Source organism: Kribbella kalugense (assembly GCF_004365875.1).
In the GTDB taxonomy this organism is placed as follows: Bacteria; Actinomycetota; Actinomycetes; order Propionibacteriales; family Kribbellaceae; genus Kribbella; species Kribbella kalugense.
In genome coordinates, this window is sequence record NZ_SODF01000001.1 from 3,076,278 (window position 1) to 3,131,162 (window position 54,885).

Annotated in this window: 60 protein-coding genes (1 of these 60 cut by a window edge); 24 read left to right on the plus strand and 36 right to left on the minus strand. The window is 67.7% G+C overall.

The window, feature by feature from the left end:
• A protein-coding gene (locus tag EV650_RS14400; protein WP_134119173.1) for a phage tail protein crosses the window boundary here: on the minus strand, positions 1-834 show its beginning. Its footprint begins 900 nt before the window's first position; the window shows 834 of its 1,734 coding nt (coding positions 1-834); it begins with the start codon at positions 832-834; its stop codon lies off the left edge, out of view.
• 338 nt (positions 835-1,172) lie between these two features.
• Here EV650_RS14400 and EV650_RS14405 point away from each other — a divergent pair, with 338 nt between their 5' ends.
• The 4 genes from EV650_RS14405 (at position 1,173) to EV650_RS14420 (ending at position 7,491) form a co-directional block, all read left to right on the plus strand.
• Entirely contained in the window at positions 1,173-2,396 is a 1,224-nt protein-coding gene (locus tag EV650_RS14405) for an MFS transporter (RefSeq protein ID WP_134119175.1), read from the plus strand.
• A gap of 319 nt (positions 2,397-2,715) precedes the next feature.
• Positions 2,716-4,380 carry an ABC transporter ATP-binding protein gene (locus EV650_RS14410; RefSeq protein ID WP_238174203.1) on the plus strand — a complete coding sequence of 555 codons (1,665 nt, stop codon included), beginning with the start codon at positions 2,716-2,718 and terminating at the stop codon, positions 4,378-4,380.
• Positions 4,377-6,260, plus strand: a complete 1,884-nt coding sequence (locus EV650_RS14415; RefSeq protein WP_134119179.1) for an ABC transporter ATP-binding protein — start codon at positions 4,377-4,379, stop codon at positions 6,258-6,260. Before EV650_RS14410 ends, EV650_RS14415 begins: the two co-directional genes overlap by 4 nt.
• A gap of 79 nt (positions 6,261-6,339) precedes the next feature.
• Complete coding sequence (locus EV650_RS14420) at positions 6,340-7,491, plus strand: AAA family ATPase (protein WP_134119181.1); 1,152 nt, start codon at positions 6,340-6,342, stop codon at positions 7,489-7,491.
• On the opposite strand, the gene EV650_RS14425 is transcribed toward EV650_RS14420, so the two are convergent.
• From EV650_RS14425 to EV650_RS14470, 10 genes are all read right to left on the minus strand, one after another.
• Entirely contained in the window at positions 7,488-8,324 is an 837-nt protein-coding gene (locus tag EV650_RS14425) for a DMT family protein (protein ID WP_134119183.1), read from the minus strand. The two genes, EV650_RS14420 and EV650_RS14425, sit on opposite strands and share 4 nt — an antisense overlap.
• Entirely contained in the window at positions 8,324-9,055 is a 732-nt protein-coding gene (locus EV650_RS14430; RefSeq protein WP_134119185.1) for a CDP-alcohol phosphatidyltransferase family protein, read from the minus strand. The genes EV650_RS14425 and EV650_RS14430 overlap by 1 nt, the downstream gene beginning before the upstream one ends.
• 154 nt (positions 9,056-9,209) lie before the next feature.
• Positions 9,210-9,650: a nitroreductase family deazaflavin-dependent oxidoreductase gene (locus EV650_RS14435; RefSeq protein WP_134119188.1), complete on the minus strand. Its 441-nt coding sequence runs from the start codon at positions 9,648-9,650 to the stop codon at positions 9,210-9,212.
• 47 nt (positions 9,651-9,697) lie between these two features.
• Positions 9,698-10,123 (minus strand): SRPBCC domain-containing protein, encoded by a 426-nt coding sequence (locus tag EV650_RS14440; protein WP_134119190.1) that lies wholly within the window; start codon positions 10,121-10,123, stop codon positions 9,698-9,700.
• 22 nt (positions 10,124-10,145) lie between these two features.
• A complete protein-coding gene (locus EV650_RS14445) occupies positions 10,146-10,607 on the minus strand; it encodes a hypothetical protein (RefSeq protein WP_238174204.1) in 462 nt (153 codons plus the stop codon).
• A gap of 37 nt (positions 10,608-10,644) precedes the next feature.
• Positions 10,645-11,736: a PP2C family protein-serine/threonine phosphatase gene (locus EV650_RS14450; protein WP_134119192.1), complete on the minus strand. Its 1,092-nt coding sequence runs from the start codon at positions 11,734-11,736 to the stop codon at positions 10,645-10,647.
• A gap of 63 nt (positions 11,737-11,799) precedes the next feature.
• Positions 11,800-12,627, minus strand: coding sequence for an Fpg/Nei family DNA glycosylase (locus EV650_RS14455; RefSeq protein WP_134119194.1), 828 nt, complete (start codon positions 12,625-12,627; stop codon positions 11,800-11,802).
• Positions 12,628-12,798: 171 nt separating this feature from the next.
• Positions 12,799-13,266, minus strand: a complete 468-nt coding sequence (locus tag EV650_RS14460; RefSeq protein ID WP_134119196.1) for a ribose-5-phosphate isomerase — start codon at positions 13,264-13,266, stop codon at positions 12,799-12,801.
• A gap of 10 nt (positions 13,267-13,276) precedes the next feature.
• Positions 13,277-14,062, minus strand: a complete 786-nt coding sequence (locus EV650_RS14465; RefSeq protein ID WP_238174205.1) for a serine hydrolase — start codon at positions 14,060-14,062, stop codon at positions 13,277-13,279.
• A gap of 66 nt (positions 14,063-14,128) precedes the next feature.
• On the minus strand, positions 14,129-14,725 hold the full coding sequence (locus EV650_RS14470; RefSeq protein WP_202874504.1) for a mycothiol-dependent nitroreductase Rv2466c family protein: 597 nt from the start codon (positions 14,723-14,725) through the stop codon (positions 14,129-14,131).
• A gap of 122 nt (positions 14,726-14,847) precedes the next feature.
• On the opposite strand from EV650_RS14470, the gene pepN reads away from it, so the two are divergent.
• The 3 genes from pepN to EV650_RS14485 all read left to right on the plus strand — a co-directional run bounded on the left by pepN (position 14,848) and on the right by EV650_RS14485 (position 19,023).
• Positions 14,848-17,418, plus strand: a complete 2,571-nt coding sequence (pepN, locus tag EV650_RS14475; RefSeq protein WP_134119200.1) for an aminopeptidase N — start codon at positions 14,848-14,850, stop codon at positions 17,416-17,418.
• Positions 17,419-17,518: 100 nt separating this feature from the next.
• Positions 17,519-18,049: a hypothetical protein gene (locus tag EV650_RS14480; RefSeq protein WP_238174206.1), complete on the plus strand. Its 531-nt coding sequence runs from the start codon at positions 17,519-17,521 to the stop codon at positions 18,047-18,049.
• 233 nt (positions 18,050-18,282) lie between these two features.
• Positions 18,283-19,023 (plus strand): hypothetical protein, encoded by a 741-nt coding sequence (locus tag EV650_RS14485; protein ID WP_134119202.1) that lies wholly within the window; start codon positions 18,283-18,285, stop codon positions 19,021-19,023.
• Here the strand turns inward: EV650_RS14485 and EV650_RS14490 are convergent.
• From EV650_RS14490 to EV650_RS14520, 7 genes are all read right to left on the minus strand, one after another.
• Positions 18,993-19,583 carry a GNAT family N-acetyltransferase gene (locus EV650_RS14490; protein ID WP_134119204.1) on the minus strand — a complete coding sequence of 197 codons (591 nt, stop codon included), beginning with the start codon at positions 19,581-19,583 and terminating at the stop codon, positions 18,993-18,995. The two genes, EV650_RS14485 and EV650_RS14490, sit on opposite strands and share 31 nt — an antisense overlap.
• A 16-nt stretch (positions 19,584-19,599) precedes the next feature.
• Entirely contained in the window at positions 19,600-20,001 is a 402-nt protein-coding gene (locus EV650_RS14495; RefSeq protein ID WP_238174207.1) for a DUF5130 family protein, read from the minus strand.
• Positions 19,988-20,278 (minus strand): aa3-type cytochrome oxidase subunit CtaJ, encoded by a 291-nt coding sequence (gene ctaJ / locus EV650_RS14500; RefSeq protein WP_134119208.1) that lies wholly within the window; start codon positions 20,276-20,278, stop codon positions 19,988-19,990. Before ctaJ ends, EV650_RS14495 begins: the two co-directional genes overlap by 14 nt.
• Before the next feature lie 77 nt (positions 20,279-20,355).
• Complete coding sequence (locus tag EV650_RS14505; protein ID WP_134119210.1) at positions 20,356-20,859, minus strand: hypothetical protein; 504 nt, start codon at positions 20,857-20,859, stop codon at positions 20,356-20,358.
• 79 nt (positions 20,860-20,938) lie between these two features.
• Complete coding sequence (locus tag EV650_RS14510; protein WP_134119212.1) at positions 20,939-21,538, minus strand: lytic polysaccharide monooxygenase auxiliary activity family 9 protein; 600 nt, start codon at positions 21,536-21,538, stop codon at positions 20,939-20,941.
• Positions 21,539-21,654: 116 nt separating this feature from the next.
• Entirely contained in the window at positions 21,655-23,772 is a 2,118-nt protein-coding gene (gene malQ, locus EV650_RS14515; RefSeq protein WP_134119214.1) for a 4-alpha-glucanotransferase, read from the minus strand.
• Positions 23,773-23,824: 52 nt separating this feature from the next.
• On the minus strand, positions 23,825-24,829 hold the full coding sequence (locus EV650_RS14520; RefSeq protein WP_134119216.1) for a DUF2157 domain-containing protein: 1,005 nt from the start codon (positions 24,827-24,829) through the stop codon (positions 23,825-23,827).
• A gap of 100 nt (positions 24,830-24,929) precedes the next feature.
• Here EV650_RS14520 and EV650_RS14525 point away from each other — a divergent pair, with 100 nt between their 5' ends.
• The gene (locus EV650_RS14525; RefSeq protein ID WP_238174208.1) at positions 24,930-25,625 is read left to right on the plus strand and encodes a mechanosensitive ion channel family protein; all 696 of its coding nucleotides are present in this window, start codon (positions 24,930-24,932) and stop codon (positions 25,623-25,625) included.
• Positions 25,626-25,729: 104 nt separating this feature from the next.
• The gene (locus EV650_RS14530) at positions 25,730-26,725 is read left to right on the plus strand and encodes a chitinase (protein ID WP_134119218.1); all 996 of its coding nucleotides are present in this window, start codon (positions 25,730-25,732) and stop codon (positions 26,723-26,725) included.
• 48 nt (positions 26,726-26,773) lie between these two features.
• Here the strand turns inward: EV650_RS14530 and EV650_RS14535 are convergent, their stop codons facing one another.
• The 4 genes from EV650_RS14535 to EV650_RS14550 are packed head-to-tail and all read right to left on the minus strand — an operon-like array spanning position 26,774 to position 28,499.
• The gene (locus tag EV650_RS14535; RefSeq protein WP_134119220.1) at positions 26,774-27,202 is read right to left on the minus strand and encodes an OsmC family protein; all 429 of its coding nucleotides are present in this window, start codon (positions 27,200-27,202) and stop codon (positions 26,774-26,776) included.
• 26 nt (positions 27,203-27,228) lie between these two features.
• The gene (locus tag EV650_RS14540) at positions 27,229-27,648 is read right to left on the minus strand and encodes a globin (protein ID WP_134119222.1); all 420 of its coding nucleotides are present in this window, start codon (positions 27,646-27,648) and stop codon (positions 27,229-27,231) included.
• Positions 27,649-27,663: 15 nt separating this feature from the next.
• Positions 27,664-28,080 (minus strand): acyl-CoA thioesterase, encoded by a 417-nt coding sequence (locus tag EV650_RS14545; protein WP_238174209.1) that lies wholly within the window; start codon positions 28,078-28,080, stop codon positions 27,664-27,666.
• Entirely contained in the window at positions 28,080-28,499 is a 420-nt protein-coding gene (locus EV650_RS14550; protein ID WP_134119226.1) for an acyl-CoA thioesterase, read from the minus strand. Before EV650_RS14550 ends, EV650_RS14545 begins: the two co-directional genes overlap by 1 nt.
• A gap of 125 nt (positions 28,500-28,624) precedes the next feature.
• Between EV650_RS14550 and fabG the strand changes: the two genes are divergently transcribed.
• Together fabG and EV650_RS14560 are read left to right on the plus strand one after the other, a co-directional pair.
• On the plus strand, positions 28,625-29,380 hold the full coding sequence (fabG, locus tag EV650_RS14555) for a 3-oxoacyl-ACP reductase FabG (protein WP_134119228.1): 756 nt from the start codon (positions 28,625-28,627) through the stop codon (positions 29,378-29,380).
• A 26-nt stretch (positions 29,381-29,406) separates the two neighbouring features.
• Entirely contained in the window at positions 29,407-29,862 is a 456-nt protein-coding gene (locus tag EV650_RS14560) for a MaoC family dehydratase (protein ID WP_134119230.1), read from the plus strand.
• Here the strand turns inward: EV650_RS14560 and EV650_RS14565 are convergent.
• A complete protein-coding gene (locus EV650_RS14565) occupies positions 29,859-30,743 on the minus strand; it encodes a GNAT family N-acetyltransferase (protein ID WP_134119232.1) in 885 nt (294 codons plus the stop codon). The genes EV650_RS14560 and EV650_RS14565 overlap by 4 nt on opposite strands.
• Positions 30,665-31,771, minus strand: a complete 1,107-nt coding sequence (locus tag EV650_RS14570) for a GNAT family N-acetyltransferase (protein ID WP_134119234.1) — start codon at positions 31,769-31,771, stop codon at positions 30,665-30,667. The genes EV650_RS14565 and EV650_RS14570 overlap by 79 nt, the downstream gene beginning before the upstream one ends.
• Before the next feature lie 247 nt (positions 31,772-32,018).
• On the opposite strand from EV650_RS14570, the gene EV650_RS14575 reads away from it, so the two are divergent.
• The gene (locus tag EV650_RS14575) at positions 32,019-32,549 is read left to right on the plus strand and encodes a hypothetical protein (protein ID WP_134119236.1); all 531 of its coding nucleotides are present in this window, start codon (positions 32,019-32,021) and stop codon (positions 32,547-32,549) included.
• Here EV650_RS14575 and EV650_RS14580 read toward each other — a convergent pair.
• On the minus strand, positions 32,540-33,511 hold the full coding sequence (locus tag EV650_RS14580; protein WP_134119238.1) for a helix-turn-helix transcriptional regulator: 972 nt from the start codon (positions 33,509-33,511) through the stop codon (positions 32,540-32,542). The genes EV650_RS14575 and EV650_RS14580 overlap by 10 nt on opposite strands.
• Positions 33,512-33,565: 54 nt before the next feature.
• Between EV650_RS14580 and EV650_RS14585 the strand changes: the two genes are divergently transcribed.
• Positions 33,566-34,141 (plus strand): TIGR03086 family metal-binding protein, encoded by a 576-nt coding sequence (locus EV650_RS14585; protein ID WP_238174210.1) that lies wholly within the window; start codon positions 33,566-33,568, stop codon positions 34,139-34,141.
• On the opposite strand, the gene EV650_RS14590 is transcribed toward EV650_RS14585, so the two are convergent.
• Genes EV650_RS14590 through EV650_RS14600 form a run of 3 tightly spaced genes read right to left on the minus strand, consistent with a single transcriptional unit; the run spans position 34,138 to position 37,268 of the window.
• Entirely contained in the window at positions 34,138-34,890 is a 753-nt protein-coding gene (locus EV650_RS14590) for an SDR family oxidoreductase (protein ID WP_134119240.1), read from the minus strand. The two genes, EV650_RS14585 and EV650_RS14590, sit on opposite strands and share 4 nt — an antisense overlap.
• Positions 34,890-36,110, minus strand: coding sequence for an acetyl-CoA C-acetyltransferase (locus EV650_RS14595; RefSeq protein WP_134119242.1), 1,221 nt, complete (start codon positions 36,108-36,110; stop codon positions 34,890-34,892). Before EV650_RS14595 ends, EV650_RS14590 begins: the two co-directional genes overlap by 1 nt.
• 12 nt (positions 36,111-36,122) lie before the next feature.
• Positions 36,123-37,268 carry an acyl-CoA dehydrogenase family protein gene (locus EV650_RS14600; RefSeq protein WP_134119244.1) on the minus strand — a complete coding sequence of 382 codons (1,146 nt, stop codon included), beginning with the start codon at positions 37,266-37,268 and terminating at the stop codon, positions 36,123-36,125.
• 97 nt (positions 37,269-37,365) lie between these two features.
• On the opposite strand from EV650_RS14600, the gene EV650_RS14605 reads away from it, so the two are divergent.
• A complete protein-coding gene (locus EV650_RS14605) occupies positions 37,366-37,965 on the plus strand; it encodes a TetR/AcrR family transcriptional regulator (protein ID WP_202874505.1) in 600 nt (199 codons plus the stop codon).
• A 45-nt stretch (positions 37,966-38,010) separates the two neighbouring features.
• On the opposite strand, the gene EV650_RS14610 is transcribed toward EV650_RS14605, so the two are convergent.
• A complete protein-coding gene (locus tag EV650_RS14610) occupies positions 38,011-38,580 on the minus strand; it encodes a YceI family protein (protein WP_134119248.1) in 570 nt (189 codons plus the stop codon).
• Positions 38,581-38,720: 140 nt separating this feature from the next.
• On the opposite strand from EV650_RS14610, the gene EV650_RS14615 reads away from it, so the two are divergent.
• Positions 38,721-39,179, plus strand: a complete 459-nt coding sequence (locus EV650_RS14615; protein ID WP_134120083.1) for a MarR family winged helix-turn-helix transcriptional regulator — start codon at positions 38,721-38,723, stop codon at positions 39,177-39,179.
• Between the two features lie 3 nt (positions 39,180-39,182).
• On the opposite strand, the gene EV650_RS14620 is transcribed toward EV650_RS14615, so the two are convergent.
• Positions 39,183-39,908 (minus strand): SDR family oxidoreductase, encoded by a 726-nt coding sequence (locus EV650_RS14620; RefSeq protein WP_134119251.1) that lies wholly within the window; start codon positions 39,906-39,908, stop codon positions 39,183-39,185.
• A gap of 105 nt (positions 39,909-40,013) precedes the next feature.
• Between EV650_RS14620 and EV650_RS14625 the strand changes: the two genes are divergently transcribed.
• Positions 40,014-40,853, plus strand: a complete 840-nt coding sequence (locus EV650_RS14625; RefSeq protein WP_134119253.1) for a LysR family transcriptional regulator — start codon at positions 40,014-40,016, stop codon at positions 40,851-40,853.
• A 10-nt stretch (positions 40,854-40,863) separates the two neighbouring features.
• On the opposite strand, the gene EV650_RS14630 is transcribed toward EV650_RS14625, so the two are convergent.
• Positions 40,864-42,228: an FAD-dependent oxidoreductase gene (locus EV650_RS14630; RefSeq protein ID WP_134119255.1), complete on the minus strand. Its 1,365-nt coding sequence runs from the start codon at positions 42,226-42,228 to the stop codon at positions 40,864-40,866.
• Positions 42,229-42,312: 84 nt separating this feature from the next.
• Between EV650_RS14630 and EV650_RS14635 the strand changes: the two genes are divergently transcribed.
• Together EV650_RS14635 and EV650_RS14640 are read left to right on the plus strand one after the other, a co-directional pair.
• Positions 42,313-42,759, plus strand: coding sequence for a MarR family winged helix-turn-helix transcriptional regulator (locus EV650_RS14635; protein WP_134119257.1), 447 nt, complete (start codon positions 42,313-42,315; stop codon positions 42,757-42,759).
• A 40-nt stretch (positions 42,760-42,799) separates the two neighbouring features.
• Entirely contained in the window at positions 42,800-43,657 is an 858-nt protein-coding gene (locus tag EV650_RS14640; RefSeq protein WP_134119259.1) for an aminoglycoside phosphotransferase family protein, read from the plus strand.
• On the opposite strand, the gene EV650_RS14645 is transcribed toward EV650_RS14640, so the two are convergent.
• Both EV650_RS14645 and EV650_RS14650 read right to left on the minus strand, forming a co-directional pair.
• Positions 43,654-44,136, minus strand: coding sequence for an SRPBCC domain-containing protein (locus EV650_RS14645; RefSeq protein WP_134119261.1), 483 nt, complete (start codon positions 44,134-44,136; stop codon positions 43,654-43,656). The two genes, EV650_RS14640 and EV650_RS14645, sit on opposite strands and share 4 nt — an antisense overlap.
• Positions 44,133-44,468 carry an ArsR/SmtB family transcription factor gene (locus EV650_RS14650; RefSeq protein WP_134119263.1) on the minus strand — a complete coding sequence of 112 codons (336 nt, stop codon included), beginning with the start codon at positions 44,466-44,468 and terminating at the stop codon, positions 44,133-44,135. Before EV650_RS14650 ends, EV650_RS14645 begins: the two co-directional genes overlap by 4 nt.
• Before the next feature lie 136 nt (positions 44,469-44,604).
• Here EV650_RS14650 and EV650_RS14655 point away from each other — a divergent pair, with 136 nt between their 5' ends.
• Genes EV650_RS14655 through EV650_RS14665 form a run of 3 tightly spaced genes read left to right on the plus strand, consistent with a single transcriptional unit; the run spans position 44,605 to position 45,886 of the window.
• Entirely contained in the window at positions 44,605-45,033 is a 429-nt protein-coding gene (locus EV650_RS14655; RefSeq protein WP_134119265.1) for a DUF6325 family protein, read from the plus strand.
• A 38-nt stretch (positions 45,034-45,071) separates the two neighbouring features.
• Positions 45,072-45,398 (plus strand): SHOCT domain-containing protein, encoded by a 327-nt coding sequence (locus EV650_RS14660; RefSeq protein WP_166678115.1) that lies wholly within the window; start codon positions 45,072-45,074, stop codon positions 45,396-45,398.
• Positions 45,399-45,430: 32 nt separating this feature from the next.
• Positions 45,431-45,886 (plus strand): DUF6069 family protein, encoded by a 456-nt coding sequence (locus EV650_RS14665; protein ID WP_134119267.1) that lies wholly within the window; start codon positions 45,431-45,433, stop codon positions 45,884-45,886.
• A gap of 78 nt (positions 45,887-45,964) precedes the next feature.
• Here the strand turns inward: EV650_RS14665 and ettA are convergent, their stop codons facing one another.
• On the minus strand, positions 45,965-47,647 hold the full coding sequence (ettA, locus tag EV650_RS14670) for an energy-dependent translational throttle protein EttA (RefSeq protein WP_134119270.1): 1,683 nt from the start codon (positions 47,645-47,647) through the stop codon (positions 45,965-45,967).
• A gap of 148 nt (positions 47,648-47,795) precedes the next feature.
• On the opposite strand from ettA, the gene EV650_RS14675 reads away from it, so the two are divergent.
• Together EV650_RS14675 and EV650_RS14680 are read left to right on the plus strand one after the other, a co-directional pair.
• Positions 47,796-48,287, plus strand: a complete 492-nt coding sequence (locus EV650_RS14675; protein WP_166678116.1) for a single-stranded DNA-binding protein — start codon at positions 47,796-47,798, stop codon at positions 48,285-48,287.
• An 81-nt stretch (positions 48,288-48,368) separates the two neighbouring features.
• On the plus strand, positions 48,369-48,986 hold the full coding sequence (locus tag EV650_RS14680; protein WP_166678117.1) for an SRPBCC family protein: 618 nt from the start codon (positions 48,369-48,371) through the stop codon (positions 48,984-48,986).
• A 70-nt stretch (positions 48,987-49,056) separates the two neighbouring features.
• Here the strand turns inward: EV650_RS14680 and EV650_RS14685 are convergent, their stop codons facing one another.
• Entirely contained in the window at positions 49,057-50,736 is a 1,680-nt protein-coding gene (locus tag EV650_RS14685; protein WP_134119275.1) for a GTPase, read from the minus strand.
• Positions 50,733-53,306, minus strand: a complete 2,574-nt coding sequence (locus EV650_RS14690) for a GTPase family protein (protein ID WP_238174211.1) — start codon at positions 53,304-53,306, stop codon at positions 50,733-50,735. Before EV650_RS14690 ends, EV650_RS14685 begins: the two co-directional genes overlap by 4 nt.
• On the opposite strand from EV650_RS14690, the gene EV650_RS14695 reads away from it, so the two are divergent.
• Positions 53,280-54,227, plus strand: coding sequence for a hypothetical protein (locus tag EV650_RS14695; RefSeq protein ID WP_134119277.1), 948 nt, complete (start codon positions 53,280-53,282; stop codon positions 54,225-54,227). The genes EV650_RS14690 and EV650_RS14695 overlap by 27 nt on opposite strands.
• Positions 54,228-54,885 lie beyond the last annotated feature (658 nt).

Consider the following 54,885-nt stretch of genomic DNA (forward strand, 5'->3'; position numbering starts at 1 on the left):
CGCCCACTCGAAGGACAGGCTGGTGTTGTCGCGGACGCGGGCGCCCGCGGATGCGCTGGTGAGTACGGGCGCCACGGTGTCGGGGTGTTGCTGCGGGTCCGGGGTCAGCCAGCTCAGCGTGATCACGCGTGGGTTGCTGTCGGCGTCGGCGTACACGATCTTCGCCAGGCCGGAGCCGTCGGCGCGGAAGCTGGGAGTAGTACTGCGGATCGGTCCGTAGCGGCGCTGACCGAGAGCCGGGTCGTTGAGGTCGGTGACCAGCAGGTCCGAGCCGGACGACTGAACGGCGAAACCGTTGCCCAGCTGGGAGTCCGCGGCCACGGACAGGTTGCGAGGCGGCTGCGGCCCCAGTACGTCCACGACCTGGTTGCAACCACTCAGGACAGCCCAGCGGCCGTTGACGCCGTCCGGGCCGACAGTGCAGGCGCTGGCGACCAGCACAGTCTTCACGTCGCCAGTAGTCAGGTTCTTACCGTCCAGCTGCCCAGGCGACGTCACCTTCCACACCGTGTCGCCGGACATGGCAAACGGCGGGGCGTAGTCGGCCAGCTTCGTCTTCGAAGCAACGTCGTACACCTCTGCGGTCGCCGAACTCGCCGCGCGGTGCGAGACGAGCTTGCCGCCCTTGCCGAGCACCACCTCGTCCGTGGCGGGGAACGTGAGCCCGCCGACCTTCGCAGTACTCCCGTCGAACGTGAGCAGCGCAGTCCCCTCCACCTGCAGCGGCTTGCCGTTGTTCAGGCCACCGGAGGCGGTCCACGTGGTCCCGTTGTTGCTGGTCTCGTAGACAACGCGGTCGGCCTGCTGCGACACGACCACCCGAGCCCCTGACATCCCCACGTCTGTGGCAGTGCGCCCAGGAACCAGCACGCCCGCCCCCAGGTGCGGCGGCGGGTCAGCCGCAGCCCCCTGAGAGGCCGTCAACGACACCAGTACAGCGGCACACCCAACAGCCGCCGCCAACGCCCGAAACCTGACCACAAGAATCCCCCCAGTACTACGAAGTCATCGCGCCGCACCCTAGTCAGTAACCACCAGTAACGGAAGCACCCTCGAAAACCGGCCAGGTGCCTTCACCGCAAGGGGTGCGGTGTTTCGCGTGGAGTGAACAGGGTCTGCTGGGGGCGAACAGGTGTAGTCGGGCGGCTTCCCTGGGTGACAGGTTCAAGGGCATGGCATGGGTTGTGAGGGGTGAGTTTCGGAAGCTGTGGGTCGGGCAGTTGGTGTCGGCGTCGGGTAGTGCGGTCACGACTGTCGCGCTGCCCTTGGTGGCAGTGGTGACCCTGCAGGCGTCGGCTGTGGAGATGGGTGCGTTGTCGGCGTTGACGATCGCACCGCACCTGGTGTTCGGGCTGCTGGCCGGGGTCTGGGTGGACAGGTGGTCGCTGCGCCGAGTGCTGATCTGGACTGACGTCGGACGGCTGCTGTTGCTCGGCTCTGTGCCCGCAGCGGCTGCTCTGGACGTGCTGAGCATCGAGCAGCTGTACGCCGTCGCCGTCCTGACCGGGGTACTCACTCTGTTGTCCGACACTGCGTCCCAGACGATGATCCCGTCGCTGGTGCCGCGTGAGGACCTGATGCGGGCGAACAGTGCCGCCCTGCTGAATCTCAACCTCGCCTCGACGGTCGGACCGTCCGTGGCCGGCTTCCTGGTCCAGGTACTCACGGCGCCGTTCGCGATCGTCATCGACGCCGCGTCGTACGTCGTGTCCGCGGCGGTCTCGTATTTCATCCGCGAGCCGGCCCGTGCGCCCGCACGACCACGGTCCGAGGTGCGGCTGTCAGCCGGGCTGCGGGTGCTCTTCGGCGACCGGATGCTCAGGCCGCTGGTGGTCTCCGCGGCGATTGCGGCCATGGCCGGAGCGATGCAGGGTCCGCTGATCGTGCTCTTCCTGATCCGCGAGCTGCACAGGTCGCCGGCGTTCGTCGGCCTCAGCATGACCGCGTTCGGCGCGGCCGCCGTGGCCGGTACCTTCGTCGCCTCCGCGTGGTGCCGACGGGTCGGCATCGGCCGCTCCTACCTGTCCGGCGTATTCCTTGCCTCACTCAACGGTGTCCTGCTCTTCACCGGTCGCACACCGCTCATCCTCCTTGGTCAGGTGCTCTCCGGCATCGGCATGACACTGTTCGGAGTGCCCCAGCGCACCCTGCGCCAGTCGCTGGCCCCGCCCCACCTGCTGGGCCAGGTGACCGCCTCCTGGCGCACTCTGGTCATCGGCGGCCAGGCGGCCGGCGCTGCGGCCTCCGGCGTCCTGGCAACCGCCATCCACATCCGCCCGACCCTGCTGATCGCCACTGCGGGCATGCTCGCCGGCCTGCTCGTCGCCGTCTTCTCTCCGCTCCGCGGGCTGCGGGATCTGCCCGAACGGGAACCGGCCGGACGATCGGTGGCGTAGTACTGATTGCGGATCGTGATAGGTGCGGGCGCGCGTCCCGCGTGGGTCCGGGATGGGTTATTGCGTTTCATCAGCCGGGAATGGAATTAGCGGGACAAGCGCTTACCTACTAAGCGATACTGGAAAGTGCGCCGTTTTCAGGTCGCCCAAACCCCCTTGTGAACCGAAGTAGATGGGAAGTGCGCCCGTCCAGATGCCGTCAGAGCACACTGTCCAAGCGCCGTCGATCGCTGCCCCTACCACCCGTGCCCCAGAACGCAGCCGCAACCTGTGGCGGCTTCGTCCTTATCTGAAACCACACCGCTGGCGCCTCGCGGTGATGTTCTCCACCGCCATGCTCGGCGTCGGCGTGAGCCTCGCCGTACCGCTGGTCACCAGAGCCATCATCGATGGTCCGGTCACCCGCCGTGAGCTGAGCGCGCTGGTCCCGCTGGCACTGCTGGCCCTCGGGCTCAGCATCTCCGAGGTCATCCTGGTGTGGATGCGCCGCTGGGCGCAATCCCGAACGGTCAGTGACTTGGAGGCAACACTCCGGCACGACCTGTACGTCCGGCTCCAGTCGCTGCCGATGGAGTTCCACACCCGCTGGCAGAGCGGTCAGCTGCTGTCCCGCGTCACCACCGACCTGTCCACGATCCGCCGGTTCATGGGCTTCGGTCTGCTCTTCCTGGTGATGAACATCCTGCAACTGATCGTCGTCACCATCCTGCTGCTCCAGCTGTACTGGCCGCTCGGCATCGTGGTCCTGGTGGCCGCCGTGCCGGTGGTGATGGTGTCGCTGAAGTTCGAGAAGAAGTACCTGCGGATCTCCCGCAAGGTGCAGGACCAGCAGGGTGACCTGGCCACCCGGATCGAGGAGTCGGCGCTCGGCTTCCGGGTGATCAAGGCGTTCGGCCGGCGGCCGCACGTCCAGCGCCAGTTCGACGACGAGGCCACCGTCCTGTACGACACCGAGGTGGCGAAGGTCCGGCTCGCGTCCCGGTTCTGGAGCTTCCTCGGCGTCATCCCGAACCTGACCCTGGTGATCGTGCTGCTGCTCGGCGCGCTCGCGGTCGGCCGGGAGGCGATCACCCTCGGCACCCTGGTCGCGTTCATCACGCTGATGCTGTCCCTGGTCTGGCCGATCACCTCGCTCGGCGCGATCCTGGCGATGGCGCAGGAGTCGATGACCGCGGCGGACCGGATCAGCGAGATCCTCGACACCTACTCGGTGATCAAGTCCGGTCCGGACGAGCTCACCAACTCGCGCGGTCACCTGCGCTTCGAGCACGTCGGGTTCCGGTTCTCCGACGACTCCGCCGAGGTGCTGCACGACATCAACCTCGACCTGACCCCTGGTACGACGCTCGCACTGGTCGGCGCCACCGGGTCCGGCAAGACCACCCTGACCGCTCTGGTCCCTCGGCTGTACGACGTGACAGCCGGACGGATCACCATCGACGGGCACGACATCCGGGACCTGACCCTGGAGTCACTGCGGACCGCGGTCGCATCCGCGTTCGACGACCCGACGCTGTTCTCGATGAGCGTCCGGGAGAACCTGACGCTCGGCCGTCCGGACGCCAGCGAGGCCGACGTACAGCAGGCACTCGAGGTCGCCCAGGCGCAGTTCGCCAACGAACTGCCGTGGGGTCTGGAGACCCGCGTCGGTGAGCAGGGCATGTCGCTGTCGGGCGGTCAAAGGCAGCGGCTCGCACTGGCACGTGCAGTGCTCGCCAAACCCGCAGTACTGGTGCTGGACGACACCCTGTCCGCGCTCGACGTCCACACCGAGGCTCTGGTCGAGGAAGCACTGCAGAACGTGCTCGCCGACACCACCGGCATCGTGGTGGCGCACCGCGCGTCCACGGTGATGCTGGCCGACCAGGTGGCCCTGCTTCAGGGCGGGACCATCACCCACGTCGGAACCCATCAGGAGCTACTCGCGACAGTGCCGGCGTACCGGCACCTGCTCGCGGCAGAGGAAGAGGAGGTGCACGCATGACGACGACCCAGCAAACACCTCCTCAGGCTTCGAGTAACGAGCCGAAGAACGACCGGCAGCCGGCGGAGCAGACGTGGCGGGGCGTCTTCGAGGACGACCCCGACAGGGAGATCTCGCGGGCGACGACCATCCGGCTGAAGGAGGACTCCCGCAAGCTGCTCGGGGAGCTGCTCCGGCCGTACCAGAAGCTGATCTGGCTGCTGGTGGTGATCGTCGTCATCGAGAACGGCGCCCGGCTCGCCGTGCCGTACCTGGTCCACCTGGGCATCGACAACGGCATCCCGCCGATCCTCGCCGGTGAGGGCTCGAAGCAACTGATCACGATCGTGATCGCCGTGCTGTTCTCGGCGCTGCTGCAGGCGTGGGCCCGGCAGATCTTCCTGATGCGGTCCGGCCGGCTCGGTCAGACCATCCTGCTCGGCCTGCGGAAGCGGGTGTTCGACCACTTCCAGCGGCTCAGCCCGGCGTTCCACGACAAGTTCACGTCCGGCCGGGTCATCTCCCGGCTGACGTCGGACGTGCAGGTGATCGACGAGATGCTGGCCAGCGGGTTCGACGGTCTGGTCACCGCCGCGCTGACCCTGGTCGGTACGGCGATCATCCTGCTCACGCTGGACGTCAAGCTCGGTCTGCTCGCGCTGCTGTCGTTCCCGATCCTGCTGATCCTGACGGCGTGGTTCCGGAAGCGGTCCGCCGTCGTCTACCGGCAGACGCGTGAGGCCGTCGTACTGGTCATCGTGCACTTTGTCGAGTCGATGACCGGGATCCGTGCGGTCCAGGCGTTCCGCCGGGAGCCGCGCAACGAGGAGATCTTCCACGGGGTCAACGACCGCTACCGGAAGGCGAACCTCGAGTCGTTCCGGCTGAACGCTGTCTTCATGCCGGCGATCAAGGGCGTCGGCAACATCACCATCGTCGCGATCCTGGCGTTCGGCGGCTACCAGGCGTACCACGGTCACGTGACGGTTGGTGTGCTGACCGCGTTCCTGCTGTACCTGCGGCAGTTCTTCGAGCCGCTGCAGGACATCACGCAGTTCTACAACACCTTCCTGTCCGCCTCGGCGGCGCTGGAGAAGCTGTCCGGCGTGCTGAACGAGACCCCGGACGTCCCGGAGCCGATCGAGCCGGCCAAGCCAGGCAAGGCACACGGTCACCTAGAGCTGCGGAACGTGCGGTTCGAGTACGTCGACGGCGTACCGGTGCTGCCTGGTCTGCAGCTGGACGTGCCGGCTGGTCAGACCCTCGCACTGGTCGGTACGACGGGTGCCGGTAAGACCACGATCGCCAAACTGGTGGCGCGGTTCTACGACCCGACCAGCGGCCACGTGCTGCTCGACGGCGTGGACCTGCGTGACCTGGACGAGGACGACCTGCGCGAGCGGGTGGTCATGGTGACGCAGGAGAACTTCCTGTTCACCGGTTCGGTCGCCGACAACATCCGGTTCGGCAAGCCCGACGCGACCATGGAGGAGGTCGTCGACGCCGCGAAGAACATCGGCGCCCACGACTTCATCATGGCGTTGCCGAACGGCTACGAGACCGCGGTGGAGAAGCGCGGTTCCCGGCTGTCCGCCGGTCAGCGCCAGCTGGTCGCGTTCGCCCGGGCGTTCCTGGCCGACCCGGCCGTACTGATCCTGGATGAGGCGACGTCCAGCCTGGACATCCCCAGCGAGCGCCTCATCCAGCGGGCTCTGAAGACGATCCTGGCCGACCGTACGGCGATCGTGATCGCCCACCGGTTGTCCACCGTCGAGACCGCCGACCGGGTGCTGGTGCTCGAACACGGCCGCATCATCGAGGACGGCTCCCCCGACGACCTCGTCACCCAGGACGGCCACTACGCCGGCCTCCACCAGGCCTGGGAAGACTCCCTGGCCTGACGCTTCACGAAAACAGCGGCCCTCAACCAACCAGGTCGAGGGCCGCTGTTCTGTCCGAGGGCGTCTGTAGCTTGGTCGCATGCTGACGACGCTGGCGGTGGAGAACTACCGGTCTTTGCGGCGCATCGTCATGCCGTTGGGTGGGTTGAACGTGGTGACCGGGGCGAACGGATCCGGCAAGTCGAGCCTGTATCGGGCGCTCCGGCTGCTCGCCGACGCGTCGCGGAACGGTGCCGTGGCTGCCCTGGCTCGCGAGGGCGGGCTGCAGTCGACGCTCTGGGCCGGTCCCGAGCACGTACGCAAGGACCGCCCGGTGCAGGGCACCGTGCGGACCGGTCCTGTGACGCTGCGGATGGGGTTCGCGGGCGATGACTACGGCTATCTGATGGATCTGGGGCTGCCGCGGCCGAGCGGTTCGGAGTTCGACCTGGATCCGGAGATCAAGCGGGAAGCGTTGTGGGCCGGGCCGTTCCTTCGACCGGCCGCGTTGCTGGTCGAGCGCGGCAATCGCGAGGTGCGGATCCGTTCGTCCGGCGGTGAGTGGGAGCGGGCCGGCCATCAGCTCCACACGTTCGACAGCATGCTGAGCGAGTTCGCGGATCCCGAGCGGGCGCCGGAGCTGCTGCTGGTGCGGGACCGGCTGCGGGGCTGGCGGTTCTACGACCACTTCCGCACCGACGCCGACGCGCCGGCCCGACGAGTGCAGATCGGGACGCGCACCGCCGTACTGTCCCAGGACGGCTCCGACGTCGCGGCCGCTCTGCAGACGATCCGCGAGCTCGGACCCAGCGGCGCGCTCGAGGAAGCGATCGAGCTGGGGTTCCCCGGCAGTCGGGTCGACATCGTCAACACGGCCGGCCGCTTCGAGGTCGCCTTCCGGCAGCACGGTCTGCTCCGGCCGCTGTCCGGCGCTGAGCTGTCCGACGGCACCCTCAGATACCTGCTGTGGGTCGCCGCTCTCCTCACCCCGAGACCGCCTGAACTCCTGGTCCTCAACGAGCCCGAGACGAGCTTGCACCCCGATCTGCTTCCAGCGCTGGCGAATCTCGTAGTCACCGCGGCCAAGGAGGCGCAGGTCATCGTCGTGACCCACTCCCGGCCGTTCATCACCTCGCTGCAGGCCCTGTCCCCCGACCTGCACACGGTCGAGCTACTCAAGACCCAAGGCGCCACCACCATCGACGGCCAAGGCCCACTCGACGAGCCACCCTGGAAGTGGCCGTCGCGTTAGGCCTTGACCGATTCGAAGCGGACCAGGATCACGGAGCCGGTGGCGGAGAAGAGGAAGCCGATGATCGCGGCCGGCCACCAGCCGGAGCGTACGGCGTCGTTGAGGACGAAGACGCCGACGGCGGCCGGCGTGATGGTTTGGAGCGCGATCATCGGGGTGGTCGCCAGCGTCACCGAACCGCGCTGCAGGGCCAGCGAATAGAGGATGAACGCGAGCGCACCGCTGATCGGAAGCGTGTACAGCGTGGGGCTGTGGAACAGTTCGCGGATCGAGCCGTCCTGGAGCAGACGGGCTGAGGTCGCAACCCCGGCGTACCCGAGACCGGCCAGCATCCCCAGTAGGGCGGTGGAGACACCGTGTTTCGACCGACTGGCAAGGGCTCCGAGTACGGCGATGGTGATCAGGCCGACGATGATGCCGATGGTCAGGCCGTGATGCTGTGCGCTCGCGCCGGCGTCCCCGGCGGAGACCGCGAGTACGCCGAGGCCCACGCAGACCGCGGCCACCGCGGACCATTCGAGTGCGCTGAGGTGGTCCGACATCAGCCGGGTCGCGAGCAACGCGGTGACGACCAGGCTGACCGCGATACCGGCCTGCGCCAAGTACAAGGGAAGCAGCCGCAACGCGACGAAGTGCAGCCCGAAGCCGGCCAGGTTCAGCGCCAGCGCACCGAGGAACGCAGGCTGCTTGAGCAACGCGACCACGAACCCACCGAGCCGCCGCGGATCCAGCTCCGACTCGGTCGGCACCTTCCGCGAACCGACCGCCTGCAGGATCGCGCCGACACCGAACAGCACCGCGGCCCCCAGAGCCGCGCCAAGACCTAGAACCACTACGCGACAGCCTTGCGGCGCGGCGACCAGAAGGTGAGGTACAGGCTGAGACCGCCGTAGTACACCAGGTACGCCAGCGAGATCGCGACCACGATCGCGTTCGGGTTAGGCATCTGAGCCAGGAGTACGGCGTACGACGCGACCCAGACCGCGGTCGTCAGCAGGTTCAGGGAGCGGAACACCTTGGTCCGCGACGGGTACAAGTACTTCACCGGGATGAAGACCAGAATCGAGCAGACGACCAGGATCGTGCCGGTGGTGACCGGGCTGAGGCCGAGGACCACGACGTAGAACGCGACCACGTTCCAGTAGCTGGGGAAGCCGAGGAAGAAGTGGTCCTCGGTCTTCGCGTCGACCCGGCAGAACTGGTAGCTGGAGGCAAGCAACGGCAACGCGCCGAGCACCGCGCCCCAGGTGCCGCCCGGCAGGTAACCGCCGGTCCAGAGCAGCACGATCGGGGCGAACGCGTACGTCAGGTAGTCGACGATGTTGTCCAGCATCGCGCCGTCGAACCACGGGATGGTTTCCTTCACCCGCAGCCGGCGGGCGATCATCCCGTCGGTGCCGTCGATCACCAGCGCGGCGAGCCCGAGCCAGAGGGCCCGGACGGCATCGCCGTCGATGGCGGCGATCACGATCAGCAACGCGAGCACCGTTCCGCTCGCGGTATAGGCATGCAGTGCAAGTCCGGCCAGACGCAACCGCGTCGACCCGACGAACGGTTCCTGCACCGCGTCGTGTGTGGTCAGGACGACTCCCAGAACTCAAGCGACGCAGCGCGCCGGGCCGGGTCAAGGTCAACCCGGGCCGTCGCCAGCGTCTCACAAGCCTGGGCCCGGGACCGTCACGGCCCGTCATCCCGGGACAGAACTTTGTCCAGATCTTTTACTTGACCCGGTCCAGCAGGAACAGCGGGATCTTCCGGGTGGTCTTGGTCTGGTACTCCGCGTACGGCGGGTACGCGGCGACCGCACGCGGCCACCACTCGTCGTACTCGGCGCCGTCGATCTCGCGGGCGACGTACTCCGAGGTGCTGTCACCGTCCTGCAGCGTGATCTTCGGGTCGGCCTTCAGGTTGTAATACCAGACCGGGTGCTTGGGCGCACCGCCGAGCGACGCGACCGCGGCGTACACGCCGTCCTTCTCGACCCGCATCACCGGCACCTTGCGGATCTTGCCCGACTTGGCGCCGCGCATCGTCATCAGCACGACCTTCATGCCCTGGATCCCGACCGCGTCGGTGGTGCCGGCCTCGGTGACCTTCTCCACCTGGTCCCGGACCCAGCCAGTGGGGCTCGGCGCATATTCGTCGCTGTTCGATGTCATGTCGCCGATCCTAATAGTGACGCATCACCATCACCAACAACGGCGTGTCACAACTCCGGGGCGAGCTTGGTCAGGATGTCGAGGGCGTTGCCCCAGGCCTGGGCGGCCTGCTCGATCTCGTGTTCCGCCTCCGCGTCGAGCCGCTCGAAACCCGACTCGACCACCAACAACCGGGTCCCCTCGCCTTCCGGGGTGAGGGTGAACTCGACCTGGTTCGAGTTCCCCGGCGCCGGGTCCACGCCCGGTACGACGGCGTACCGGTAGGCGAAGCGCCGTCCGGGCTCGACCTTCTCCACGAACCCACGGAATTCTCCGTGCTCGTCCCACCGCAGCACCAGCGGTCCACCCGGCCGCAGGTCGAGCTCCGCACCACCAAACGCGTACCAGCGGGCGAGCCCGTCCGGCTGCGTCACCGCGGCCCACACCACCTCCGGCCGAGCCTCGACGTACACCTCACGCTCCACGCTTTCCATGCGGACCATCCTGCCAAAAGGTTCAGACAGCGCAGGCCTGGAGCTGCGTCGCGGTGGCGATCGTCGCCTCGATCCAGCGACGGCGCAGGAAGTGCGCCTTCAGCAGCCGGTGGACGCCGTCCAGGACGACCAGCCGGCCGCGGTACGCGACCAGGTTGATCGGGAAGTCGAGGTCCGCGTCCATCACCCGCTGGTAGTGCGCGCGGAAGTTCATCGGCGTCTCCGCGACCTGGTGCGGCGTGACCTTGAACCGGTCGCCGTCGAGCTGCCACAGCGGCAGGTCGAACATCCAGACCAGGTCGGCGATCTCGACCGGTTCGACCTTGAGGTCCAGCTCCCGCAGCTTCGCCAGCTGCCAGCGGTACGGCGGGAAGACCTCCCGCAACGTCTCCGGCATCATCGCGACCAGTTCCTCGAACGAGACATCGGGGGCGACCCGATCCGCCCCGGATCCAAAGGTGTCGCCCAGCCCGTCGATCGTCACGACGGAGCAGGCTACGCCATCGGCGGGCCGCTCAACTTCAGGCCGGCGTCCGATGGATGATCACGATCGCCGAATCGTCCCCCGGCCCCCCGGCGCTCGCGACCAGATGGGCGGCGGCACCCAGGAATCCCTGTGCCACAAGCCGTTCCGCATGTCCGATCAGCCGGTCGGTGCCGCGGCCGATGTCGCGCCGCGGCGTCTCCACCATCCCGTCGCTGTACAGGAACAGCGCGTCGCCGAGCTTCAGCTGCCCTTGGTTCACCTTGAACTCCGGCGACTCCATCAGCCCGAGCAACGGCCCGTCCGCGTCCCGCGTCTGCCACCGCCCGGTCCAGGCGTCGAAATGGATCGCCGGCGGATGCCCGGCCGTCCGTACGTCGAAGTCCCCGGTCCGCAGATCGAGCACGACGTGGACCACGGTCGCGAAGTCGTCGTCCCAGTCCTGCCTGCGGATGTACCGGTTCGCCGACGACAGGAACTCCTCCTCCCGTACGACGCCCAGCAGCCCACCGAACGCACCGGACAGCAGCAGCGCCCGCGTCCCGGCATCGATTCCCTTGCCCGAGACATCGACCAGCGCCACCTCGAGTATGTCGCCATGCATCGTCGACACCACGAAGTCGCCCGAGAACGTCGAACCACGGGCGGACTGGATCGCCACCTCGACCCGCCAGCCGGACGGCAACTTCGGCATCTCTCCCTGCGCGGTGAGGGTGTCCCGCAGTTCCATCAGCATCGACTCGCTCCGGGTGCCGGCTACGCCCAGCCGGCTGCGCACCTTAGCGCTGGTGATCAGGATCCAGCCGACGACCAGAAGGACCAGCACGAAGCCGAGCCGGGGCAGCGTCAGTCCGCGCGACAGGACCGCGAACGAGCCCAATGCCGTGGTGATCCCGGTCAGGGCCACCAGTTCGCCGAACTGCAGCAGAACACCACCGACCACCAGCGGGACGATCAGGAAGGACGCCGGTACCAGCGTCATCCAGACCCTGCTGGCGATGGCGATCACCAGCTGCACCAGCAACAGCACGACGAACGCCAGCCGGTGGGAGCGACGGGCACGACGGCCCAACGCCTCGACCCGGCGGCCGATGCGTCGTACCAGCGCAAGACCGCCGCTCTCCCTCATGGTGTGAAGAAGATAACGGTACTGTTTGGTCCGCGCATCAAGCCGTAACACAATCGATGATTCTCAGCTCTTGCGAGTGAGACCGGTGCGTTGGCATTTCGGGCACCAGAACAAGTTGCGCCCGGCCAGGAGCTTGGTCCGGATGACCGACTGGCAGACGTAGCACCGCTGCCCCTGCCGTCGGTAGACATAGACCTCGCCCCCATGATCATCCTTGCGTGGGTCACGCCCCATCGCCTCGGGAGTGTGGTCGTCGGCAACGGTATCGATCCGGCCGGTCTCGACGCCGTACTTCATCAGCGCGAGCAGGTCGTCCCACATGCCCTGCCACTCTCGCTTCTTCACCACGTTGCCAGGGGTCATCGGGTTCAGCTTGGCCCGGAACAGCACCTCGGCCCGGTACACATTGCCGACGCCGCTCAGCACGTCCTGGTTCATCAGCAACTGCCCGATCGGCAGCTTGCTGCGATGGATCCGCTTCCAGGCGAGGTCCGGGTCCGCGTCGTCGCGCAGCGGGTCCGGACCGAGCCGGCCGAGCAGCTTGTCCCGCTCCTCGTCGGTGATCACCTCGCACACGGTCGCTCCGCGCAGATCGGCGTACGACGTCGCGTTCTGCAGCCGGAGCCGGACCTGGCCGACCGGTTCGGGGACCGGTGCCGGCTTGATGTCCATCTTGCCGATCAGACCGAGGTGGATGTGCAGCCAGCCCGCGCCCTCGAAGTCGGCGAGGAAGTGTTTGCCGTGGGCCTCGGTCTGTCGCAACAGATGACCGTCCAGCAGTGCGGCGCCCTCGTCGAACCGGCCCTGCGGACTGGACGTCCGGACCGGACGGCCGCCGAACGCGTCCCAGACGTCGTTCGCCAGGCGGTGCAAGGTGTGACCTTCAGGCATGATTCCTCATATGGGGACGACAGGTGGTTCAGGTGCAGCTAGAGGGGGGCGCAGTACGCCACCCAGCCCGGCGGTGGTTGGTACCGGGCGGTCGATGCGGGCTCGCGACGTCTCCCGCCCCCGCCGGCCGGTCGAACGCAGGCCGGTGAAGCCCGAACCCGACGCAGCTGATCAGGGCAACGCGGGAAGCTCGCCGGACGCCTCGTAGTTCGACAGCATGTCGATCCGGCGGGTGTGCCGCTCCTCGCCGGAGTAGTCGGTGGCCAGGAACGTGTCCACGAATCCGGTCGCCTCCTCCTCCGAGTGCATCCGGGCGCCGACGCTGATCACGTTGGCGTTGTTGTGCTCGCGGCCGAGGCGTGCGGTGTCGGTGCTCCAGGCCAGGATCGCCCGGACCCCCTTCACCTTGTTCGCGGCGATCTGCTCGCCGTTGCCCGAGCCACCGATCACGATGCCCAGGCTGCCCGGGTCGTCGACCACCGCCTGCCCGGTCCGCAGGCAGTACGGCGGGTAGTCGTCCACGGCGTCGTACACCTGCGGACCGTGGTCCGCGACGTCGTGCCCGGCAGCCGTCAGGTGCTGCACCAGGTGGTTCTTGAGTTCGAAGCCGGCATGGTCAGAGCCGATATGCACTCGCATGGCAGGCAATCTACTGTCCGACAGCCTGTATGCGTACGCCGCCCGGCACAGTCAGCGCCGCGGTCAGCTGCGTCACCGCCGCATAGGCCTGCTCGTACGGCGTCCCGCTCGGATGCAGCGTGAACACCGAGACGATGGTCCGGTCGTCGACCCCGACCGTGCCAGTGGTGTGCAGCGCGTCGCTGACCAGGTCCAGCGCCGAGTCCGGCTTCGCCCGGTCCGAGCCGTAACCACTCGAGCCGAGGAACCCCGACCAGCCCTGCTTGACGCTGAAGTCCGGGTCGAAGACCGACGCGATCCCGAAGAACTGGTCGAAGCCGTCCGTCCCGTAGCGGGTCGGCCGGTGCAGCAGATCCATCACGAACTCGCGGACCGGCAGCGGCGCCCGGTCCAGGATGTATCGATAGATCCGGACCGCGTCGGCGGCCGAGATCGCGACGTACCCCCAGAAGCCCGGATGGGTGGCGGGCGGCCGGACGGTGTGGGTCAGGCCGAGTCGCAGCACCATCCGGTCGACAAGGTCCCCGCCACCGAGCTCGTCCCAGTAGTAGCTCGCCGCGTCGTCGTCGCTGCTCCGCAACATGAGCTCGAGCCGGGCGCGGTCCGCGGGCGGAACGTCGTACCGCGGGCCGCGTTCGGCGAGGAAGTCGAGCACGATCAGCAGCTTCACCACCGACGCCGAGCGGAACTGATGGTCGGCGTTCTGTTGCTGGACGAACTGCCCGGTCTCCCGGTCGAACACGGCGATACCAGCAGTCACACCCGGCGGTACGGCGGTCATCTGGAACCTACTCACCACTTGACGAATTCCTTGGTGAGCAACTTTCACTGCCAACGGCCCTCGATTTCAACCCCTGAACCGTCAGTCGAAGATCGGGCCGCGCTCGCGGGTGCGCTTGATCTCGAAGAAGCCCTCGGTGCCGGCCACCAGCCGGACGCCGTCCCAGAGCTTGCCGGCCGCCTCACCCTTGGGTGCGGGCGTGACCACCGGGCCGAAGAACGCCGTACCCTCGACCGCGATGACCGGCGTACCGACCTCCATGCCGACCTGGTCCATGCCGGCGTGGTGCGACTTCCGCAGCGCGTCGTCGAACTTGTCGGAGTCGGCGGCCTCGAGCAGCGAGGCGGGCAGGCCGACCTCTTCGAGCGCCTCGGCCAGCACGGCGTCGTCCTTGCCGCCACGCCCGTCCTTGTGGATCCGGGTGCCGAGCGCGGTGTAGAGCGGCAGCAGTACTTCGTTGCCGTGCGCCTGCTCGGCGGCGATCAGCACGCGGACCCGGCCCAGAAGGCGCTGCCAGTTCTCGTCGTGCTCGTTGCGGTCCTCGTTCAGGACGGCGAGGCTCATCACGTGCCAGGTCGTCTTCACGTCCCGGACCTGCTCGACTTCGAGCATCCAGCGGGACGTCATCCAGGCCCAGGGGCAGGCCGGGTCGAACCAGAAATCTGCAGAGGCAGTCATATTCACCATCATACAAAGTTGAAGAACCCGATGACCGGCTCAGGTACCGGCTTGGTATCCAATACCCAATGTCGGGGGGAAACCCGCATCCAAGCTGAGAGCCAGGTGCATAGGATGCCGACATGCCTGGAACCAACCTGACGCGCGACGAAGCGCGTTCCCGTGCGGGCGTGGTCAGTGACGTGACCTACGCGATCGAGCTCGATCTGACCGGCGCCCCCAGCGGCGCGCCCGTGTTCCCGTCGGTGACCACTGTCACGTTCGGCGCCGCGGCCGGCGCGAGTACCTTCGCCGACCTGATCGCGGACAAGGTCCGCTCGGTGACGCTGAACGGCGTCGCCCTCGATCCGGACGTGGTGTACGACGGCGCCCGCATCCAGCTCGACGGGCTGGCGGAGCGCAACGAGCTGACCGTGGTCGCGGACTGCCTGTACTCGCGGACCGGTGAAGGGCTGCACCGTTCGGTCGACCCGGCCGACAAGGAGACCTACCTCTACACCCAGTTCGAGGTGCCGGACGCCCGCCGGGTGTTCACCACCTTCGAGCAGCCCGACCTCAAGGCCCCGTTCACCTTCACCGTCTCCGCCCCGGCCCGCTGGGTCGTCATCTCGAACGCTCCCACCCCCGAGCCCACGCCGTACTCCGATCCGAACGGCGAGGAGCTGGCCCGCTGGGAGTTCCCGCCGACCGAGCGGATCTCGACGTACATCACCGCGGTCGTCGCGGGTCCGTACCACGTGGTGACGGACTCCTACGAGGGTCCGCACGGGACCTACCCGATGTCGCTGCTGTGCCGTCCGTCGCTGAAGGAGGCGCTGGACGTCGAGGACCTGTTCGAGGTCACCAAGCAGGGCTTCGCGCTGTTCGAGGAGGCGTTCGGGACGCCGTACCCGTTCCACAAGTACGACCAGGCCTTCGTGCCGGAGTACAACATGGGTGCGATGGAGAACGCGGGCTGCGTGACGCTCCGGGACGAGTACCTGTTCCGCAGCCGTACGACGCACGCGGAGCTGGAGTCCCGCGCCAACACCGTGCTGCACGAGCTGGCACACATGTGGTTCGGCGACCTGGTCACGATGACCTGGTGGGACGACCTGTGGCTGAACGAGTCGTTCGCCGAGTGGGCCAGCCACTGGGCCCAGGTGGTCGCGACGACGAAGTACTCCGATGCGTGGACGACGTTCTGCAACGCCCGGAAGAACTGGGCGTACCGGCAGGACCAGCTGCCGTCGACGCACCCGATCGCGGCCGACATGATCGACTTCCACGCGGTCGAGGTGAACTTCGACGGGATTACCTACGCCAAGGGCGCGTCGACGCTGCGCCAGCTGGTTGCCTTCGTCGGCGAGGAGACGTTCGTCACCGCGCTGAAGGAGTACTTCCACGACCACGCGTTCGGCAACACCGAGCTGACCGACCTGCTGAAGCCGCTGGAGAAGGCGTCCGGCCGCGACCTGGACGACTGGACCGAGCGCTGGCTGCGGACCGCCGGCGTGAACACGCTGCGCGCCGACTTCAGCGTCGACTCTGCCGGTGCCTTCACCTCGTTCGCGATCGAGCAGACGGCGACCGAGAAGTTCCCGGTACTGCGGCCGCACCGGCTCGCAGTCGGTCTGTACCGGCGTACCGACAAGGGCCTGGTCCGGACCGAGCGGTTCGAGGTCGACATCGACGGAGCCCGCACCGACCTGCCCGAGCTCACCGGCGCGACCCAGCCGGATCTCGTGCTGCTGAACGACGACGACCTCACCTACGCGAAGATCCGGCTCGACGAACGCTCCCGGGCCACGCTGGTGGAGTCGATCGACCAGCTGACCGAGTCGTTGCCCAGGGCCCTGGCCTGGGGCGCCGCCTGGGACATGACCCGGGACGCGGAGATGCCGGCCAGCCAGTACGTCGGCATCGTCCTGCGCGGCATCCGTGCGGAGACCGACCTCACCGGTGTCCGCTCACTGCTCGCCCAGGCGAACAGTGCGGTCAACCAGTACGCCGCCCCGCAGAACCGGGCCGCCCTGCGGGCCCAGCTCGAGGAGGCGCTGGCCGGTCTGGTCGCCGACGCCGAGCCAGGCAGCGACCACCAGCTGGCATTCGTCCGGGCCTACAGCTCGGCCGTGTTCTCGGAAGCCGGCGGCGACCGGATCCTCGGCTGGCTCGACGGACGCGACCTGCCCGAAGGCCTGGTCGTCGACACGGACCTGCGCTGGACGCTGATCGTGGCACTGTCCCGGCTCGGCCGGATCGGTGCGGACGAGATCGACGAGGAGCTGACCCGCGACACCACGATCACCGGTCAGGAGCGGGCCGCACAGGCTCGCGCCGCCCGGCCGACCGTCGAGGCGAAGGAAGAGGCCTGGCGGATCGCGGTCGAGTCCGAGGACACCCCGAACGAGACGCAGTTCCGGACCATCCTCGGCTTCCAGCAGCCCGGCCAGGAGGACCTGCTCCGGCCGTACGTCGACCGGTACCTGAGCGCCGCCAAGGACGTGTACACGCGGCTCGGCTCGTCAATGGGCGAGAACGTGCTGGTGTACCTGTCACCGCGACACCTGGCGGACCAGGGGGCGCTGGACGCGCTGACCGACTGGCTGGCCGCGGAGTCCTCGTCGGTCGACGCACCGACCCTCCGCTACGTCACCGAGGCCCAGGCCGACCTGACCCGCGCGATCGCCGCGCAGGCGAAGGACATCGTCTGACCGCCTGCCACTGCTGCCACTGCTGACACTGCTGCCACTGCCGGTCTCGCCAGGAGACCGGCAGTGTCGCGTTGGACCTCGGTGCGGTAAGACTGGGTCGGTGCCCGCCTCCGACCCCGCCTTGGCCGGTGCGGCAGCTGTTGCGCTGACCGGACTCGCAGAGGCCTACAGACCCCGCCCGATCACTCCACTGATGCCCTGGCGGTACCCGCACCGCCTGGTGAAGCCGTACATCGTCACGGCCCGCGGACGGCAGTGGGACGACCACATGGTCGAGGTCGCCCGCGCCACTGCCACCCGTCAGCTCGAGTTCGACGACGCGATGGGGTCCGTCGGACTCGGTGTCGTCGTACTGCACCTGGGAGACGACGGCATCTACCTGGTCGTGCAGAGCTGGGCGAGAGACTTCCAGTCCCGCCTGAGCATGTTCAGCGGCATGGAGGTCGAAGACCTCCGCCCAGCTCCCATCGGCGCGGCACCGTGCGTCTGGGAGCTCGAAGTCCTCAGCCACGAGCGCGCGTCGTACGTGAACCACATCCTCTCCGCAGGAGTCGACATCGACGCCTGGCTGGACGACGCCCTCGACACCCGCCCGACCCCCAAGTACGACGGCATCCCCTCCGGCACCTAAGAGGGCGTCTGGGAACTCTAAGTCAGGACATTGCGGTTTTCGGGGTGTCCGACCGCGTTCGGTGAGGGTCAAACGATTGCTCGTCGGCGGGGTGTGAGGGGCTGTGCGCGGTGCGCAATCCGTTGCAGGGAAAGAGATTCTTGCCACCTGAGAGAGGCTCACTTACTCGGTCGTTCGGTTTAAGCTGCACCGGACTATCCATTCCAGGGGTTGTCTGGGGAGGGGCCCTTGTCGTGACTCACGTCGATCACCGGAAACCACCCGCGCGGGTGGCCCGAAGGCAGCAGAAGAACACCCAGAAGGACACGCAGCACACCAGTCATCAGGCGAGTCGTCATGGCTCCGCCGTCCGGAAAGCGCCGGCAGCACGGCCGCGGAAGGCGCAGCGTTCGCACAGCGCCATCGGTGCGGCGATCGTGGCCTCGGCGGCGATGGTCGCGGTGTTCGCCTTCATCCTGACCCGGGGAACGTCCAACGCCCCGCCGGCCGACGGACTGCGGCTGGGCACCGACACAGGCGCCGTGGCACCGACTGCACAAGCCTCGAGTGGAAGCGCCACCAAGGCGGACCGCAAGCCGCCGGCGACCGCACCCAGGGCCAAGGTCCAGAAGACCACTCCCCCGCAGGTGAACACCGGTCCGGTCTCGCCGAAGTTCAAGCGCGGTCAGTGGATCGCGATCATGGACAAGTACCCGACCGATGTCGGCATGGACGCGGACAAGAGCGCGAAGGCCGCCGCGAGCAAGCTCACCCTGGCCGGCATTCCGGCGAAGGCGATGCTGGTCGACGGGCAGTATCCGGGCCTCACGAACAGCAGCTCGATGACACCGGTCACCAACACCTGGGTGGTCTACCTCGGTCCAGGCACGTCGTCGGCGCAGATGCTCAACGTCTGCCTCGACCCGCGGACCCAGGCGGCCTACCTGAGCCCGGCCTGCCCGACCTACGAGCCGGCCAGCGCACCCGGCGGCTGAGGGACCACATCCGTCGCCAGCCTGGCGTGGAGGTGCGAGTCGTGCCGCTTGCCGGTCGGCTCGACGTAGTAGTCGCGCATCACGCCCTCGAGCTGGAAGCCGGCGCGGAGTGCGACATGGCACGATCCCTCGTTGATCAGCGAGTGGTCGAGCGCGATGCGGTGCAGACGCAGTCCGTCGGCTGCGAAGGCCCAGGTCGCCGCTGCGTCGAGTGCGCGAGCACCGAGCCGGCGGCCACGGGCCAGCGGGCTGACCCAGTACGCCGCGACCGCCTGATCGGGGACCCGGTGAACGTCCCGGAGCGAGACGCTGCCGAGCACCTGGTCGGTCGCGGCGTCCGCGATCGCGAAGATCGCGTTGCCGTGAGCCCAGCCGTCGATGCGCGGCTCCAGCCACCTGCGGGCACGCTTGTCCGCAGGTGCACGGATGACCGCCGTACCCGCGGTCCAGCGAAGGATGCCCGGGTCCCGCAACGCCTCAGCCACCGCGTCCTCGTCGGATGCGACGAACGGACGCAGTACGACGTCGTCCAGCTCGATGCGGTGTGGCTGCAGCGCCATGAGTGACCAGGCCGTGCTACAGCTTGTGCAGCTCGTCGCTGGCGTGCAGCAGCGGCGGCTGGTGAGCGTGCGTGCCCAACTGCTGTACGCCGGTGACCAGACCGCCGGTCAGGTCACCGGCAGCGAACGACGTCTGCATGGTCAGCGCGGCCAGGCCGGCGGCGACGTCCGACAGCTGTCGCTTCGCCTGCGAGCCGGTGACGATCTCGAGACGGCGACCGGCCGGGTCGACGTACACCAGGACAGAGCTGTCCGGGTCGTCCAGCTCGTTCAGCAGCTCGATGGCGAACGGACGGGTCTCCTCGTCGGCACCACCGACGTACACCGAGAAGTGCAGGCCGGAGACCTCCTCGGCGTGCTGGACCGCCTTCTCGATGTCGTAGAGCTGGTCTGGGGTGAATGCGTCACCAGCTGGCACTTGCGCCTCCGATCGTGCGGGCGATGCCGGTGCCGGCGGTCGCGGTGGCACCCGGCGCGCTGTTCAGCGCGGGCAGCTCGGGCAGGTTGGCCGGATCCGGCTTGGTCGCGGTCGGCCCGTTGATCCAGACCGGCGGGGCCCACCAGGACAGGCCTGGGCGGTACCGCGGCCCGTCGGCGATCGAGGACGCGAACACCAGCAGCGCCAGCACCGCGACAACCAGCACAGGAATCCCGACGAACACCAGCAACGAGTGCCCGGACAATTCGACAATCACGACCTGCAGCCTAGTACCCAGCAGACCGCGGCCGCTCCAGGGCCTCACCCCAGAGCGACCGCGAGTCGCACAACCTCTCAGCAGCCGCCGCAGTTGAAGTAGGTCACGTCCCAGTGACTGCCTTCGTTGGCGTAGATGTTGCCGGCGCCCGACTTCCACTGCGGGTAGCCGTCGCCGCGGTCGGCGATCCGGGTGAAGTTGTTGTGCACGTAGTTGGTCACACAGGTCGTGATGGCGATGTCGACCTTGTAGCCGTTCCAGTGGCTGTACGTGCCGCTGGCGTGGCCGGTCTCGGTGCCACCGGTGATCCGGATCGCGCACCCACTCGACTGCTTCAGCGTGCGTACGCCGTACACCGTGCTGTCGTTGATCTGGTCGAACGACGTACAGGTGCTGTTGTTCCGGTTCGAGCAGTTGCCGCTGGACGACCAGGTGATGCCGGCGGCGCTGAAGATCGCGGTCGCCTGGGCGTGGGTCAGCTTGGTCAGGGCCGACGCCTGCTCGACCGCCACCACACCGGGCAGCAGGCCGACGAGTACGGCGACGACGGGAACGAGGACTCGGCGGAGCAATGACTTCATGGGGACACTCCTTGAATACGGGGCGGTTATTCAAGGAGTGCACTGCCCAGGAAAGTTATTGGCGAAACGTCAGATTGAACTAGAAATTAACATCCGAGCACTGGTAGAAGGCGTTCGCGGTGTCGGCGATGGTCCAGACGGCGAGGATCATGTGCCGTCCGGTCCGGCCGGTCGGGATCGTGCCTGGGTGCGAAACGTCGGTCGCCGGCCGGGCGCCGTTCATCGGGACGGTGAGGAACGGTTCGAGGTCGAGGTCGGACCGGGTCAGCGGTTGGGTCGGATCCCAACCCTGCTTGGTCATGTAGTACTTGAAGTCCGTGGTCGCGTGCGCCGCGGTCAGGTGCCAGGTGAACGTGAATCCCTGCCCACCTTGAAGTTGGGTGGCCGGCCAGGTCCCGCCGCGCTGGTCGTCCAGCTGAGCGAACTGCGCCAGCCCGGCCGAACAGAGCGTCCCGTCCGCCGGTCCGGTCTGCGGGAATCCCTTAGGACCCTCCACGCTTTGCGGCTCCCACTGGATCTGGCCGCAGTCGGTGACGACTCCGTCCTGACAGTTCTTGGCCCGGCTGGTCGGGCCAGTCGTGTAGCCGTGCCCGTAGGCGAGCGGCACCGACGTGCAGACCGTCAACGCGAACGCGCTGACAGCGATCCCGAGCACGCTGAGCTTCCGTTTTCGCAGCATGCGATCTCCTTCCACTGTTGGGGCGGTGGACAGCGAAGGAAGGCGCCTTCTCACTGAATAGAAAACAACCGTTCAAATCTATTGTCAACGGTTCGTGAGCAGGCGAATACAGAAAGCTAGATATTGAGGGCGCCGATCAGGCGACGGAGGCGTGCGTTGTTGGGCAGGTCCTCGACGAGGACGGGTTCGCCCTCGGGACCGCCCAGCGGGATTCGCCAGTTGGGGTACTCGTCGGTGGTGCCGGGCTGGTTCTGGGTGCGGCGTTCGCCCACGGCATCCGTGAGGGCCACGCCGACCAGCTTCGCGGGCGTGTGGGCCACATAGCGATGGAGAGCCTCCACGATGCGCTCCACGTCTCCGTCGGTGTTGCTGAGGAGGTGACGCTCGCGGAGCGCGTTCAGCCACGCGTCGCGGTCCGCCTCGTCGACAGCCAGCTCTTCGGCCACTGGGCGAGTCAGCAGACCAAGCCGGTTGCGCAGCTCCACATGATCGCCAGCCAGGTACCCCGCAGTCGGCGGGAGGTCGTGAGTGGTGACAGTGGCCAGGCACAGCTCCCGCCACCGCTCCGGCGCCAGCGGCTTCCCGTTGGCATCACGCTCGAACCACAACACCGACGTACCGAGGATGCCGCGCTCTGTCAGGTAGTCGCGCACCCACGGCTCGACCGTACCCAGGTCCTCGCCGATCACGGTCACCCCGCTGCGCTGCGCTTCCAGTACGAGGATCCCGACCAACGCCTCGTGGTCGTACCGCACGTACGTCCCCTCGGTGGGCCGCTCCGGTGACGTCACCCACCACAACCGGAACATTCCGAGGATGTGGTCGATCCGCAGTCCACCACCGTGCCGCATGACCGCACGGACCAGATCGCGCCAAGCGGCGTACCCGGTCTCGGCCAGCGCGTTTGGACGCCAGGGCGGCTGCGACCAGTCCTGTCCCTGCTGGTTGAACGCATCCGGCGGTGCACCGACGTGGATGTCCTTCGCCAGCACCTCCTGCAGCGCCCACGCGTCAGCGCCGTCCGGATGCACACCAACCGCCAGATCGTGTACGACGCCCAGCGACATCCCCGCCGCCTTGGCCCGGGCCTGCGTCCGGGCGAGCTGCTCGTCCAGCTGCCACTGCAGCCAGCAGTGGAACTCCACCGCGTCCGGATTCTCGTTGCGGAAGGCAACAACAGCCGGCGACGTCGGCTCCTGGAGTTCCTCGGGCCACTTGCTCCACTCCGGCCCGTGCACGTCCGCGATCGCAGCCCAGGTGGCGAAGTCGATCAGCCCCTGGCTCTCCCGGTCGCAGTACGCGCCGTACTCCGCGATCCGGCCGATCGACGGCTGCACGCGGAACAGCACCTGCAGCGCCTCACGCTTCGCCGTCCACACCGTGTCCCGGTCGATCGCGGTCACGTCCTCGCTGAGCGCCCGGGCCTGCAGCGCCAGCGTCCGAACGCGATCACGTTCGGCCGGTGCCAGGTCGCCGTACTCGTCGATGTCCTCGATCCGCAGGTAGATCGGGTTCGCGAACCGCCGCGACGCCGGCAGGTACGGCGAGGGCTCCATCCGGCCTGCTACCTCAGCAGCGTGCAACGGGTTCACCAGAACGAACCCGGCACCCAGATCGTGCGCAGACCAGGCGGCCAGATCGGCCAGGTCGTGCAGGTCACCGATCCCCCACGACCGCCGCGACCGAACGGAGTACAGCTGCAGCACCCAACCCCAGGTCCGGTGCAGCTTCTCCGGCTCGAGCTGCCGCGGCGTGACGATCAGCGTGCTGACCGAGATCTCCGGACCGGTCCCGATCCGCGCGCACAGCCGGTGGTATCCGAGCGGCAGGTCTCCCGGCAGCTGGAACGTCGCCTCACCGACCTGTACTCCGTCGACCCACTCCGGCTCGACCAAATGGTTCTGCTGCGGGATGTCCCGACGCTGACCGCCGTCCTCGAGGTCGACCCACACCTCCGCGCCCGACCCGTGCGGCAGGTGTACGGCGAACCACGGCGTCCACCCCGCCCGCATCACCACAGTGGCGGGCAGCGTACGACGCCAACGCGCCTGCTGGTGCTCAGCGAGAGCAAGTGCCGCCTTCTCCGGTGTAGACGCGTCTACACCGAGAGCCGCGAGTACGTCGGACACGACCTCGCTCGAGACAACCACATGCTCGCCCTGCCAATTCCAGTACTCCGTCGCCACGCCATGGGCAACCGCTAGCTCGACAAGGGCCGCAGTGGGAGCTGTCACCCCAGCGAGTCTGCCGTATCGACGGCGTCAACGGCTAACGGCGCGCGCCGTCCTACTCGTTCGAGTGACGGCGGCTGAGCATCAGTACGGCGAGCAGCAGGACACCGCTGGCCACAACGAGACCGATCGCCACCCCGGCCATGTTGTCGGTCAGCTGATAGAGCGAGGTCGGCCAGATCACCAGCAGGATCGCGCAACCCACCACGGCGTACGCCGGACGCCGCGTGCGACCGTACGCGACCAGCAGCGCCGCCGGTCCCGCAGTACCGACGGCCAGCGCCATGATCTCGCCACGCTCCTGCACCAGCCAGCAGATGGACGAACTGAACATCGCGGCTCCGGCCAGTGACCAGGACGTCACCTGATCGCGCACCAGCCCGAGCATCGCGAAAACGAACGCGACGATGATGAAACCGGTCCCTGCGATGCCGGCGCTGTTCATCGCCGAACCTGTGTCCGGAGTGAGGACATCTGCCGTGATCACCAACACACCCACGGCCAGGATCCCAAACGTTGCCACGAGCAACGAAGACCCTTCCAGCCACCACAGCCCGACCGCGGCCAGCGCGAGCGCGACCACCACACCGACGACCCGACCGGCCTCCCCCTCGATCGCGACGAACGTGGCAAAGCCGGCCACACAGCAACCCAGCGATGCGAGCGCCGAGCTCAGCTGCTCGCGGCGCCGCACCAGCGCGAGCACGACGGCCGCACCGAGCAGTAGGACCGCTGCCGTCGTACCGGTGGTTACACGGGCCGCACGGCCCATTTCGCCCCAGTTGGCCAGGGTCAGGAGTGCGACCGCACCCAGCAGCAGCGCGCCACCGATGTACCCGAGCACCTCAACCAACGCGTTCGAGTGCGTCACCGCGGACGGCGTCTTCGGCTTGGCCGGGCCGGACTCCTGCGGCTCCGGCTCCGGGTGGGGACGACCGGGGTCGGCCAGCGCCGCGTCGATCTCCGCGTCGGCGGCGTCCCGGATCGAGTCGGCCTGGTACTGACGCAGCACACCAGCGCTCACGAGCCTGGACAGCTCGTCATCCAGCCGGCTCGACATGCGATCGCGTCTCCTTGTCAGCCTACTAAGATCAGTCGGCGAGATGCCTATTCTGACCAGCTACCTTCTGTCCTTAGTCAGTCACCCCCTGTTTTCCCCGTTGTTGTCACTGCCCGAGCAGTTCCCGACCTTCTTCAGAACGGGTAACGACGGCAAGCTGGAGGTGACCGACCAGATCGTCGTCGTCCCGGTCCGGATCGCCGCGCTGATCGTCGGCTTCTTCGTCCTGCGCTGGATCCTGCACAAGATCATCCGCAAGTTCGCCCGCCGGACCGGCAACGGCGCCGTCGCCGGCGTGCTGTCGAAGTCCAAGATCGGCCAGGATTTCGTCGAGAACACCCTCGCGAACGAGCGCCGGACGCAGCGGGCCGAGACGATCGCGTCGCTGCTGACCAGCGTCGTGACCATCGTGTTGTCCGCCGTCCTGGTCGTCATGGTGCTGGCCGAGCTCGGCTTCAACATCCTGCCGGTGATCGCGTCCGCCAGCATCATCGGCGTGGCGCTCGGCTTCGGCGCGCAGACGCTGGTGAAGGACTTCCTGGCCGGCGTGTTCATGATCTTCGAGGACCAGTACGGCGTCGGCGACCTGATCGACATGGAGAAGGCGACCGGCACCGTGGTCGCGGTCGGCCTGCGGATCACCACACTGCGCGGCGAGGACGGCACCACCTGGTACGTGCGCAACGGCGAGGTGGTCCGGATCGGCAACCTGACCACCCGCAACCCTCAGAGCGACGCCTCCTCCGGTGTCGGCTCAGCCACGGAGCAGGAAGAACAAGCTTCCAAGACCGACTGAAATCAGCTGTTGACGCATCGCGACGGGCGGGTCATGATCGAGCGAACCGTTAGGAAACCTTCCTAACTAAAGAACTCTGACCGCCCCCAGATTGGGAGTTCGAGATGCGCTCACGCATGTTCAAGATCGCCACCGCGGCGGTCGCAGCCGGTGCCCTGGCGCTCGGCGCCGCGGCTGCCGCCCAGGCGTCCACCCACCAGGTCCAGGCGGACCCGGCCAGCATCGGCGCCGCGCCGTACCTGTACCTCGGCTGGGGTAACCCGCAGAAGCCGACCGATGTGATGAAGGCCGCCGGCAACCAGTGGTTCACGCTGGCCTTCATCCTGTCCGACGGCGGCTGCAACCCGAAGTGGGACGGCGACCGCGCCCTGACCGGCGGCTCGGACCAGTCCACGATCAACAGCATCAGGTCCGCCGGCGGCGACGTCATCCCGTCGTTCGGCGGCTGGTCCGGCAACAAGCTCGGTGAGAAGTGCACCTCGGCCTCGGCGCTGGCCGGCGCGTACCAGAAGGTGATCGACGCCTACAAGCTGAAGGCGATTGACATCGACATCGAGGACACCGAGTTCCACAGCGCCGCCGCCCGGCAGCGGGTCGTCGACGCGCTGAAGACCGTGAAGAGCAAGAACTCCGGGATCAAGACCTACATCACGATGGGCACCGACCAGACCGGCCCGGACTCGTCGGGCGTCGACCTGATCAACAAGGCCGCCAAGGCGGGTCTGGCGAACGACGGCTGGGTGCTGATGCCGTTCGACTTCGGCGGCGGCTCGACCAACATGGCGACGCTGACCCAGAAGGCCGAGGAGGGCTTGAAGGGCCGGCTCAAGACGGCGTACGGCTACTCCGACGACACGGCGTACCGGCACATGGGTATCTCGTCGATGAACGGCAAGACCGACGACGGCGAGACGGTCCGGCTGCAGGACTACAAGACGATGCTGGCGTACGCGCAGCAGCACCACCTGGCCCGATTCACCTTCTGGGCGGTCAACCGGGACCGCGCCTGCGGTGGCAGCAACAACGACGGCGACTCGTGCAGCGGGATCTCACAGAGCCAGTACGACTTCACCAAGGTGGCCGCGCAGTTCCACGGCTGAAAGCAAACGTCCGGCGAACCCGTGTGGGTTCGCCGGACGTTGTGCGGGTCAGGCAGTGAAGGTGACGTCCAGCGTGATCGGGACGGCGGACAGCGCCTGCGAGACCGGGCAGTTCTTCTTCGCGCCCTCGGCGAACTCGGCGAACTCGTCGGCGGTCAGGCCGGGTACGTTGCCGTTGACCGACAGCTTGATGCCGGTGATGCCCTCACCCGGCTGGAAGGTCACGTCGGCCTGGGTGTCGATCGACGCCGGCGGGTTACCGGCACCGGCCAGCGCGTGCGACAGCGCCATCGAGAAGCAGGTGGAGTGCGCGGCCGCGATCAGCTCCTCCGGGCTGGTCTTGCCGTTCGCGTCGTTCGCCCGCGAGGCCCAGGTGACGTCGTAGGTGCCGACGCCGGACGACTCCAGGGCGACCTGGCCGGCGCCCTCCATCAGCGAGCCTTCCCAGTGGGCCTTGGCCGTACGAGTGGTAGCCATGCTCGTGTTGTCTCCTTCGAGAGAGTTCAGCGTCCCGACACGTCGATCGCGCCGGGGTACTGCGGTTCGTCGGTGTTCACCATGCTGTGCGCGGCCATCACCATGTAGTTCCAGATCTCCTGGTCCCGCTCCGGGGACAGGCCGAGCTCGTCCAGCGCGGCCCGCATGTGGCCGAGCCACCGGTCCCGTGCGCTCGGGGTGACGGCGAACGGGGCGTGCCGCATCCGCAGCCGCGGATGCCCGCGCTGCTCGGAGTACGTCTTCGGGCCGCCCCAGTACTGCTCCAGGAACATCCGGAAGCGCACCTCGGCCGGACCGAGGTCCTCCTCCGGGTACATCGCCCGCAGCTCCGGGTCGGCGGCAACACCGCGGTAGAACGCTGCCACCAATCGGTGGAAGGTCTCTGCCCCACCAACGGCGTCGTAGAAGCTCTGCTGCTCAGTCATATCGGTTCTAGTCTCTCAACCGGTCACAACGTGCTTCAGCAGGGCTGCCCGTTCGGCGTCACCCAGGGCCCGCTTGGCGTGCGTCGTACCGTCCACCGCGACGATCACCGACTCTGCCTTGGCGTACACGTCGTCCGACTCACCACTGCGATCCACGATCCGCGACCCCAGCGTGTACGACGACGTGCCGACGGACGCGATCCACACGTCGACGTCGTACGGCGGGTGCCGCAGCAGGATCGGCCGCAGGTAGTCGATCGTCTGACTGACAAGCACGCACGGGTACTCCGCGAAGAAGTCCCCGGTGGTCTCCATCACCTGCCCGAGGAAGACGATCCGGGCCTCCTGCAGGTAGTCGAAGTACCGCACGTTGTTGACGTGGTCGTACGAGTCGATGTCCGACCAGCGGACCAGCACCTGGTACGTGAACATCAGGCACCCACCAGCTTCGACAGGGCCCCGCGCTCGACCGGACTGATCCGGCGCAGCCGGTTGGCGTTGAAGTCGAACGGGACCAGTTTGGTCCTCGCCTCCACATAGGTACGGCGTTCAGGCTCGGCATCGAGGATCTCGTAGTCCACCGTGAACGACGCGGCCTTGATCTCGCTGATCCACAGCTCGATCCGGACCGGTTCGGGACGGAAGTGCAGCGGCGCCCGGTACTGGACCTCGTGCCGCGCCACCAGCAGACCGGTCTCGAGGGTGTCCGCACCGAGCTCCTTGGCGGTCCGAAACAGGAAATCGACGCGGGCGTCCTGGAGGTAGTCGACGTACCGGCCGTTGTTGACATGACCAAGCGCGTCCATGTCGCCCCAGCGCAATGGACAGTAATAGACGTGGCGGTTCCTCATACCTTCCCCACCCCACCGCCCCGATCTGTGATGATCCACACGGCGATCATCGCATCCGACATACTCCCCGGGTGACAGAGCGTGGGTAATGTCATCTCCGCAAGCCACAGACGACAGGAGCGGGTATGAGCGAGCAGCGGGTGGCGATCGTGACCGGGGCGGCCCGGGGAATCGGCGCGTCCGTCGCGCAGCGGCTCGCCAAGGACGGCAACGCGGTCGCGGTCATCGACCTCGACGAGGGCGCCTGCACGGCGACCGTCAAGGCGATCACCGAGGCCGGTGGCAAGGCCATTGCGGTCGGCTGCGACGTCAGCAAGTCCGACCAGGTCGCTGCGGCGATCGAGCGGGTGGTGGCCGAGCTCGGTGCGCCCACGATCCTGGTCAACAACGCCGGCGTACTGCGGGACAACCTGCTGTTCAAGATGTCCGAGGACGACTGGGACACGGTCATGTCGGTGCACCTCAAGGGCAGCTTCCTGATGTCGAAGGCCTGCCAGGCGCACATGGTCGAGGCCGGTTACGGGCGGATGGTGTTCCTGTCGTCCACGTCCGCGCTGGGCAACCGCGGCCAGGCCAACTACGCGTCCGCGAAGGCCGGCCTGCAAGGCCTGGCCAAGACGCTGGCGATCGAGCTCGGCAAGTTTGGCGTCACGGCCAATGCGATCGCACCTGGTTTCATCGAGACTGACATGACGGCCGCCACCGCGGCTCGGGTCGGGGTCGACTTCGAGGAGTTCAAGAAGGCGACCGCGGCAACCATCCCGGTGAACCGGACCGGCAAGCCGGAGGACATCGCCGCCGCGGCGTCGTTCTTCTGCAGCGAAGAGGCCGGCTTCGTCTCCGGCCAGGTCCTGTACGTCGCCGGCGGACCACGAAACTAAAGGACCGCGAAACTAAGGGGCAGCTCATGCCGCAGACCTTCAACGGCGTCGACGAGGTCGTCCACGCGGTCGGCACCCAGCTCGGCGAGACCGAGTGGCTGGAGATCACCCAGGAACAGGTGAACCAGTTCGCCGACGCCACCGGTGACCACCAGTGGATCCACGTCGACGTCGAGCGGGCGAGCAAGGGTCCGTACGGCGGCACGATCGCGCACGGTTACCTCACGCTGAGCCTGATCGCGCGCTTCGGTGACGAACTGTTCAAGGTCGACGGTGTCACCGCCAAGCTCAACTACGGCGTCAACAAGGTCCGCTTCCCGTCCCCGGTCCCGGTCGGCAGTCGCGTCCGCGCCGGCGCCTCGGTCTCCAACGCGGTCGAAACCCCGGCCGGCGTGCAGGTCTCGCTGAACTGGGTCATCGAGCTGGAAAACTCCACCAAACCAGCCTGCGTCGCGGAGACCGTCGTACTGCTCGTCCCTTAGAGCGGGCAGATCAGGACTGCGTGGGTCGCGATCCGCTGGTAGCCGAGCCATTCGTTGACCGCGAGCATCGGCGCGTTGCCGTCGTAGTTCGCGGTGTACGCCCCCTGGATGCCGGCGCCACCGGCGCGCTGCAGGGCGGCGGTCTTGACCAGCTTGGCCAGACCACGACCGCGGTACTCCGGCATGGTCGACGTCATCCTCGACCAGATCTTGGCGTCGTCACCGTGACTGCGCGTGAACGCGACGATCTGACCGTCGTACACCGCGGCCGCACTCACAGTGCGGATCAGATCCGGTGAGTTCCAGATCTCGGCGAGCCAGTCGTCGTACGGCCGGGACGAGATCTTCGCGTCGCCCGGCTTCGTGCGTTGAGCGACCTCGTCGGCGGCGTACAGCATCCGCGGATCGACGTCGGTGAGGGCGACCAGTTCCACCCTGCTCGGGACCTCCGGGAGGTCCGGCGCCTTGCGCGGGTCGATGCCCGAGTAGTGCACCTGCCGGGTCTGCCGGTAGCCGAACCGCGCCGCCCACTCGACACTGCTCGGGTCGGCGAACACCCGGGCCGACGTCGCCCCGGCGGCCCGCAGGTCCGCGTGGGTTGCCTCCAGCAACTTCGTGCCGATACCGCGACCGCGGTACTCCGGCCGGACCAGCAACCGCAGCTCGCCGTCCAGCGGGACCGAGCCGCCGATCAGATCGGCTTGCGCCCAGCCCACCAACTCGCCGTTGTCCAACGCCGCGAGTACGCCCCGCCCAGGCACGGCCGGCCCCGCCAGCCGGCGCGCGAGCGCGCTCCGGGTGATCACCAGATACGGAACCAGCGCGTCGTGCAATGCGACCGCGGCTTCGACATTCCCTGGTCCCGCAGCCCTGATTTCCATCCGAACTCCTTGGGCACTCCAACAGCGAAGTCCCCCGGAACATAGCGCCCTTTCAGGTGTATACCGGAAGGAAACCGATTACAGCTCTGTATCAGAGCCTTTGCGCAAAACCCACACCGCTGGTCGGAAAGCGTCAGCAGCAAACCGAGTTCGGTCTGCACCCGTTCGTACCCGAGCCAGTTGTTGATGGCAAGCATCGGCCCGTTCTCGTCGTCGTTCGAGGTGTACGCCGCGGTGATCCCCGACTCGGCCGCCCGCCGGAGCGCAACGGATTTCACCAGCTTCGCCAGCCCGCGACCCCGGTACGCCGGAATCGTTCCCGTCATCCCCGACCACATCCGGTCGCCATCGGTCTCGACCAGGGTGAAGGACGCCATTTCGTCACCGGCCATCGCCGCCACGCTCAGCGACTTGTCCAGGGACGGGTTGTTCCAGATGTCTTCGAGCCACCGGTCGTACTCGATCGAATCCATCGGCGAGTCGGTCGGCTCGTCCAGCGCCGCGATCGTGTCGGCGGTGTACGCCGCCCGCGGATCCACCTGGTCGAACGCGACCACCTCGATGCCATCCGGCGTCGCCGGCTGCTCCGGCAACGACGCGAGCTGGACACCGGCGTAGTGCATTTGGCGGGTGCCGTCGTACCCGAGGTTGCGGGCGAACTCCAGGCCGTCAGGGTGGACGAACGTCCGCACCCTGATCGCACCGACCTCGGTCAGGTGCTGATGCAACCGCTCGGCCAACTGGCTGCCGATGCCCTGCTTGCGATGATCGGGATGCACGAACACAGCGACTTCGCTCTCGCCCGGCTCACTCGTCCAGACGGTCAGGCCGGCCGATCCCCAGGCAACGATCTCGCCGTCGCGTTCGGCGACCAGCGGCAGGAATCGCTGCCCCGGCGACTGAACGGTGATGATGTGCCGGGTCGCCGCCGCCGACATCGCCTTGTACGGGTAGACCGCCCGCCGGACGGCCGCCACCGCCTCGGCGTCCTCAGCAACAGCTTGTCGCACCACAACCCGCGTCGTCATGCCCGGGACACTAGCCAGCACGCCGTGCACACGCCACGCATTAACAAGGAGCAACGGGATCGCAACCAGGGCGAGCGTCTCGTGATTCGGCTGTGTAGCGGACTCGTATTAGAGTGACGCGGTGCTGTCGGACTGATCGCCCCGACCGCCGGAAGTGCCATCGTGGTTGCACGCGACGGGGTCACCGGCGGCGGGGCGTCCGCATTTACCCTTGACCCGTTTCGGACGTCAGGAGTAAACAACAACCATGCAGATTACCGACGGCGCGACGGCCGCACGGACCTTCGCCGAGCTGATGGTCTCCGACGAGCCTCGCCCGGAGTACGCCGACTCCTACCAGCCGTTCGCTCCGCTGATCGGCAGCTGGGATCTCGACGTCGCCTGGTACGACGAGACCGGTGCCGTAACCCGGCGTACCAAAGGGGAATGGCACTTCGCCTGGGTGCTCGACGGACGCGCGGTAGCGGACATCTGGATCACGCCGAGTCGCGCGGCCCGCGCGACGGACGGCGATGGCGAATGGGGGTTGTCGATCCGCATCTACGATCCCGAACTGAAGGCGTTCCGCTCCACCTGGATGGGCCCGAAGGCCGCGTTCGTGATGCCGTTCGTCGCGCACGCGACCGCGGACACCATCACGCTCGAGTCGCAGACCGCGAACACCCGCTGGCAGTTCACCGGCATCACCGAGACAGGGTTCCACTGGCGCAACGAGGATGAAGATGCCGACGGCAACATCATCCTCCGGCAGACGTTCGTGGCGACCCGTCAGCCGTAGGTCGCGACCGCCGCCTCGGCCAGTTCCAGCATCCGCGCTCGCAGGTCCCCCGGCTCCAGCACCTCCAGATCACCGGCGAATCCGAGCAGCACGCCACACGCCGCTTCCCTGATCCGGAAATGCATCCGCAGATGCGGCCACTCGTCATCCGTCGGAACGTCCCGAGCCACCTCACCCTTGGCGAGCATCGGGCCGGCGATCCGCCGGATCACCTCGACCCGATCCGGTCGCACCCGGACCAGTACGTCGACGCCGACCGGCGCCTGCCGCTCGAGTCCGGACCGCAGTCGCTCCCACTCCGCGCGTACATCCAGCCCGTCAGGCCGATCCGCCGGCTCCTCGAGGATGTCGACCTGCTCGACCCGCGACACCCGATACATCCGCGCCGCCCCGCGATGCGCCGCCACGAGATACCAGCGTCCGGCCTGCTCGACCAGCCCCCACGGATCGACGGTACGACGCTGCACACCCTCACTGGCCGACGCGTACCGCAGTCGCACCCGTCTGCGCTTGACCACCGCCTGCCGCAGTACCGGCAACGCGCCGGTGTCCTCGACGTCCGCGAACCACCGCCGCCGGTCGACCACGATCGCACCGGACAACGCGTCCGCATCCCCCTGCAACTCCACCGGCAACGTCGCCGACAGCTTCCCCATCGCCGAGTGCAGCGCGTCCTGCAGCCCGAGCTCCTCCGACAACGAAGCCCGCCCCGACCAGGCGAACAGCGCCTGTGCCTCCCGCGGCGTCAACTCGCTGACATCGGCGCGATACCCAGGCAGCAACACACATCCCCCGTTGCGCCCACGCTCGGAGTACACCGGTACGCCGGCCGCCGACAACGCCTCCATGTCCCGCATGACCGTCCGCGACGACACCTCGAGCCGCTCGGCCAGGTCCCGCGCGCTCAATCGCTCATGCCGCTGCAGCAACAAGATGATCTGCAACAACCGGTCCGCTCGCATGAGTTCAACAATATGCGACAGAAGATGTCGCATATACCCCGCGAAGCTGTCTGCATGAACAACTTCGCGAACGACCCCCGTCCGATGTTCGTCCTCGCGCTGGACCAGACCCAGGCGATGATCGACACCGTCGGCGCCGACGAGCTGACCCTGCCGACCCCGTGCCCGGACTACGACGTCCGCACCCTGCTCGGCCACCTGCTCACCGTGGCCGGCCGGATCAACCTCGCCCTGACCGGCGGCAACCCGTTGGACCTCCCAACGGTCACCACCGGCGTCGACGACGTACCGTCCGCCTGGAAGGAACGCCGTACGGCGATCGACGGAACGCTGGCCGACGACGGCGTACTCGGGCGGATCTGCACGCTGCCGTGGGGAACCCTGCCCGGAGCAGCAGCCATCGGCGCCTATACCGGCGAGCTCACCACCCACTCGTGGGACCTCGCGAAGGCAACCGGCCGCACCGATCTCCTGGACGACTCACTCGCCGTCTACTGCCTGCCCCTGGTCCAACGAGCCATCCCGGCCGAACCCCGCGGCGGACACGTCCCCTTCGGCACCGTCGTACAGGTCGCCGACAACGCGACCCCGTACGCCCAACTGGCTGCCTGGCAAGGCCGCCAGCCCTAAGCGATGCCGCCGTTCAGCATCAGGCCGCCGTCGATGGTGATGGTCTGACCGGTGATCCACGACGCCTCGTCGGACAGCAGGAACCAGACCAGCGACGCGACGTCCTCCGGCAGACCCAACCGACCCAGCGGGTACGTCGACGCGACCTTGTCCTCACGTCCTTCGTAGAGGGCTCCGGCGAACTTGGTCTTGACCACCGCCGGGGCCACGGCGTTCACCCGGATCTCCGGAGCCAGCTCGACAGCCAGCTCCTGAGTGACCCGGGACAGCATCGCCTTGGTCGCGCCGTACCACCCGATGCCAGGCGACGGGCCTAGACCGGCGACCGAGGACAGGTTGACCACAGCACCGCCGTGCGCGCGCATCCACGCGTCCCGGCAGGCCTTCACCCAAGCGATCGCGGCCAGCACGTTGGTGTCGACCATCTTGGCCGCGACCGTCTGGTCGACGTCGAGCAGCTTCCCGTAGATCGGGTTGATACCGGCGTTGTTCACCAGCAGATCCACCGACCCGTACGTCGCCACCGCCGCGGCAACCACCGCCCCGCGATGGGTGGGATCCGCCGCCTTGCCGGCCACCGCGAGCGCGTGCTTGCGGCCACCCAGGGACTCGACAGCCTCGTCGAGCGTCTCCTGGGTCCGGCCGGTGATGACGACGCGAGCGCCGTCTGCAACCAGACGCTGCGCAATCGCCAGCCCGATCCCCCGGGACGCCCCGGTGACGATCGCCGTACGGTTCTCCAGGCTCATCAGCTCAGGCGCTCGAGGACGACTGCCATGCCCTGGCCACCGCCGACGCACATGGTCTCGAGGCCGAACTGCTTGTCCTCGAACTGCAGCCCGTTCACCAGCGTGGTCATGATCCGCGCACCGGTCGACCCGAACGGGTGGCCGAGCGCGATCGCGCCGCCGTGCACGTTCAGCTTGTCCTCGTCGATGCCGAGCTCACGCGCCGATCCGATCACCTGAACGGCGAACGCCTCGTTGATCTCGACCAGGTCGATGTCGTTGATGCCCATCCCGGCCCGGGCCAGCGCCTGCTTCGACGCCTCGACCGGACCGAGGCCCATGATCTCCGGCGAAAGACCGCTCACCCCGGTCGACACGATCCGCGCCAGCGGAGTCAGGCCGAGCTCACGGGCCTTGGTGTCGCTCATGATCACGACCGCCGCGGCGCCGTCGTTCAGCGGGCAGCAGTTGCCGGCCGTGACCGTGCCGTCGGGCCGGAACACCGGCTTCAGCCCGGACACACCTTCGAGCGTCGTACCCGCCCGCGGTCCGTCGTCCTTGCTGATCACGGTGCCGTCGGGCAGCGTCACCGGTGTGATCTCGCGCTCGAAGAAGCCGTTGCCGATCGCCTTCTCGGCCAGATTCTGCGAGCGGACGCCGAACACGTCCTGCTCTTGCCGCGTGATGCCCCGCAGCGTCGCGACGTTCTCCGCCGTCTGGCCCATCGCGATGTAGATGTCCGGGATCTGCCCGTCCGCGCGCGGATCGTGCCAGGTGTCGTTGGTCTCGGCGTACTTCTCCGTCCGCGCGACCGCGTCGGTGAAGACCGGGTTGAATGCGCTCGGATCGCCGACCCCGGCCGAGCCGAAGTTCTTGTACCGCGACACGCACTCGACGCCGGCGCTGACGAAGATGTCGCCTTCACCGGACTTGATCGCGTGGAAGGCCATCCGGGCGGTCTGCGTCGACGACGCGCAGAACCGGTTCACCGTGGTCGCCGGCGTGTTGTCCCAGCCGAGCTGCACCGCGACCCGGCGGGCCATGTTGCCGCCGTGCTCGTCGTGCGGCTCCGCGCACCCGAGCGCGAGGTCCTCGATCTGGTCGCCGGTCAGCCCGGCCTTCTCGACCGCCGCCTTGATCATCTGTACGGCGAGGTCGTCCGGCCGGATCGTGGTCAGCGACCCCTTGAACGCGCGGCCGATCGGCGAGCGGGCCGTGGACACGATGACTGCTTCAGGCATTGCCGGTCCTTCCTAGAGGCCGAGATCCCGGCCGATGAGTTCCTTCATGATCTCGTTCGAGCCGGCCCAGATCTTCGTCACCCGGGCGTCGCGCCAGGCGCGGGCCACCCGGTACTCGTTCATGTAGCCATACCCACCATGCAGCTGCACGCACGCATCCAGTACTTCGTTCTGCACGTGGGCGCTCCACCACTTGGTCTTGGCGGCATCCACCGCGGACAGCCGGTCCTCGTCGTGCGCGACCACGCCGTTGTCGACGTACGCCTGGGTGACCTCGACCTTGGTGACCAGCTCGGCGATCAGGAACTTGTTGTACTGGAACGAGCCGACCGACTGGCCGAACGCCTTGCGCTGCTTCACGTACTCGATCGTCTCGTGCAGGATCTGGGTCGCGTGCGCGATGTTCGACACGGCGGCGCCGATCCGCTCCTGGGCCAGCCGCTCCATCATGTGGATGAAGCCGCGGTCGAGCTCGCCGAGCACGTTGTCGTCGGCGATGAACAGGTCCTCGAAGAACAGCTCCGACGTACCCGACTCGGTCTGGCCGACCTTGTCCAGCTTCCGGCCGCGCGCGAAGCCCTCCATCCCCTCCTCGACCACGAACAGCGTGATGCCCTTCGCGCCCTTCGACGGGTCGGTCCGGGCGGCGACGATGACCAGGTCGGCCATGTCGCCGTTCGTGATGAAGGTCTTCGAGCCGTTCAGCACCCAGCCGCCGTCGGCCTTCTTCGCGGTCGTCTTCAACGCGGCCAGGTCGGAGCCACCGGACGGCTCGGTCATCCCGATCGCGGCGACGTACTCACCGGAGCAGAACTTGGGCAGCCAGCGCTGCTTCTGCTCCTCGGTGCCGAGGTCGACGAAGTACGGCGCGGCGCAGTCGTAGTGGATGCCGAAGCAGCTCGACAGCGACGCGGAGACCTTCGAGACCTCCTCGGCGAACACCTGGTTGAACCGGTAGTCGCCGACGCTCGAACCGCCGTACTCCTCCGGCACGTCCAGCCCGAGGAAACCCTGCTTGCCGGCCTCCAGCCAGGCGGCCCGATCGATCGTCTTCTCCTCGAGGAACTGCTCCATCCGCGGCACCAGCGACCGATCGCAGTACTCCTTCGCACTGGCCCGGAAGGCATGGTGATCCTCGTTGAAGATGACGCGATCCATCTGTGGCCTCCCCGATTCGAGACAAGTGGCGCAGTATCTAATTCATCGCATGGCTAAGCGCTTGCTTAGCTTCACTCTTTCGGTGCATGGTGTCAACGTGTCCGCAGTCACGAGTCCCCTGGTTTGGGAGCATGTCCAGCCGGCCGCCGCGCGCCGGCTGCTGACCGGCGCCGTCGACGCCTTCGCCGAACGCGGCTACCAGGCCACGACGACCCGCGACATCGCATCCCGTGCCGGGATGAGTCCGGCCGCGCTCTACGTGCATTACCCGTCGAAGGAGCGCCTGCTCTTCGAGATCAGCCTCTACGGCCACAATGCGGCCCTGGAGGTACTGCGCTCTGCCGACACCGGCCCGACTCCGGCCGACCGACTGCGCTCGCTCGTCGCCGCGTTCACCGCCTGGCACGCGGAGCACCACACGATCGCCCACGTGGTCCAGTACGAGCTCGCAGCCCTCTCCCCCGAGCACCTGGCCGAGGTGGCGACGATTCGTCGCGCCATCTCCGCGCAGATCGAGGGCGTCCTGGCAGACGGCGTACAGGACGGATCGTTCGCCGTCGACGACCTGCCTGGCACGACTCTCGCCGTACTGTCGCTGTCGATCGACGTCGCTCGCTGGTACACACCCCATCGCGGCGAGCCTGCTGCCCTCGGCAAGCTGTACGCCGACCTCGCGCACCGAATGGTCCAGGCATGACGAAGCCCCGCATCCAACTGGATACGGGGCTTGAGTCGTGGTGCGTCAGACCTGCAGGGCAGCCTGGACGTCGAGGTGGATGTCCACCTTGTCGCCGATCAGGAGCTTGCCACCCTCGAGCGGGACGTTGAAGTCGATGCCCCACTCCTTGCGGCTGATCGAGGTGGAGGCCTCGAAGCCGATGATGGTCTGGCCGTAGGCGTTCTGGTCGACGCCGAGGAACTCGACACCGAGCTCGACCGGCTTGGTGACGTCCTTGATGGTCAGCTCGCCGGCCAGGACGTAGTCGTCGCCCTCAGCCTTGATCGCGGTGCTGACGAAAGTCATCTTCGGGCTGTTCTCGGCGTCGAAGAAGTCGCCGGAGCGCAGGTGCCCGTCGCGCTGCTCGTTGCGGGTGTGCACGGAGCCGAGCTCGATCGTGACGTTGGTCGCGGACTCCTCGATGGTGTCCTTGACAACGATCTCGCCGCTGAACTCCTGGAAGGTGCCGCGGACCTTGGTCATCAGGTGCCGGACGGTGAAGCCGATCTCGGTGTGCGCCGTGTCGATGGCGTAGGTGCCGGCGACCAGGCCGGGGATGGTGCTGGTCACGGTGCCGGTGGTGGTGTCGCTCATGAGGTCCTCTCGGGAAGGCGTTCGTACTGGTCGGGGGCGACGCAGCCAGGTCTATAGTTAAAACTTCAACCGATGACTACGACGGTAGACAGTAACTGTTTAAAAGTCAACTACATTCCCGGTACACTGTTCTCGTGACGATGGAGACTGAGACTCGGTGGCTGAACGCCGAGCAGCAGGTGGCGTGGCGTGCGTACCTGCTGGGCACCGCACGCCTGATGGCCAAGCTGGATGAGGACCTGCGCCGGTTCGGCATCGGCATCAACGACTACGAGATCCTGGTCCGGCTCTCCGAGGCCCCCGACCGACGGCTGCGGATGGCCGACCTGGCCGACCGGCTGCACCAGAGCCGGTCGCGCCTGACCCACACCGTCGGCCGACTCGAGGCCGGCGACCTGGTCCGCCGTACGTCGTGCACTAGCGACAAGCGCGGCGTCTGGGCCGAGCTGACCGAGGCGGGCTTCGGTCTGCTCGAGCAGGCCGCGCCGTACCACGTCGACGGCGTCAGGGAGAACCTGGTCGACCTGGCCACCCAGGAGGACTTCGCTGCTGTCGGCCGCGTGTTCGACTCCGTCTCGGAGCACATCGGCCAGCGCTAGCTGTTACCACGGGACCGTGCCGGCGTCGTCGAAGAATCCGCCGGTGGGTCCGCCGTCGGGCAGGGTCGCGAGGTGAATCGCGATGGCCGCGCCCTGTTGTGGTGTGCGAACGCCCCGGAAGCCGTTGAGGTCGGTGGCGGTGAATCCGGGGCAGCCGGAGTTGACCAGGATGTTGGTGTCGCCCAGTTCCTTGGCATATTGGACGGTGAGGGCGTTGAGGAAGGTCTTCGAGGCCAAGTAGGCGGCGGGAGCCGGACCCATGTCGACATCGGGTGCGGTTTGCAGGGCGAGCGAGCCGACGCTGCTGGACAGGTTGACGATTCGCGGTGATGCCGAGCCGCGCAGCATCGGCAGCATCGCGTTGGTGACCCGGATGACGCCGATCACGTTGGTTTCCACGACAGCTCGCACGGTCGCGGGCTCGAGCGTGGTGGGTGTCTGTGGCACGCGGCCGGTGATCGCGGCATTGTTGACCAGGACGTCGAGCCCGCCGGCATGGCCTGCGATCAACTCGGCCGCAGCGGCCACACTTGCATCATCGGTTACGTCGAGCGGTACGCCGAACGCGTCGGTCCCGTCCGCGCGCAGCTTCTCCACCGCGGTCTCGCGGCGTTCTTGATCCCTCGCGCCGACACCGATTCGCCAGCCAAGGGCGCCCAGGCCTGCGGCGATCTCGTATCCGATTCCTTTGTTCGCGCCGGTCACCAGCGCGACAGTCCGTTCACTCATGCCGTCGATCATGTTGCGGACTCGGTCGGGGCGTCCAAGACCGGTCGGGTGGGCGGCGATACCGCACGGGTATTGGTCGTGGTCAGCGCTGGATACGATGAGCTGGTGGAGACGCGGGAGTTGCGATACTTCGTCGCCGTCGCCGAGGAGTTGCATTTCGGGCGGGCGGCAGAACGGCTCGCGATGGCGCAACCACCGTTGTCGCGGGCGATCCAGCAGCTCGAACGGCGACTCGGAGTCGTTCTGCTGCACCGCACTACTCGCGCAATCACCTTGACCGAGGCCGGGTCGGTGCTGCTGCGGGAGGCCCGGACCGCGCTCGACGCGGTCGAAGCCGCCGAGCGGCGCACCCGCCGCGCCGCGGCCGACCAGCCGGGTGTGGTGCTGGCCGCCAAGGCCGGAGCGTCCACGGAACTGTTGTCGAAGCTTCTGGACGCCTACGCCGCTGAACCGGGCGCCGTGGCCGTCGAGATGATGCTGTGCGGGCCCGGCGAGCCGGAAAGTCTGCTCCGCACCGGGCGTGCCGACGTTGCCCTGCTCCACCGGCCCTACGACACGACAGTCGGATTCGACACCGAGGATCTGCACACCGAGCAGCAGGTCGCGGTCCTTCCCGCGGGGCATCCCCTCGCCAACCGATCCCACCTGTCGATGGCCGAGGTCAACGCCCTGACGGACCTGCCCCTGCCACGCTGGCCCCGACGGGATGGGAGTTATCCCGACGGCCCCGGCCCGCAGGTTCGCGACCATACCCAGTTGACCCAGCTGATCACACTCGGTCGGGCCTGCGCGCTCATGCCCGAGTCACTCCGAGCCCAGCTAGGCGACGGTCACGCCATCGTGCCGGTGCCGGACGCGCCGGCCGTCACGACCGTCATCGCGTGGCCACCACACAGCAGGTCCAAAGCCGTTGCCGACCTCGTCCACACCGCGACACGCCTCTGATCGACACCGCTTAACTGGCTGCGCGGCTGGTGATCTCCAACGTCAGCTCGTCGCGGTCGGCGCCGCGGTAGGCCAGCATCGAGTCGCGCATCCGCCGCTTGACCGGCGGCAGGTGGTTGACCGTGCGCATCGCCGTACGCATGCCGGCCAGCGCCACGCGTCCGATCACCGGCTTGTGCACCGGGTCGGCCGAGGTCATCTGCGCCCGCGACTTGATCACCGCGTCGAAGCCGTACTCGATCATCTTGGCCTCGTACTCGTTGACGGCCGGGATCAGCTCCCGGCGACCGTCGCGGACGTCGATCAGTGCGCGGCAGAGGTTCACGGCGTCGCGGAGCGCGGTGTTCGCACCCACGCCGCGGCCCGGAGTCATGGTGTGGATCGCGTCACCCAGCAGGGTCACGTTCGTGGTCTTCCACGGCTCCAGCGGGACCGAGGTCCAGATGTTCACCGGGAAACAGGTGCCCGGATCGGTCAGCTCGAACAGGCGACGCAGGTTCGGGTTCCAGTCCGGGGTGACCTTCAGCGCGACCTCGACGAGCTCCTCGCCGCGCATCTCCATGATGTTCGCCGGCAGCTTGTCTTTGGTTGCCGACAGCCCCCAGTTGATGTAGTCGCGGGTGTTGTCGAACTGCAGGCCCGGCCAGTGCCGGATCAGCTCCTCGGTATTGCCGCCGATCCCGCTCTTCACCCGGCCGTCGCGGTCCCACCGGAACTCCATCACGTGCAGGATGCAGGCGAATCCGCGCGGCGCCTGGACGATCGAGATGCCCTCGAACACCTTCGGCGACACGAGTTTCGCGCTCTCGTCGGTGATCGGCAGCTTGCCGGCGATCGCGACGATGCCGGTCTCCTCGGTCTTCGCCTGCGGCAGGTATTGACGCCGTACCCGGGAGCCTGAACCGTCGGCGGCGACGAGAAGATCACCAGTGGCGCTCGTACCGTCAGCGAAGTACGCCGTGACCTGGTCGCCGTGTTGCTCGAACCGGGTGAACTCCTTGCCGAACTCGACCACGTCGTCCAGCCCGGTCAGCAGGATCTGGCGCAGCGTCATCCGGCTGATCGACTTCTCACTCTCGATCGGGTCCGTCGACGGCGGGATCTCCATCGACATCACCACTTTGAGGTCCTCGGTCAGAATGTTGAAGTACTTCGGGTCGCGGGCCTTGGTGGCCACGAACGTGTCGTACAACTCCGTCGGCAGCAGCGCATGCAGCGCCCGGCTGCCATCGGGGTCGATACCGACCCGGTAGCCGTGCAGACCGTCGGTCCGCAGCGCGTCGCGCTCGAACACGGTCACCTCGATCCCGGCCCGCTGCAGACCGTGGGCCAGCGCGAGCCCGCCGGTCCCGCCGCCAATCACCAGCACCTTCATTTTTCTCTCGCTCTCTCAAGTATCTTGGTAAATCGAGTATCTTGGAGATCCGAGAGAAAAGCAAGCTCTATGCTGAGGCGGACCATGACCAGTACCCGTGATGAGCTCACCGGCGAGATCCAGCAGCGGCTGATCCGATTCATCGCCGAGGTGGTGCTGTACAACCAGGCGGTCTCCGCCAAGGTCGGTCTCGGCGCGAGCGACTCCCAGTTCATGACGCTGCTGCAGACGTACGGCCCGCTGACACCGCGGCAGCTCGCCGAACACACGGGCCTCACGTCCGGCACGGTCACCGGCGTCATCGACCGCCTCGAGTCGCACGGCTTCGTCACCCGCAAGCCTGACCCCGGCGACCGGCGCAAGGTGGTCGTCACGCCGTCGATGGAGGCGATCCAGGAGAAGCTCGTCCCGCTGTACGCCGACCAGGGCGCGCAGATGCAGCAACTCCTGGCGACCCGGTCTGTGGACGAGCTCCGGGTCATCCTGGCGTTTCTCACCGACTCGGTCGACAACGCTGTAGCCCCGGACTAAAGCCTTTGAGACCCGCGACGCCTTCCGAGACGCTTGCGCGGTGACGGAATTCCACGAGGACGGCCGGGCCGGCATCGACGCGGACCTGGTACGGCGACTGATCGCGCAGCAGTTCCCGCAGTGGGCCGACCTTGCGGTGACGCCGGTCAAGGTCGACGGCTGGGACAACCGGACGTACCGCCTCGGTTCCGAGCTGACCGCGCGCCTGCCAACGGCCGCCGCCTACGTGCCGGCCGTGGACAAGGAGCACGAGTGGCTGCCGGTGCTCGCGCCTTACCTGCCGGTCGAGATCCCGACCGCGATTGCCAAGGGCGCGCCGGGCGAGGGATACCCGTATCCCTGGGCGATCCGGCGCTGGATCGACGGCCGGACCGCATCAACCGACACCGTGACCGACCTGCCTGCCTTCGCGCGTGCGATCGCGGACTTCATCCTGGCGCTGCAGAGCGTCGACGCGACCGGCGGACCGCTTGCGGGCGAGCACAGCTTCTACCGCGGCGCGTCGCTGAAGCACTACCACGACGAGACGGTCGAGGCGCTCGGCGTACTGAAGGACCGCATCGACGCGGACCTCGCGGGTGAGGTGTGGGACGCCGCTCTGGCGTCAACGTGGGATCGGCCGCCGATGTGGTTCCACGGTGACATCGCGAGCGGCAATCTCCTTGTGCAGGACGGCCGCCTGTCCGCGGTCATCGACTTCGGTACGTCGGGCGTCGGCGATCCGGCCTGTGATCTCGTGATCGCCTACACGTTCTTCTCCGGCGAGTCACGTTCCGCCTTCCGCGACGCCGTACAGCAGGACTCGGCAACCTGGGCTCGCGCCCGCGGCTGGGCCTTGTGGAAGGCACTCATCACCGAAGACATCCCAACCATCCAGACCGTGCTGGAGGACCACTAACGCGCGGCCTCGTTCTCCGCGACTGCGGCGAGCTGCTTGGTGACCGTACCCCAGCCGTCGGCGAACCCGAGTTCGGCGTGACGTGCCCGGCTCGCCGGATCACCATGCCGTACGACGATCCGGTAGTCCGTACCGTCCGGATGATCGGCCAGCAGGACCTCGGCCGTCATCGCGATCGGCTGCGGACTCACGGGACGCCAGTTGCTGTCGATCGCATTCGTGAACACGATCCGCTCGAGCTCGTCGGCCACCAGAATCACCGCATCCAGATGCGGCCCGAACAGCGCCCCGTCATCGCTCAGCTGCGTTACCATCCCGCCGCCTGGGCGAATCTCTAGGCGCTCGACCCGGCAGACCGCCGGCGCCGGCACCCACCACTGCTCGAACTGCGCCGGGTCCGTCCACGCCTTCCAGACGGTCGCCCGCGGGGCACGGATGATCCGCTCCACGGTCAGGTCGAGCTCGGGATCAAGATTCATGACTCCTCCATCGGTTCTGTGACGAGGCTTTCCAGCCGATCGGTTCGGTCTTCCCAAGTCCGGCGCTGCTCGGCGAGCCAGTCGTCCACCAGCGCCAGCCGGTCGCGATTCAGCACACAGGTCCGCACCCGGCCGACCTTGACCGTGCGGATCAGGCCGTTCGACTCCAGCGTCCGGACGTGCTTCATGAACGACGGCAGCGTGATCGGGAAGTCCGCCGCGAGCTCACCCACACTCGTCGGCCCGCGACCGAGCCGCCGGATCACGCTGCGCCGGGTCGGGTCGGCGAGCGCCACGAACACGCCGTCCACCTCAGCCGAATACTGTGCCATGAGGCTAAGTATTGCCTGCTCCGATAGTTAGCGCAAGGGCTAACTATCGCGAGATCCTCACCCCGTGGGGGTGAGGTGGACGTCCCGTCGCCGGAACTAGGGTGCGCCGTGGAGGTCGTCTGCTGAGGGAGGCAACATGGCCGGCATCGGGCCTGTCGAGTACGTGGTGATCGAGTTTCCCGGGAACCGCTTCAAGGGTGAGATCGTGCCGGTCCTCGCCGAGCTGGTCGACAACGAGTTGGTCCGCATTCTCGACGTCGCCTTCATCAAGAAGGACGCCGACGAGACCGTGACCATGTTCGAGTACGACGGCCTGGACGAGGTCCTCGAGTTCGGCTTCGCCGCCGTCGACGGCGCGGCCGGCGGGCTACTGAGCGACGAAGATCTCCGAATGGCGGCCGAGGTCCTCGCACCCGACAGCTCGGCGGCCCTGCTGGTCTGGGAGGACCGCTGGGCGGCGCGACTCGCGCAGACGATTCGGGACGCGGGTGGCCGGATCACGACCGGCGAACGGATTCCGCCGGAGATCGTAGAGAAGGCGCTGGCAGACATCGAGGCCGGCTGACGAATGTGCCCGCAGCGACGGGCAGAAAGGAGGCGGCGATGTTCCGACGTCGAGTCGGGAGAGCCGGCCGTCCAGGTCTGATCAGCACGATGGCCCGTACGGCGGTCGTCGCCGGTACGGCGAGCGCTGTCGCCGGCGGGGTTTCGCGGCAGCAGCAGGCAAGGGCACAGCAAGAAGCCGACGCGGAGGCCTACCGGCAGCAGCAGGCGATGGCCGCGCAGCAGCCTCCGGTCCAGCCGTCCGCCGCCGCGCCGCCGGTGATGGATGTGGTGGCGCAACTGAAGGAACTCGCGGCACTGAAGGAACAGGGCATCCTCACCGAGGAAGAGTTCGCCACGCAGAAGGCCCGCGTCCTGCGGTCCTGATCCACACCCGACTACCTGAGCGAGTGGTCCAGATGCAGCCTTACCAGCCCGGTGACGCCGCGACGCGGCCCGCCGTCGACGTCAGACGGTTGTGGTCGGGCGGCCTGGCCACAGCGCTGGTGGCCGCCCTCGTCGCGGTCGTCGGCGTGGTGATCGCCCGCGGCATCCTCGACATCCCGGTCCTGGCACCTGAGGGCTCCGGAACCTTCGGCGATGCCACTACCGGCGGCCTGGCCCTCGCCGCGGCCGCGGCCGCACTGGTGGCCACAGCGCTGATCCACCTGCTCCTGCTCTCCACACCGCGGCCGTTCGCGTTCTTCGATTGGATCGTCGGACTGGTGACCGTGCTGGCGGCCGCCTTCCCGTTCAGCTTCGATGCCGAGCTCGATGCGAAGGTGGCCACCGCGATCATCAACGTTCTCATCGGGATCGCGATCGGCACTCTCACCAGCGGCGCGGCCAGACGGTCGCTAAGACGACGCGGCTGAGAACTCGACCTCACCCGTCAGGGGTGAGATCGAGTTTCCGTAGTCGTCGGCCAGCGCGGCGCCGCGTCGGCCGTCCGGTCAGTCGCGGGTGAGCTTCCGGTGCGTGACGCGGTGCGGACGGGCCGCCTCCGGGCCGAGGCGCTCGACCTTGTTCGCCTCGTACGACGCGAAGTTGCCCTCGAACCAGAACCACTTGGCCGGGTCGTCGTCCGTGCCCTCCCAGGCGAGGATGTGAGTCGCCACCCGGTCCAGGAACCACCGGTCGTGGGACACGACCACGGCACAGCCCGGGAACTCCAGCAGCGCATCCTCCAGCGACTGCAGGGTCTCGACGTCCAGGTCGTTGGTCGGCTCGTCGAGCAGCAGCAGGTTGCCGCCCATCTTCAGCGTCAGCGCCAGGTTCAGCCGGTTCCGCTCACCGCCGGACAGCACGCCGGTCGGCTTCTGCTGATCCGGGCCCTTGAAGCCGAACGAAGCGACGTACGCCCGGCTCGGCATCTCGAAGTTCGCGACCTTGATGAAGTCGAGCCCGTCGGACACCATCTCCCAGACCGTCTTCTTCGGGTCCAGACCGCCGCGGGACTGGTCGACGTACGAGATCTTGACCGTGTCGCCGAGCTTCAGGCTGCCCGCGTCCGGCTGCTCCTCGCCGACGATCATCCGGAACAGCGTGGACTTACCGACGCCGTTCGGACCGACGACGCCGACGATGCCGGCCCGGGGCAGCGAGAAGCTCAGCCCGTCGAACAGCGTGCGGTCGCCGAAGCCCTTGACCAGCTTGTTCGCCTCGAGGACCGTACTGCCCAGGCGCGGACCACCCGGGATGTTGATCTCGTCGATGTCGAGCTTCTTGGACCGCTCGGCCTCGGCCGCCAACTCCTCGTACCGCTGCAGACGGGCCTTGCTCTTGGACTGCCGGCCCTTCGCGTTCGACCGGACCCACTCGAGCTCGCGCTCCAGGATCTTCTGCCGCTTCGCGTCCTTCTGGCCCTCGACCACGAGCCGCTGCTGCTTGGTCTCCAGGTACTTCGAGTAGTTGCCCTCGTAGCCGTAGGTCCGGCCGCGGTCGAGCTCGAGGATCCACTCGGCCACGTTGTCGAGGAAGTACCGGTCGTGGGTGATCGCCATGACGGCGCCCGGGTACTTCTGCAGGTGCGACTCGAGCCACTGCACCGACTCGGCGTCCAGGTGGTTGGTGGGCTCGTCGAGCAGCAGCAGATCGGGCTGCGCCAGCAGCAGTTTGCACAGCGCGACCCGGCGGCGCTCACCACCGGAAAGCTTGTCCACCAGCACCTCGGGCGGCGGGCAGCGCAGCGCGTCCATCGCCTGCTCCAGCTGCGCGTCGATGTCCCAGGCGTTGCGGTGGTCCAGCTCGGTCTGCAGGTCACCCATCTCGGCCAGCAGCGTGTCGTAGTCCGCGTCCGGATCGGCCAGCTCGGCGGAGATCTCGTTGAAGCGGTCCAGCTTCTGCTTGGTGTCGCCGACGCCTTCCTCGACGTTCTCCAGCACGGTCTTGCCCTCGGTCAGCGGCGGCTCCTGCAGCAGGATCCCGACCGTCGCGCCCTCCGCCAGCCGAGCCTCGCCGTTGGAGGGCTGGTCGAGCCCCGCCATGATCTTGAACAGCGACGACTTGCCGGTGCCGTTCGGCCCGACCACGCCGATCTTCGCGCCAGTGAGGAAGTTCAGCGTGACGTTGTCGAGAACGACCTTGTCGCCGTGTGCCTTCCGGACGTTGCGAAGGGTGTAGATGAATTCCGCCATACCCCAGAGCCTATGTGCTCGACCCCGTCGAATCCCAACCAGCCCTGAGGTTGTCCACAGCCGCGAACCTCACGGTGCCGGGTGGGGCGGGAGCGGTGCATCTTCTCCGGTGACAGCGCATCCCGCGATCGATCGGAAGGCGGCCATCATGAGCCTCGGCGAAACCTACGTGACAGTTCTCGGCTGGGTCGGCAGCGACCCCGACTTCAAGGAGGTCGGCCAGGTCCCGCATGCGACCTTCCGGATGGCCTCGACCCCACGCCAGTGGGAGAAGACTCTCCAGCGGTACGTCGACAAGCCGACGACCTGGTTCACCGTCGACTGCTGGCGACTCCTTGCCCAGAACGCGTTCGACTCCATCCATGTCGGCCAGCCGATCATCGTTACCGGCCGACTGCGCACCCACGAGTGGACCAACCAGGCCGGCGAGCCACACAGTCGCGTGATCCTGGAGGCCTTCTCCATCGGCCACGACCTGACCCGCGGTACGACGACCTTCACCAAGAACCCGCCTCGCCCCGAGGCGGCTTTGACCGAAGCAGCTGAGACGACGGCGACGCCTTTTCCGGCCGACGAGTACTCGGCCGCTCCGCTCCCCCTGTCCGCGACCGCAGAGCCGGTGGAAGCGGAGGCAGCGTGATTATCTCACCCTTGACTTATATAAGCCCTGCCCGGCATTCTGAGGTCCATCCCAGCAGCCGAGCAGGAGAGGGAATCACCTGTGATCGACATTCTCGAACACCTCAACGCGGTCCAGCGCGAGGTCAGCCGCACCGGCGAGACCGTGACGGTGCTGATGCGCCGCACGTACCAGGCCGAGCCGGCCGAGGTGTGGCACGCCCTCACGGACCCCGAGCGGATGAAGCGCTGGTTCATGCCCGTCACCGGCGACCTCGAGGTTGGCGGCAGCTTCCAGCTGGAGGGCAACGCCGGCGGCGAGATCCTGGAATGCGAGCCGCCGAAGCGGTTCAAGGTGACGTTCGGCGGACCGACCAGCCTCCTCGAGCTGCGTTTGCGGCCCGGCGCGGGCTCTTCCACCGAGCTCGAGCTCGAACACTCGATGGCCGAGGCACCGGCACCTGGCGGTTCGGGCGCGCTCTGGGTCGGCCCGGGCTGGGACGGCGGCCTGCTCGGCCTCGACCTCTACGTCACCGGCGAGCTGCCGGCGGACGCCGACCCGGTCGAGATGGCCAACTCAGACGAGGTGATCAGCTACAACGAGCAGTCCGTCCGAGCCTGGATCGAAGCCATCCGCGCCTCAGGCACCACGTCAGAGGAGGACCTGATGTCAGCAGCCAAGGTCGCCATGTCGCAGTACGCGCCCGACGCCGAGCTCTAACCTCTGGTCCACCGACCTTTGGTCCGTTGACCGCGGTCACGTCACCCGGGTCTGTTCGACCGGGTGACGTCTACCGGCGAGCGATGGCCAGGCTGTCCCGGCAGGTCGTGTACGCGGTGAGCTCCTCGGTCGCCGGCGCAACAACGTGGCTGTCAGCAACTTTCTCGAGCTCGGTCCGCAGCGCCTTCGCCACCTGGCGGGACCGCCGGATCGCGCCGTTGGTCGCGAACACCCGGCAGACGAAGGACAGCGCCAGCCCGAGTACGGCGCCACCGACGAGCATGATCCACGCGTACGGGATGTCGTTCCACTCCGGCAGCGGCGGGTCGTTCAGATCGGCGATCCGCGCCACCAGCAAGGCGATCAGCCACGCGGCGCCGCCGAGCGTGACCAGGAACAGCAACCACTGCACAATCCGGGCGACACCCCACCAGCCGGGATTGTTGGTCGCACCAAGGTCCGTTCGCGCGACCGCCTGGTCGAGCTCGTCCCCGAGCGACTCCTCGCGACGCCGGATCGTCGAGCGCACCGAGTCGGCCCACGGCCGCGACAGCCCTTCCGCGGCCTTGTTCGTAATCGTTCGGACGGCGGCATCCATGCGCGCTCGCTGCACAGGAGTTGCCGCAGGCAACGAAGAGCGCGCGATCGCCACCTCGCTGGACGCTGACTTCCGCAAGGCCTTGCCCTGCTCCCGCGACACCTGGTCGCCGTGCAGCCGCCGCAACGGATCCGGACGGAATCGCCCGAGCCACTTGGTCAACGGCCATCCCGTCGCAGCCCGAGCCCGCTGCAGATACGAGCGCCGTACGGCGTCCGACACCACGGAGAGACCGCTCGCATCCGACAGCGCGTCGACCAGCTCGGTGACGTCTGCCTCGGCGATCTCCGGGGTCTTCGCGTTGCCGCACTGGCTCGCCATCCGGTCCGCGACCCGATCGACGTCGGCGGACAGGCGCTCGCGTGCGGAGCGCTTGTTGCTGACGCGCTTGACCAGCAGGCCACGCACCTCTTCCAGACCGTCGCCACTGACCGCGGAGGTCGCGACGACCGTCGGCGACTTGAGACCGTCCGACTTGAGCAACCGCTCCAGGTCCTCGAGGCAGCTCTTCCGCTGCTCCGGCGTCAGCTTGTCGATGTGGTTCAGCGCGAAGACCATCACCCCGGAATGCGAGGCGAACGGCTTGATGTACCGGTTGTGCAGCGCCGCATCGGCGTACTTCTGCGGATCGACCACCCACACGAGCAGGTCGACCAACTCGACCAGGCGGTCGACGATCAGGCGGTGCTCGACCTCGGTCGAATCATGGTCGGGAAGGTCCAGCAGGACCAGACCGTCCAGGTCCTCGGACTGCGCCTCCTCGAGCGAGCTCCGATGCTGCACCTGGTGCCGGCGCGGAATGCCCAGCCAGGTCAGCACCTCGCCGGCCGGCTCGTCGCCCCAGACACAAGCCAGCGGCATCGAGCTCGTCGGCCGTCGCGTTCCGATCGCGGCCAGGTCCAGCCCGGTCAGCGCGTTGAACAACGACGACTTCCCCGAGCCGGTCGCACCTGCCAGCGCGACCACGGTCAGGTCGCCGGACATGCGCAGGCGTTGCCCGGCGCGGTCGACGATCTGCGTGGCCTCGGTGAGCACCACCGGATCGAGCCGGCCGTCACCGGCCTTCGCGGCTACCTCGAGCGCGTCGATCTTCTTCAGGACATCGGTTTCGCCCCGGACCGGGGTCTCGACCGTATCCACTGTTTCCGTCACGTGCAGTCCTCCACCGCGCGCGCGGCCTCCGTCAGTTGCCTGGCCGTCTCGGCGTCGACCGGATGCTGGTCAAGGACAGCCAGATAGCGGGCGAATTCGGCATCCATCAGGGCATGAACCTTACCGTCAAGGTCCTCCCGTGCCCTATCGACCATGCCCTGAACTGCCTTGTCGCCGAAAACGACCTCCAGCAGCCGCTGGCCGACGACCGCGCTTCCCGCGCCGGCGCTGGCCTCGGCCCCCTTCGGGATCCCGGTTCCATGGGCGAAAACCACGACCATCAGCGAGAGTCCGAGCCCGTTCAGGCCGTACTCCAAGATGCGTGCCGTCGACTTCTTGGCGCCGCCTTCCCTGCGGATCACGTCAAGGACGAACGCCTGCCACTCCCGAACCGCACGACTCGCAGCCTCCGGGAACTCCTCCGACATCGCACCAAGCGCCACCCCAACCCCACCAGCACTCTCACTGGCACCGCCTGTCGCGGTGGCACTGCCCGTGGTGCCGCTGTCGGACTCACCGGCACCGTCCGACCCACCGGTGCTGCCCGAGGCATTGGCTTTGGCGGACGCGTCAGCGGTCGCCAGCAGCTGTCGGCCGGGGGCGGTTGCCTGCCAGGCCTTCTCGGCACGTTCCGCGGCGGCCGTCGCGTGCTCGCGCAGCAGCGACTCCAACCCCGACTGAATCGCATCGCTGACATCGCGAGTCTCTGCCGGCTTGTCGCCGAGCGAGCTCTTCAACCGATCCCGCAGTCGTCCGGCGTTGGACTGCAGCCCCTTCAGCAGTTCGCCAGTACCGACGAACTCCTGCCAGCGAGCCAGCACCTCGCCACGCAACAGCGTCCCGTCCTGGCTCGCCTTCGCGATGTCCTTCACACCCTGGTCGTACGCCGCCTCGACCGAAGACCGCAGCTCAATAGCGGTCTCGGCCTGCGCCCTAACCGCGGCCGCGAACGGCGGCGTCGTCTTCACCATCGCGGACACCGCGCCTTGCAAGGTACGGCGTACCACCGCGGCCCTTGCCTCCGCATCGGCAGCCAGGTCGACCAGCCAGTCCTTGATCGAGGCAACGGATGCCGACGGCAACATCCCGTTGCCATCGACAACGGTCTCCTCAATCGAGAACAGCGGCGAGTCGCCGAGCCCGCGCTCGAGCAACATCTGGGCGAGGTGACCGGTGATGTCGTCGATCGTCTCGCTAGGAGCCCGGTCGAGCACAACTGCGACCGCCGTACTGCGGTCCGAGGCGCTCTGCAGGAACTCCCACGGCACGGCATCGGAGTACCGCGCCGCGGTGGTGACGAACAGCCAGAGGTCGGCCGCCGCGAGCAGCTGGGTCGCCAGGTCACGGTTCGCCTGGACGACGGAGTCGATGTCCGGCGCATCCAGGATCGCGAGCCCGCGCGGAACGGTGTCAGCGGCAACCAACCGCAACTGCCCCGCATCCTCCATACCGCCCGGCTCGTCCGAACTCGTCCGCGACATCCCCGGCAGCACCCGGTCGCCCACGAACCAGTCCGCGTCCGCCGGGTGATGAATCAGCACCGGCGACCGAGTCGTCGGCCGCAGCACGCCCGGCTCACTAACAACCTTGCCGATCACCGTGTTAACCAGCGTCGACTTCCCAGCACCCGTCGAACCACCCACCACCGCGAGCACCGGAGCCTCCAGCTGCACGAGCCGCGGCAACAAGTAGTCATCCAGCTGATCCAACATCGCCTTCTGCTGCTGCCGAGCCTCGTCAGCCCCCACAACCTCCAACGGCAACCGACTCCCGGCCAACACCCCCCGCAACTTCATCAGAGCAGTAATCAAAGCCATAGCAGCCTGCTCAGCCGCCAACCGCTCCGCCATCTCCTCCGCAGTAAGTTCCTCTACACCCTCGCCGACCGCACCAGCCCCGCCGTCAACGTCATCGCCCGCACTAGCCGCGCCATCCCCAGACTCGCCCACAGCGGCATCCGCAGCCTCACCCGCAGCATCCGACGACCCATCAGCAGCATCGCCACCATCCGCCGACTCGCCGGCCGCACCATCCGCCGCCGCGCCCTCAGCACCGCCCTCCGCCGCGCCATCGCCCGCACCGGCCGAGCCACCTTCGGACGCACGTACGGCGTCGTTGTCGGCGCCGTCAGCCGCGTCATCCGCGGACGCACTCGCGGCAACCTCGCCAGCTTCGTGAGCGACGTCCGATGACCCATCCCCGGCGTCATCTGCCGACTCACCGGCGGTGTCGTCGGCCTCCGCGTCCGTGGCCTCGCCCGACGCGTCACTCCCTTGCTCATGCGTGGGCTCGGGCGACCCATCAGTGGCTTCTTCTGCCGACCCAGTGGTACTCGCGACATCCGCGGACTCACCCGCAGCGTCCGCCTCTCCCCCACGCTCGGCGTCCGCCGACCCATCTGCGTCGTGATCAGACGAACCCTCGGCCGCATGCTTCGCCGCATCCGCAGCACCACCAGCCGCCACGTCTGCGGTCTGGTGCCCACCGTCTGCCATGCCGTCTACAGACCCAGCCCCGGCCTCATCGGCCGACACATCCGCCGAATGACGAGCGGACTCATCAGCAGCCATCTCACCGGCACCGTCCGCCGACTCACCCTCAACGACGTCTACGCCATCCTGGTCAGTCTCATCAGCCGACTCGTGCTGCTGCTCTACTGCCTCACCAGCCGCTTCGCCGACACCACCGTCGGACGCGTCGCCCGCGGACTCAGCCGCCGCGTGCCTGCCCTGAACATCAGCCGCCGCACCTTCCGCGCCATCTCCGCGTTCAGCCTCGCTGCCGTCTCCACTACCCGCCGCAGCGTGATGTCCACGGCCGGCCACATTGTCGTCTCCGGTATCCGCCGCAGCCTGATCTCCGCCTCCGCCGACCTCGGCGTGCTCGGCACCGTCGTCGCCGTGGTCGGCTTCAGCGCCGGCCTCAGCGTGGTCTCCGCCGTCGGCTTCACCGTCGTCGTCGTGGTCGGCTTGACCGTTGGTCTCACCGTGCTCAGTGCTTCCCTCGACGGCCTCCTGTGCGGATTCGTGAGAAGGCGCGTTGGGTTCGTCAGTCGCCACCTCGTCAGCGGTGGGCGGGTCGCCGGACGCGTCGGCGTCGGCCGCAGACTCTGGCACAGGCTCCGATTCGGCCTCGCTCGCGCGCGTCCCCTCCGGGTTGGCGTCGCTCGGGTCGGTTTCCTGCGGGTCGTCGTCGCTCGCGTGGGTCTCGTTCGCGTCGGAATCGTCTCGGCTGTCCGCGTCGGATCCGGTTGGTGTGGAGTCGGGGGCTTCGTTGGATGGGGCTGGGTCGCCTGGTTGTTGAGGCGTGTTGGCCGACTGCTTTGGGAGGCCGACGATGATGTTGCCGTACTCGAGTGGGAAGCCGTCTGGCGACTCGTCTGGCTCGTACACAACGCCCACGGTCGGGCGCGGCCGGTCCTCGGCGTTCTTGTCGGGTACGGCGTTGCTCCCAGTCTGTACGGCGCTCTCGGTAGACGGCGTCTCGGCTGAGGCGTCCGCGTCGGCGGAGGCAGCAGCCGTATCTGCCGGGTCGCCAGCCTCCGCGCTGGCCGGTGGCTGGTCTCCTGCTGCGGGCGACGGCTGGTCTCCCGCCTCGGGCGACGGCTGGTTCTCTGCGGCTGTCGGCTCTGTCGAGCCGTCGTTCTCCGCGTCTGAGGCAGTCGTTTCGTTTGAGGTGTCGGTCGCCTTGGCGGGTGCCGGGTCGGTCGGTGCGTCCGTGGCTGTGCCGTCGGTGCTCTTGTCCGCGGCTGGTTCTGAGTCCTCGGCGGACTTCGCGGATTCGGCCGGCGTCTGCTGGTCAGAGCTGTTCGGGTCGACCGGGTCAGCGGACTCGGTAGCTGCGGTGGTCTGGGTCGGCTCGGTGCCGGTGTGCTGGTTTACCGTGTCTGACGAGTTGGGGGCCGCCGTACCGTCAGGGCGCGTCGAAGCGCCCGCCTCCGGCTGGGACGACGTACCAGCGTCGGCTGGGGACGCGCCGGCGTCGGGCTGGGACGGGGTCGGCTGGGAGGGAGCGGACGGCTCGGGGGTGGGCTTGCGGCGGCGGCGGTGCCAGAAGCCTCGGGGCTTGGGGGTGGACTGGGCGATGAGGTTCGCTAGCTCCTGGGCAGGCTGATCCTGGTTCGGAACCCTCGGTTCCGAACCTTCACCA

Coding starts and splice junctions, on each gene's coding strand:
- EV650_RS14405 (WP_134119175.1), top strand. CDS start 1,173: ATGGCATGGGTTGTGAGGGGTGAGTTTCGGAAGCTGTGGGTCGGGCAG.
- EV650_RS14410 (WP_238174203.1), top strand. CDS start 2,716: ATGTTCTCCACCGCCATGCTCGGCGTCGGCGTGAGCCTCGCCGTACCG.
- EV650_RS14415 (WP_134119179.1), top strand. CDS start 4,377: ATGACGACGACCCAGCAAACACCTCCTCAGGCTTCGAGTAACGAGCCG.
- EV650_RS14420 (WP_134119181.1), top strand. CDS start 6,340: ATGCTGACGACGCTGGCGGTGGAGAACTACCGGTCTTTGCGGCGCATC.
- EV650_RS14435 (WP_134119188.1), bottom strand. CDS start 9,650: ATGACATCGAACAGCGACGAATATGCGCCGAGCCCCACTGGCTGGGTC.
- EV650_RS14440 (WP_134119190.1), bottom strand. CDS start 10,123: ATGGAAAGCGTGGAGCGTGAGGTGTACGTCGAGGCTCGGCCGGAGGTG.
- EV650_RS14450 (WP_134119192.1), bottom strand. CDS start 11,736: ATGAGGGAGAGCGGCGGTCTTGCGCTGGTACGACGCATCGGCCGCCGG.
- EV650_RS14455 (WP_134119194.1), bottom strand. CDS start 12,627: ATGCCTGAAGGTCACACCTTGCACCGCCTGGCGAACGACGTCTGGGAC.
- EV650_RS14460 (WP_134119196.1), bottom strand. CDS start 13,266: ATGCGAGTGCATATCGGCTCTGACCATGCCGGCTTCGAACTCAAGAAC.
- EV650_RS14470 (WP_202874504.1), bottom strand. CDS start 14,725: ATGACTGCCTCTGCAGATTTCTGGTTCGACCCGGCCTGCCCCTGGGCC.
- pepN (WP_134119200.1), top strand. CDS start 14,848: ATGCCTGGAACCAACCTGACGCGCGACGAAGCGCGTTCCCGTGCGGGC.
- EV650_RS14490 (WP_134119204.1), bottom strand. CDS start 19,583: ATGGCGCTGCAGCCACACCGCATCGAGCTGGACGACGTCGTACTGCGT.
- EV650_RS14505 (WP_134119210.1), bottom strand. CDS start 20,859: ATGAAGTCATTGCTCCGCCGAGTCCTCGTTCCCGTCGTCGCCGTACTC.
- EV650_RS14510 (WP_134119212.1), bottom strand. CDS start 21,538: ATGCTGCGAAAACGGAAGCTCAGCGTGCTCGGGATCGCTGTCAGCGCG.
- EV650_RS14520 (WP_134119216.1), bottom strand. CDS start 24,829: ATGTCGAGCCGGCTGGATGACGAGCTGTCCAGGCTCGTGAGCGCTGGT.
- EV650_RS14530 (WP_134119218.1), top strand. CDS start 25,730: ATGCGCTCACGCATGTTCAAGATCGCCACCGCGGCGGTCGCAGCCGGT.
- EV650_RS14535 (WP_134119220.1), bottom strand. CDS start 27,202: ATGGCTACCACTCGTACGGCCAAGGCCCACTGGGAAGGCTCGCTGATG.
- EV650_RS14540 (WP_134119222.1), bottom strand. CDS start 27,648: ATGACTGAGCAGCAGAGCTTCTACGACGCCGTTGGTGGGGCAGAGACC.
- EV650_RS14545 (WP_238174209.1), bottom strand. CDS start 28,080: ATGTTCACGTACCAGGTGCTGGTCCGCTGGTCGGACATCGACTCGTAC.
- EV650_RS14550 (WP_134119226.1), bottom strand. CDS start 28,499: ATGAGGAACCGCCACGTCTATTACTGTCCATTGCGCTGGGGCGACATG.
- fabG (WP_134119228.1), top strand. CDS start 28,625: ATGAGCGAGCAGCGGGTGGCGATCGTGACCGGGGCGGCCCGGGGAATC.
- EV650_RS14560 (WP_134119230.1), top strand. CDS start 29,407: ATGCCGCAGACCTTCAACGGCGTCGACGAGGTCGTCCACGCGGTCGGC.
- EV650_RS14565 (WP_134119232.1), bottom strand. CDS start 30,743: ATGGAAATCAGGGCTGCGGGACCAGGGAATGTCGAAGCCGCGGTCGCA.
- EV650_RS14570 (WP_134119234.1), bottom strand. CDS start 31,771: ATGACGACGCGGGTTGTGGTGCGACAAGCTGTTGCTGAGGACGCCGAG.
- EV650_RS14575 (WP_134119236.1), top strand. CDS start 32,019: ATGCAGATTACCGACGGCGCGACGGCCGCACGGACCTTCGCCGAGCTG.
- EV650_RS14580 (WP_134119238.1), bottom strand. CDS start 33,511: ATGCGAGCGGACCGGTTGTTGCAGATCATCTTGTTGCTGCAGCGGCAT.
- EV650_RS14585 (WP_238174210.1), top strand. CDS start 33,566: ATGAACAACTTCGCGAACGACCCCCGTCCGATGTTCGTCCTCGCGCTG.
- EV650_RS14590 (WP_134119240.1), bottom strand. CDS start 34,890: ATGAGCCTGGAGAACCGTACGGCGATCGTCACCGGGGCGTCCCGGGGG.
- EV650_RS14595 (WP_134119242.1), bottom strand. CDS start 36,110: ATGCCTGAAGCAGTCATCGTGTCCACGGCCCGCTCGCCGATCGGCCGC.
- EV650_RS14600 (WP_134119244.1), bottom strand. CDS start 37,268: ATGGATCGCGTCATCTTCAACGAGGATCACCATGCCTTCCGGGCCAGT.
- EV650_RS14610 (WP_134119248.1), bottom strand. CDS start 38,580: ATGAGCGACACCACCACCGGCACCGTGACCAGCACCATCCCCGGCCTG.
- EV650_RS14615 (WP_134120083.1), top strand. CDS start 38,721: ATGGAGACTGAGACTCGGTGGCTGAACGCCGAGCAGCAGGTGGCGTGG.
- EV650_RS14620 (WP_134119251.1), bottom strand. CDS start 39,908: ATGAGTGAACGGACTGTCGCGCTGGTGACCGGCGCGAACAAAGGAATC.
- EV650_RS14630 (WP_134119255.1), bottom strand. CDS start 42,228: ATGAAGGTGCTGGTGATTGGCGGCGGGACCGGCGGGCTCGCGCTGGCC.
- EV650_RS14635 (WP_134119257.1), top strand. CDS start 42,313: ATGACCAGTACCCGTGATGAGCTCACCGGCGAGATCCAGCAGCGGCTG.
- EV650_RS14645 (WP_134119261.1), bottom strand. CDS start 44,136: ATGAATCTTGATCCCGAGCTCGACCTGACCGTGGAGCGGATCATCCGT.
- EV650_RS14650 (WP_134119263.1), bottom strand. CDS start 44,468: ATGGCACAGTATTCGGCTGAGGTGGACGGCGTGTTCGTGGCGCTCGCC.
- EV650_RS14655 (WP_134119265.1), top strand. CDS start 44,605: ATGGCCGGCATCGGGCCTGTCGAGTACGTGGTGATCGAGTTTCCCGGG.
- EV650_RS14660 (WP_166678115.1), top strand. CDS start 45,072: ATGTTCCGACGTCGAGTCGGGAGAGCCGGCCGTCCAGGTCTGATCAGC.
- EV650_RS14665 (WP_134119267.1), top strand. CDS start 45,431: ATGCAGCCTTACCAGCCCGGTGACGCCGCGACGCGGCCCGCCGTCGAC.
- ettA (WP_134119270.1), bottom strand. CDS start 47,647: ATGGCGGAATTCATCTACACCCTTCGCAACGTCCGGAAGGCACACGGC.
- EV650_RS14675 (WP_166678116.1), top strand. CDS start 47,796: ATGAGCCTCGGCGAAACCTACGTGACAGTTCTCGGCTGGGTCGGCAGC.
- EV650_RS14695 (WP_134119277.1), top strand. CDS start 53,280: ATGACGAGCGGACTCATCAGCAGCCATCTCACCGGCACCGTCCGCCGA.
- EV650_RS14690 (WP_238174211.1), bottom strand. CDS start 53,306: ATGGCTGCTGATGAGTCCGCTCGTCATTCGGCGGATGTGTCGGCCGAT.